The following is a 57,671-nucleotide window of genomic DNA, read 5'->3' as shown; positions in this document are numbered from 1 at the left end:
TATCAATCCGGTATTATTTATCAGGACATCCGCATCGATGAGCCGGGAGAATATGTCATACGCCTCTCGGGGGTAGACGAACACCAAGCTGATTTCACGCTGGAAATCCCGATTACGGTCGGCACGAAATGGTATGAGCCTTTTGTTCAGTTCTGGCCTTTGCTCTTACTGAGCGCGGTGGCTGTCTTTTTATCCAATCTCAAACGAATAATTGATTAGTTTCTATTTCACTTATATGAAGATCGAATCATCTAGTCATCGTATTACCCAGTTGATATAAGCGAACGTTTACTGGAGAACTCAATGGTAGGTTATGTTGGCAACGTCGCCATCTCTTATGATTAAGTTCTCAGAAAAACAGCTGGAATCCACCCGGTTCTATTGCATCATAAAAAAGCACCTCACCAAGCGAATGGTGAGGTGCAAAGGCTTCGTTACTCATTGATACTCTTTTGGTAACGAACGAACAAAACATGGCACTAATCAATAAATCACAAGAATCCTACTGTTACGGTAGTTGATTGCTCATAGGCAGCGTATACACGGGTTTAAAAACCGATACCCACATAGCCACCAACGGTCAAGCCGCCAATTTTCGTGCCATCCAGCGAACCAGCGACTAATTGGTAACGCGCATCAGTGCCAATGAAGAAATCTTTCCATATGTTATATTCAATACCGCCTGCAAACATAATGCCCGGTTCCAGTACGGTAATGGATTCAGTGGGAGGGCTGACGACGTGTATCGCCAGACCGGCCGGGATAATCCAGGGTCTGATTTTATATTCCGCAAAATGATTAAACTTAATTTTGGGTGATGCGGTTAAAGTAAATTGATTAACAGTCACCCCCCGAGGATTGTATGCACCCCCCGCCAGCTGCGTAGGCTCGTTCGCCAGCGCATTGCCCAGAATGCCATGACCATATTGCTTATATTCAAACATCAGCTCTGCATCAATTTCAGTTTTGGGCATGAATCCCCAAGTATCCTTGGTCAATTGAAAATCAAACCCGGCGCCGGTATACCACGCATGCCGGTCCGCTTGCTCCTGCGCGCCCACCGGCGCGACACGGCTTTCAATCGATACACCATTACGATGCCCATCGCTTCTGCCATAGCCACCACGGAAAAACAGCATGATCTTTTTTTGACTCATACCATCGAGATCGATACTTTTCCTCTCAGCTGGGATGCTGGCTTGCTGAATCTGCTCCACCTTTCTGGTGGTTTGTACCGACGTTTCCTGAATCTGCTCAACTTTCCGCGTAGTTTGCACCGATTCCGCCTTGATTCTATTTAACTCATTCTGAATTTCCTGCAAGGTATTTTCCAGCTGTTTGATGCGTTGGGCTGCCGCATCCTGCGCATAGGCTTGTGTCGTAGTTACCGCAAAAATAATGAATAACGAAACAATTGTTATAAAATTAGCAGCTGACCTTCCCTTTTGTAAAAAATACTTCATATAATTCTCCTTTATAAGTTTAGTTTTTGGATGCGGTGAATAATTAATTGCAATAGCATATAAAAAAAAATTTGCAGCAACTTTGATCCACATCAAGATAGTAGTAATCAGTGCTTCGTTTTGAGAATTTAATGAATTCCAGTATGAGAACTTTTGCATCATTTCCACCGGTGGAAAATGCGTTGAGCGAGCCCAATGGGTTGCTGGCTATTGGCGGGGATCTTACTTCGCATCGCTTGCTTGAGGCTTATAGCAAGGGCATTTTCCCCTGGTTTAATGAAGATCAGCCGATTCTTTGGTGGAGTCCGGATCCGCGCATGGTGCTGTTTCCACACCAATTGAAAATCTCTCGCTCACTACGCAAGACTGTTAAGAAAGCCAACTATAAAATTTGCACTGACTGCAACTTCACTCAGGTTATGCTAGCTTGTGCAGCACCGCGCGAAGGCCAGTCAGGTACCTGGATACACCCACAAATGATCGCCGCTTATACCGCACTCCATGAAATGGGATTGGCACATTGCGTGGAAACCTGGATCGATAATGAGCTTGCCGGGGGACTGTATGGCGTCGCCTTGGGTAAGGTATTTTTTGGTGAATCGATGTTTTCGCGGGTTCAAGATGCGTCAAAAATTGCCCTGGTTCATCTGGTAAAACAGTTACAATCCTGGCAGTTTGGCCTGATAGATTGCCAGGTTAAAACCCATCATCTGGCATCCTTGGGCGCACAAGAAATTTCCAGAGCAGAATTTAGTCAAAAATTGGACTGTCTAATTACGACTGAATTCGAATCCGGCAACAAATGGAACTTTGAACGCACTTTGATTGAATAGAGCTTATCCGTGCCTAAATTTCATACCACTAACCCTTATTCCTGCAGCTATTTGCCTGATAGATTGGCATGCTCAGAAATCGCAACCCCAGAACATCTGATTGATACGAGAACCTATGGGAAGTTAGTTCAGGCGGGCTTTCGTCGCAGCGGACATTATATCTATCGTCCTTGTTGTGAGCATTGCCAGGCTTGTCAATCAGTGCGCGTTAATGTCAAAACTTTTACTTCCAAACGTGCTCAACGACGCGCCTGGAAACTGCATCGGCATTTAATAGCCACGCAGCATCCATTGCACTACAAACCGGAACACTATGCACTTTATCAGCGTTATCAATCCAAGCGCCACTTGGGTGGCGGCATGGATAATGATTGTCGTGAGCAATATCACAATTTCTTATTGCAAAGCTACGTGAATTCCAAATTGGTAGAGTTCCATGAAGCCGATCGGTTACGCATGATCAGTATTATTGACATTCTCCCTGATGGTATTTCATCGGTATATACCTTTTTTGATGCAGATATCGCTCACGCAAGTTTTGGTACTTACAATATCCTATGGCAGATTGAACAATGCCGGCAATGGGGCCTGGATTATCTTTATCTCGGTTATTGGATCAAAGAAAATCAGAAAATGCGTTATAAAGCCAATTTTCAACCACTCGAAATTTTGATTAATGGTTGCTGGCAATTGCCGGGCAGCGGCAATATTTCTTAAAATTCATTCAAATCGGTCATTGCTTCGGGATAAAATTCTGCATGTTCTATACTCTGCTTCGTCCGCTGCTTTTTAAGCTGGATCCGGAATCCGCTCACAGAATCACGTTCAGGGTAATTGAGCAAGTCAGTCGGCTGGGTTTGCTGAAGCGTGTTTCTATTTCCTGTCGACCGAGAAGCGTAATGGGACTTACATTCCCTAACCCTGTCGGATTGGCCGCCGGCTTGGATAAGAACGGCGAGCATCTGGACGCGCTTGCCGCAATGGGATTCGGTTTCATTGAAATTGGCACGGTCACGCCAAAACCTCAGCCAGGCAACCCAACACCGCGCATTTTCCGTGTGCCCGAGGCAAACGCAATCATCAATCGCATGGGTTTTAATAATCATGGTGTCGAGCAGCTGGTTGAAAATATCCAACGTTCGAATTACCAAGGCATATTGGGCATTAATATTGGCAAGAATTTTTCCACACCGCTAGAAAAAGCGATCGATGACTATTTGATCGGGTTGCAGAAAGTTTATTGTCACGCCAGTTACGTGACAATCAATATTTCATCACCCAATACAAAAGATTTACGGCAATTACAAGCTGCCGATGCTCTTGATCAGTTGTTGGGCGGATTAAAGTCCGAACAAGCGAAATTAGTGCAAATTCATGGAAAATATGTACCAATGGCGGTAAAAATAGCGCCCGATCTTGATGAAAAGCAAATCGAATCGATTGCTGCGCTACTGCTGAAGCATCGCATAGATGGAGTGATTGCTACCAATACGACAATTTCACGAATGGGCATTGAACATCTGAAACTCGCGCAAGAAAGCGGAGGGCTCAGTGGCGCTCCATTAACTCAAAGCGCTACAGCAGTAATCCAGCAATTGCATCATTTTCTGCAAGGCGCTATTCCAATCATCGGGGTTGGCGGCATCTTATCGCCCGATGATGCACAAGACAAATTAAACTCCGGAGCCAGCCTGATCCAGCTATATACCGGCTTAATTTACCATGGCCCCAGCTTGATTAAAGAAATTGCCCAACTGATTTGTGCTGATTCAAAACATAACCATTTACAACAATGAACCAATTGCTGATAGAAAAGATAGATGCAATCTTGCCGCAAACCCAATGCAAAAAATGCGGTTTTGCTGGCTGCAGACCCTATGCAGAAGCTATCGTAGAAGGCGGCGCAGATATCAACCAATGTCCTCCGGGAGGACAGCAAGGTATTCAAAAAATTGCTGAGTTATTGGGTATTCCAACTAAACCCCTCAATACCATGCACGGCTTTCCAGGATCCCTTCAAGTTGTTGCCTGGATAGATGAAAATTTGTGTATTGGCTGCACATTCTGTATCCAGTCTTGTCCTGTCGATGCGATTATCGGTGCCGCCAAGCAAATGCATACAGTGATCGCAGATGAATGCACGGGTTGCGATTTGTGTGTTACACCGTGCCCGATGGATTGCATCAGCATGATTCCGGTTGATAAAAAAGCAGCGGATCTGGCCAACTCATCCGTAGATGCCGTAAAAAAACAAGCTGCGGACAAAGCGCGCTTGCGCTACCAATTTCGCCAGCAACGAATTGCACATGAGAGGCAAGCTGATCACAAGGCGCGCACCCAAGAACTTATCCAGCCACCACAAGCTCAGACAAGCTCTGAAGTTCGCAAACAAGCGATTATTTCAGCCGCGCTCAAGCGTGCAGCTGCAATACGCGCCCGGACAGAAAACAAACCAGATTTCATAAAAAACAAATGAATGCCGCCAAACGCCATGAGATTTTTGCTTGCCTGAAAACTATCAACCCAAACCCGACCACTGAACTGGAATATCGCACACCTTTTGAATTGCTTATTGCAGTAATACTTTCCGCTCAGGCTACAGACAAAAGCGTTAATCTGGCAACACGAAAATTATTTCTCAAGGCCGATACCCCAGAGAAAATTCTTGCTTTAGGAGAAGCTGGTTTAGTTGAGTTTGTCCAAAGAATTGGATTATATAAAACCAAAGCAAAAAATATCCTGGCCACCTGCCAATTGTTAATACAACAACATCGGAGTGAAGTGCCGCGTACGCGGGAGCTGCTCGAGCAATTACCCGGCGTCGGACGAAAGACCGCCAATGTCATCTTGAATACAGCTTTTGGTGAGCCGACAATCGCTGTCGATACTCATATTTTCAGGATCGCCAATCGCACAGGGCTTGCGCCAGGAAAAAATGTTTTAGAAGTGGAGTTAAAATTGCTTAAAGCGGTGCCAAAAGAATTTCGTCAGGATGCTCACCATTGGCTGATTCTTCACGGCAGATACGTTTGTAAAGCGAGAAAACCAATATGTTCAGCATGCAAAATAAATCATCTGTGTGAATTCAAGGATAAAAGCATTTAACCTCAACGGCTCCTATGTTCAAACCATCTCGAGTACAAGCACGTCAATTATTTTTTGATACTTGGCGTAAATACCATCAGCAAGAAGTCCTATCCGGGATAGAAACAATTGCATTGGAAGTAATACTGCAACACCAGGAATATCAAGGATTGCTTGATAATCCCGATCAGTATTTGGATAAGGATTTTTTGCCTGAAATGGGTAATACGAATCCATTTTTGCACATGAGCATGCATGTAGCGATCAAAGAACAGCTATCTATCAATCAACCTATTGGCATTTGCGAACGATTCACCCAACTGCTGGAAAAAACCGGAAGCGAACACGATGCCACCCATCAGGTAATGGAGTGCCTCGCAGAAATGATTTGGCAAGCACAGCGCTATCAATCTGCGCCGGATGCAATCATTTATTTCGATTGTCTGGATAAACGAATCGGTTGAATGTTTCAATTAAAAACGGGATAAAACCGAACAAATTACGGTATTTATCCCGCTTCTATTTCAAGCACAAATAAAATTATTAATCTGCTTTTTTATTTGTTTGAATTCAAAGTGCCCGGCAAGCTTGAATAGTAAAAAGCCAAATTCTCAATATCAGCTGCACTTAGATTTGCAGTCATTCCAGCCATGATAGGATCATTCCGCGCACCGGATTTGTAATCGTTCAACGATTTTACTAAATAGCTTCTATACTGCCCACCAATCTTAGGGAAATTCGGTGCAGGACTATTGCCATCCACACCATGGCATGCCGCACATACTTCAGCCGCTTTGCTTTTACCTGCTTCAATATCAGCAGCCATTAATTGACTGGATATTATCAAGGCCGCTGCACTTACTGCAGCGATTACATAATTCTTCATAATTCGTTCCTTGCGTAAATGACTTAATTAATTTTTAGAATAATAAGCAGCAAAATCTTTGAAATCCTGTTCCGATAACGTTTTAGCCAAGCCGGTCATAGTCGGATGGCTACGTGTGCCATTTTTGTATCCTTCTAATGCTTTAACGATATATTCCGCATGCTGCCCGCCCAGTTTGGGAACATTATAAGCATTAGGAAAAGCTGTTCTATACCCTGGAATTCCGTGACAACCCTCACACATTGAAAGTTTGTCCTTTGCCGCTGCCGCATCCCCTTCTGCTTGAGATACGCCTGTAAATGCCAAGAACATACCCATGGCAAGTAATAAATTCATAATCAATTTGTGTTTCATCTAATCCTCCTTCTCTCAAAAGTTGAACTTTAAACGATACGCTCGGTTTGGTCAATGAAAAGTATAAGTATGTCCATGTTGTTTATAGGGAAATGGTGATCTCAGGTACTAAAATTTGCAGCAGATTTTGATTCCAATTCTTCCCATCTTGCGAAGCAGCCTGTCAGCTCTTTTTCAATCGCAGCAAGGCGCAATTGTAATGCTTTCGCTTCGTCCGGATAATCGCGATAAGTCGTTGGTTCATTCAAGCGTAAAATTATATTCGCTTGTTCCTGCTCCAAGGTATCTATTTTAGCAGGTAATCCTTCAAGCTCCCGAGCTTCCTGATAGCTTAATTTTTTAGCCCGAACAGAACTGGATGATTTTGAAATTTTAGCCGGTGAAGTATCCAATTGATTTGATAATATTTTCGGCTGATTGATACTGTCTTCGAATTGTTTTGCACGTATCCAATCTTCATAGCCGCCGACATATTCACATAATTTTCCATTTCCTTCGAATGCAATTACTTGTGTGACCACATTATCAAGAAATTCACGATCGTGACTGACCAGAAACAACGTACCCGCATACTCCTGCAGCAAGGCTTCCAGTAACTCCAGCGTTTCGATATCCAGATCATTGGTGGGTTCATCCAACACCAGTACATTGGCCGGGCGCGTAAATAATCGCGCCAGTAACAATCGGTTACGCTCCCCGCCTGATAGTGATTTGACCGGTGAGCGGGCGCGCTCCGGAGGAAATAGAAAATCCTCCAGATAACTGATGACGTGCTTGCGTTTACCGTTAATTTCTATAAAATCCGAACCTTGACTGATGGTATCGGTCAGAACCATTTCTTCATCAAGTTGCTCACGCATTTGATCGAAATAAGCAGCTGCCAGCTTGGTTCCTTGCTGAACTTCTCCGGAATCCGGCAGCAATTCACCTAAAATTAATTTTAATAAGGTCGATTTTCCAGCACCATTAGGACCCAGTAATCCCACCCGGTCACCGCGCATGATTCGGCAAGAAAAATCTTTGATAATTATTTTATCGCCATAACTTTTATTCACAAGCTTCAGCTCAGCAACCAATTTTCCCGAACGCTCGCCAACATCGACATTGATATTGGCTTTACCAACTTTTTCCCTTCTTGCTGCACGCTCTAGCCGTAACGCTTCCAATCTTCGTACTCTGCCTTCATTGCGTGTGCGTCGTGCTTCTATGCCTTTTCGTATCCAGATTTCTTCCTGCGCCAGTATCTTATCGAACTTTTGTTGATGCACCGCTTCAACTTCGAGTATTTCCACTTTCTTACGTTGATAATCCTTGAATTTTCCGGAAAAATTTTCCAGATTTCCGCGATCCAATTCAATAATCCTGGTTGCCACATTATCCAGAAAACGGCGATCATGTGTAATAAACAAAACGCTGCCGGAAAAATCCTGCAATAATCCTTCCAGCCATTCAATCGAAGAAAAATCCAAATGATTGGTGGGTTCATCCAGCAATAGTACATCCGGTGATATCACTAGTGCACGCGCCAACGCCACGCGCTTTTTCAAACCACCGGAAAGATGCTCGATCAAAGTATCCGCAGGCAGATTCAGCTTATCGATTACCGCTTCTATTTTTGCTTGTAGATTCCACCCGTCTTCCACTTCCAAGGCACTTTGCAAATCCTGCAATCGAATCAGCAATGCTTCGGTATCCCCTGTCGTTTCACTCAGTGCATGCGAAACAGCATGATAATCCAACAGGATCTGGCTAATGTTGCCTAAACCAATTGAAACTTCCAAATACACCGTGTTGGCGGGATTCAAGAACGGCTCTTGTGAAACGTAAGCCAGCTTTAAATTGGGCGCACACCAAAGTTTGCCGTCATCCAGTTTGATCTCTCCCGCCAATGCACGTAGCAAACTTGATTTACCTCCACCGTTCCTGCCAATTAATCCTACGCGCTCCCCCGGATCCAGTTGCAAGTTTGCATGATCAAGTAAAGCATGATGGCCAAAAGCCAAACAAGCGTCTTCCAGTGTAATGAGCGGCATCGTTACGGTTTACTTTTTACGGGGATATTTAGATTTTGCTATTCGATAAATAACAAAGGAGTGATTTTGTCATGCTTTAAGCGGCTTGGCAAAAATGACTTAAAAAAATGGAGCCCATAGGCTCCATTTTTACAATGACTGCTAAAAATAAATCGAATTACTCGATTGTCGACACACTAATTTTTTTCGGCAGCACTGCTTCACGTTTCGGGATAACCACTTCCAGCACGCCGTGCTTTGATGACGCGGAGATTGCTTCGGCATTCGCAGTATCCGGTAAGCTAAAACGCCTGTAGAATGAACCGTAAGTTCGTTCCACACGTTTATAACCTTCTTTCTCTGTTTTACTTTCGGATTTCTTTTCGCCTTTAATCGTAAGCACACCGTCTTCCATGCTGATGTCAATTTCTTCCGGCTTTACCCCTGGAATGTCCGCATGAATGACAAATTTACCCGCTTCTTCCTTAATATCCACAGCGGGTGCCCATTCCGCAGTTGCGGTGGAACCTTCAGCAACACCCCGCTCCAACTCTCTTTGCAGTTGACTCAACAAACCCCAAGGTTCATAACGTGTAATAGCCATAATAAATTTCTCCTTTCCATATAAATTAAAAAAACATCATATAAGCTCAATATCAATGCCCAACTAATTTCACATTGTCAGCCATTTGAAGCAGCGTTGTTACAATCACTGAAAATACACTTTCAATGTCGATATAAGGTTTATTTAATTTTTTTCAAGGGAGTGAGTATAAAACTATATCAATTTTCAATTACCTTTGTTTTAAATAAGAAATTACATTTATTACCACCGGCCACGCCGTCGTAATCCATATATAATTGCTGCCGTGACTGACAGCAATAAAACAACCCAAATTCCATGTCGTTTAACCCATTCCATTGGATTTGCCTGAATGGAAAACTTTGCCTCGGCGAGGTCAAGTATTACGGTATTTGTCTGTGCGCTATTTTGCGCTAATAAGTGCAACTGGAATCCCAATACCCGGTCACCTGAAGAATCCGGCATTACCCACCAGCGCCATTTTGCCATGCCTCCATAGTCCGAATTCGGATCCTGAGGTCCTTGCCGATCAATTTCAAACGTTGCTCCGACAATTTCTGCTTTCATGCTGGGGGACACCACGCCGCTAATTCCCTGTATCGAAGTACCTTCGGAAGCTGCAATTGCAATTTCGTTCAAGAATCGGGCAAGATGCTTCGTTTCTAAATTCAGAGTCACTTCAAAACCTTCATATTGTTTGATCGTTGACGGAATCGTAATCGCCGCGCTATCGACCGGTAATTTCATAATCACCGGATTAAATTCCCTCTTAGCCAATAACATGTGCATCAATGCATTGATGGAAAAAGGTACGACGAGTAACACCGTTAATAATGCAATGAGCATGATCAAATTGAAATTAAAACCGGATTCAGGTTCTGAATGGCGCATGATTTCTCCAGCTGTTGATTTTATAGTGAAATAATATCATTCTTAGCCCAACGCTTTTTCCTAAAAAAGTCACGCAGTTATTTCGATACGTTCAGTCGACCCGGAAATAAACGAGAAGATGATGATAATAAATATTTTCAGGCCTTTGAAGCATCATTCCGACCAGGTTATCATGACCAGATCTGCCAAACCTTCAATACGTGTGCACCAACAAACCGAGCATGACGATCAGGACCCCGATGCGTTTATGCGCATGCACGCCAACTGTACGGCTTAAAAAACGCAATGCTTTTTAATGCAATATCGCGCATAAAGTAACAACCACCCCGGAGATCATTAATCCCAACAAGCAAGAGGTGTGCTCATTCATAGTTTCAAACTGATTTTTTAATCACAAAACGTATTGTGATACATATAATAGAGAAAAGGTTAAGTACAAAACATTTATATAGCGATAATTACGCTTCATAAGAAAAATTCATGGGACAAGCAACTGAAATCATAGGGCGTGGATTGGCGCGGTTTTTAACCAAGCAGATACGGCAAAGCATTCAGGTTGCAACAATCAGCCAGGAACAGCTAGCAGCTACCTTACGGCCCGGCGATGTGCTATTGGTAGAGGGAAATACTCGTGTCAGTGTCGCCATCAAATACCTGACGCAATCAACTTGGTCACATGCGGCACTTTACATCGGTAATGTACTGCCTCATGGCGCTCCTTGGGAACTCCCCCGAGTGCTGATCGAGGCTGACCTGAAAGAAGGTGTACGTGCCATTACACTGGCGCATTATGCGCAAATGCATACCCGGATCTGCCGTCCTGTTGGTTTAAGTAATGAGGATCGCAAGCGTATCGTCGACTATGCGATCGCGCGTATCGGACATCGGTACGACCTTAAGCATATCTTCGATCTTTTGCGTTATCTGCTCCCAACGATCCCAATTCCCACACGATTCCGCAGACGATTACTGGCATTGGGAAGTAACGATCCTACACGGGCAATTTGTTCTACTTTGATCGCACAAGCCTTCGAATCGGTGCGCTATCCAATTCTGCCGGAAATTCAGCGCACATGGTCGGATGATCTCACCCGTGCAGATTGTTATGCGGATATTTACCATATCCGTCATCACAGCCTTTTTACCCCAAGGGATTTCGATATATCGCCTTACTTTGACATTATCAAGCCGACTATTGAAAATGGCTTTGATTACCGCTCACTCGCTTGGAGCGATGCAATGCACGACCCTGGGCGCATTCAGTGTGAGGTTACTGAAACAGTCAAAACCAAAGGATTATTATAAGCGCAAAGATTTTTCTATTTATAGTCAACCATGATTAATTTTGATCATTGCTGTTCTTGTCTGTTTTTCGATAATTTTTTTCAGATAAATGCCACGCCATTTTGCGCCAGCCCCGCAAGATCGATATTCAATGCATTTTCTACAGAATTGGCGCCTACTTCCATTAGCTGCGCTTGAGTGGATGATCCGCCACTACCTTGCAACAAGCTCACATAAAAATCATGCACTGCTGGAGCTGGTGCCACACCGACTACATTTTGATAGACAGTATCGACAAATTCATCGTTGGATAAGTCCAGTACATTAACGGCAAGCTCGGATACTTCGAGTGCGGTTTGCCCCGAATCGAACAAATTTAACCCTATAGTCACATAGTCCGGATGTTCCGCGATTGCAGGCGCGCCAAAAGCTGCACCAATGATCCGGGCAGTGTTGTTAGCAGCCTGTCCGTTATTAAGATCCATCGCAAGTTTCGTATCTGCGAATTGTAGCCGCTCAATGTCGGATAGCGTATCGTTCCCCTCCGGGCCGGAAATATTAAATCCCGAAGGAGTTGTTGCAATGGTAGAGCCAGCACGATTATCGCTGTAAATTGCTGTATCGATACCCAGGCCGCCATCCAGAATATCATCACCCCCCAAACCATTCAGCCTGTCCAAACCATCCCCAGCATTAATAATATCGGCACCTGGCGTGCCTGTAAGATTGTCCGGGCCATTGGTACCTGAGATGATGTTGCTGAATATCGTGCCAGTGTTGCCAACAAAATTGGTCGGAGAATTGACGCCTGTCGAACCATCACGGTTCAATGATGTTGTCCCGTCAACCGGGAGCGCAGCATAAGAAATCGCACCCCCAATCATTCCGGGAAAATTTATGGCGCCATTGGTAGTAAATAAAAAACCATCCGGAATGATATAGTCTGGCGCAACTATTCCTAAATCCGCAAATCCCTGAGTGGCAACCAATACTGCCTTGCCAGCGGTTGCAGAGCCGGGAAGATCAGTGCCGAAACTATAAGTATTGGAAGTGATGCCATTGGTTGAAATAATTGAGTGCCCTGCCCAGAAATGCTGGATATTGGCATCTCCGACAAACTCTATGAACTGAACAGTACCCGCTGCGTTTGAAAACACTTCATTGATATGGAATAGATGAAAGGACATTATCTTCTCCTTGAATCAATCATTAGTATTCGCTACTCAAGCTGACAAAGCTGACAAAGCTGTAAGTCATGATACACGATAACAAAGAATGAAGCGGCGCAATTAAAACACACGCTTATCGGCTACAAATCAATTCAGCCTTTATTCTGGCAATGCGTGCTGAGCGCACTTTGGTATTAATGGCGCTAGGCAATGCGGTTGATTCAGATAAATTCTGCTTGAGTTCAGCTGCAATTGCACCTGCATCCACTTTTTTTGCCGCAAGATATGCTTTTCGAAATCGATCAGCCTGCGCATAAGGCTTGATTGCATAACCTGGACGGCCATGAAAATCGCATGCGCAAGCCTGTAAAAATTCTTCAAATCGTTCCGGTTTACGGTAAGCATCGACCGTTTGCAGTATATTCGCCATAGTGGACGGTTTGAGCTCTTCCGCCCGATGTACGTCGCCGTGATAACGGGCCACCAGTAACGCGAGATCACGCGATTCTTTAGGAGTCCTGATACGCTCACACAAATTTTGTGTCAATTCTACGCTACGTGCCTCATGGCCTACATGGTGCGGCCATTCTTCGGGGGAGGTTGTGCCTTTACCTATATCATGCATCAGCGCGGCAAAACGCACCGGCAACGAATAGTTTTGCGCAGCGGCGTAATCAATTACCAGCATAATATGCACACCGGTATCAATTTCAGGATGCGCATGCGCCGGTTGCGGAACACCGAACAACACGTCCACTTCGGGAATAATCCGTGCCAAAGCACCGCATTCTCTCAGCATATAAAACATTCTGGATGGGGTTTTTTCCATCAATCCGCGCGCGAGTTCCTGCCACACACGCTCCGGTACCAGCGCATCAACTTCGCCGTTATGCACCATATCATTCATCAGCATCATTGTTTCCGGCGCAATGCGGAAACCGAAACGCGCCGCAAAACGCGCGGCTCTGAGAATACGCACGGGATCTTCTGAAAATGCCGGGCTGACATGGCGCAAAATGCCAGCTTCCAGATCAGCGACACCGTTAAAAGGATCGATAATCCTGCCGTCTTCGTCCTTGGCTATTGAATTGATGGTAAGGTCCCGGCGCGCCAGATCTTCCTGCAAGGTAACCTGAGGAGAAGTAAACACTTCGAATCCTTTATATCCGAGTGAAATTTTTCGCTCAGTTCGGGCTAATGCGTATTGCTCATTTGTTTGCGGATGCAAGAAAACCGGAAAATCCTTCCCCACCGGACGGTATCCCAACAATTCCATTTCCTCCGGTGAAGCTCCCACTACCACATAATCATGATCCTTGACCGGTAATCCAAGCAATTCATCGCGCACTGAACCGCCTACAAGATAAGTTTTCAATGATTATTTCGCCTTCACAACGCCTAGGCGCTCCTTAAGTGTTGGTGAATTGTGTCCATGATCAAGCACTCTGGCGTAATACATCGAATTTTTCAAAACCTTCTTGACGTAATCCCGTGTTTCGTTAAAAGGAATGGTCTCGGCATAGATAGCGCCTTCCAACAGCCTGGTGTCGTCGCGCCAGCGTCTGGCCCGGCCAGGTCCGGCATTATAAGCCGCCGAAGCCAGCAACGGTTGGTTATCCAACGTACTCAACACGTACTTAAGATAATACGTACCTAATTGTAAATTGGTATTCACATCCACCACCAGATTCTGACGGAAATTGGGCATTCCCAGTTGTTTAGCAACCCATTCGGCCGTAGCCGGCATCAATTGCATCAGGCCCGTTGCTCCTGCATGGGATTTAATATCCGCAATAAAACGGCTTTCCTGCCGGATCAAACCATACACCCAGGCTTCATCCAGCTCATGTCGTCGCACTATATTTCTAAGTGCTTCGCGGTGCGGGGATAAAAAACGTAAACTGAAATCATGCTGCGCTACCGTTCTGTTCGCAGTATTGATCGCGCGGTCATACATACCCTGACGGCGTGCTACTTCAGATGCAGCCAGTAATTCCGCATCGGAAAATTGCCGAACGGTCCAACTCCATTCGCGAAGTGCTTCAGTGCGTAAATTCATGCGCGCAAAAGCCAGCGCCCGCTGTATGCCGGGTCTGCGCTCCATCGCAAACACTTCATCAGTACTTACGCGATAAGTTTTTTCTGCGATGCTGAGTATGGTACCCAACTCTTCTCGTGCCAATTGGCCATAAAAACTGTGCTCATCGCTAAGCGGAATTAAGATATTATTTGCATCCTGCATTCGATTCTTGACGATTAACGCACGCGCTTTCCAGTATCGCCAAGTATCTATCTGCTGCTCTGCGGGTGACATTTTTTCGATAGTTCTCAGCACCTCATCCCAGTGAGCGAGCCGCAAAGCTGCACGCACTTGCCAGGCAAGCACGGTATCCGAAGGCGGATAGGTTTGCGGTGTATTCTGAGCTTCTCTGAACCAATCCAAAGCACGTGAATCATGCCGCATTGCTGCGCGATACCCGAGCCTTCCAAGGAAATAGGAACGATCAAACGAAGTAAGCTGGCTTTTGATCTTTAACCACTGCACATAAGCTTGATTGGTATCATTACGCAGCAGGCGCAATAGCGCAAACAAAGCAATTTCGCGGTCACTACGCGATTTGATTTTGTTTTTTAAGGTATCCAGGTAACGTAGTGGATTTTTGGCCGCATTGTTCAAATCGGCGCTGTTCAACAACTCACTATTAGGCAAATAACGACTAACATGCATCGCCACACCTGTTTGACCTTCTTCCAAAGCGAATCGAATCCGGGTCCAGATATCTTCCAGCGTAATCTGTTCACTGTAGATTAACGTACGAAAAACCGGTGTGCAGCTTTCGGGCTGACTGGTCGGCGTAAACCATAATGACTGAACTTCCGGCAGCACTGAATCATCCTTAACATTCAGGCGACTCTGATAGTAATAACATAGAAGCTCGGTATCCCTGTTTACTGACAACGGATATTCTATTGCAAAGAGTGACCACTGTTGATTCTTGCCCAGAATCTTGAGCCAATCTCCGCGTAATCGATCCGCAATCAGATCGTCATCATAGCGTGTGAGAAAGTACCGAATATCGGCAATACCGGTGGTTTGCAGTCTCATGCGCAATTTAAAATATTCCACATAGGGCATAAGCACGTGGCGCTGCAGCTTTATGGAATATTCATCCAGGCGTTTCACATTGCCAACCTGGAAGGCTTCACGCGCGGCGATAAAATCAAGGTCCTGACTTGCGGACAGCGCTCCAGAAACGACCCAAAGAATTAGTCCCAAAAGGTAATTTCTCATAGCGACTTCCCGCACAGGCTCTAATGAAGAGTGTTTAGAATCAAGAATAGAACAAATTTTTTGCAAAAAATGAGACTTTCGCATATTTGCTGTGAAAGCCCAGCGTCATTCTCCAAGCTTCAGAAAAAATTCCGCAATCTCTCAACAGGCAATTAATCACTATTAAACAACGCCTTGACTCAGCATAGCATCAGCTACTTTGACAAAACCGGCGATATTGGCGCCATCCACATAATTAACGCTGCCATCGGGCTTGGTGCCATATTCCAGACAGGACTTGTGAATGGCCTGCATAATTATTTGCAGACGGGCATCAACCTCATCACGCGTCCAGGATAAACGCATTGCATTCTGACTCATTTCCAGGCCTGAAGTGGCGACACCCCCGGCATTACTTGCTTTACCCGGTGCATAAAGCACTTTGTTATGGATAAAGCATTCGACCGCTTCAGCGGTCGATGGCATATTTGCACCCTCAGCAACACAAATGACGCCGTTGTTAACGAGTGTTTGCGCATCGGCTCCGGTGATTTCATTCTGCGTTGCACAAGGCAGTGCCACTTGCACTGGCACATGCCAAGGTTTTTCACCCGGTAAAAAGGTAACATCCACACGCTTAGCATATTCATCCAGACGTCCATACAGATGATTTTTTACTTCTGCCAATATTGCCAGTTTTTCCAGGGTAAAGCCGCTTTCATCCACGATCGTGCCGCTGGAGTCGGATACGGTAATCACCTTGGCGCCTTGCGCCATGGCTTTCTCTACAGCAAATTGCGCGACATTGCCCGAGCCGGAAACCGAAACACGCATCCCTTCCATATAGCGTCCTGCATGCCGCAATACTTCCTGAGCAAAATATACCGTTCCATAACCCGTTGCTTCCGGACGAATTAACGATCCGCCAAAACTCAACCCTTTTCCGGTAAATACACAATCAGCTCGATTGGATAGTTTTTTCATCATCCCTGCCATGAATCCAACTTCACGTCCGCCAACGCCGATATCTCCGGCAGGTACGTCGGTATTCGAACCAATATGGCGAAACAACTCACTGATAAAGGCTTGGCAAAAGCGCATAACTTCCCCTGGGCTTTTACCTTTCGGATCAAAATCGGATCCCCCTTTACCACCCCCCATCGGTAATGTCGTTAAAGCATTTTTGAAAGTTTGCTCAAACGCCAGGAATTTAAGAATTGACAGGTTCACCGAAGGATGAAACCGAACACCGCCTTTGTACGGACCAATGGAAGAACTATGCTGCACGCGATAACCCCGATTTACTTTAACTTCGCCATGATCATCGACCCAGGATACGCGAAATATAATCACGCGCTCAGGCTCAACCAAACGATCCAGCAAACTATGCTCGGCATAGCGTGGGTGTTCCATTATAAAGGGCCACAAGCTTTCAATGACTTCCGTAACCGCCTGCATGTACTCTGGTTGATTAGGATTACGCTCAGTCACATATTCACTGAACTCCTGAAGGCTCTTATATTTCATTTTTAATTCCCCGGTAAATGAAAGGTTATGTGCGAATAACCCAATTCTGCCAAATAAACTTACAAGCTGCACTGTATTTTTGTTAAAAATGGAGTTTTTTGTGCTGCTACATTGAAATATCAGTTATTGAAAAGCTTCGCTGCAGGTAAACTGGTTTACCAGCAAATAAGATTTACTTCTCTACTGAATTGGTTTTAGGCGCAAAATGAAGGTCTCTAGTTGTCGTATCCCCTATCTTAGGGGATAATGTACACTTTTATTCATTTTATTTTTCTGAAAAATTAGGGAGCTAGTATCGATGGGGACATTCAAGGATTTTGACGCGACGGTATTTAAAGATTTGACCAGTGCGGTGCGCGCATTGGCGATGGATGCCGTGCAAAAAGCCAATTCTGGTCACCCTGGTATGCCAATGGGTATGGCTGAAATTGCTGAGGTACTGTGGATTCACCACTTGCGTCATAATCCTGGCAATCCGGGTTGGGTTGACCGTGACCGGTTTGTGTTATCTAACGGACATGGATCCATGTTGATTTATGCTTTGTTGCATTTGACCGGTTACGATTTACCGATGGAAGAAATTAAAAAGTTTCGTCAATTCCATTCAAAAACACCCGGACATCCGGAGTATGGTTACACGCCAGGCGTAGAAACTACTACCGGACCCTTGGGTCAGGGCATCACGAATGCGGTAGGCATGGCTTTGGCAGAAAAAGTATTGGCGACCGAATTCAATCGTCCTGGTTACAATATTGTAGATCATCACACGTATGTTTTTCTCGGTGATGGCTGTTTAATGGAAGGCATCTCGCATGAAGCTTGCTCATTAGCCGGCACTTTGGGCTTGGGCAAACTCATCTGTTTTTATGATGATAACGGCATTTCCATCGATGGCCATGTGGAAGGCTGGTTTACCGATGATACGCCGAAACGTTTCGAATCTTATGGCTGGCATGTGGTGCCTAATGTCAATGGCCATGATCCTGTGGCAATTGAAGCTGCGATCGAAGCTGCGAAGCAAGTCAACAACAAGCCATCGATGATTTGCTGCAAAACGGTCATCGGACTGGGTTCTCCGAATATGGCCAATACCCATTCCGTACATGGCGCCGCATTAGGTGATGCGGAAATCGCCGCCACTCGCCCGCATATTGGCTGGCATCACCCACCTTTTGAAATTCCGCAAAATGTTTATAGCGTTTGGGATGCGCGAGCGAAGGGGCAGAAGCTAGAAACGGAATGGAATCAGAAGTTTGCTGAATATGCAGAAAAGCATCCCGCGGAGGCGGCGGAATTTAACCGTCGAATGGCTGGAGAATTGCCTGCAAATTGGAGCAATCATGTTGAGAATGTCATTAATCAAGTCAATGCGAAAGCGGAATCCATCGCGAGCCGCAAAGCTTCACAAAATGCAATTGAAGGCCTGGCGCCCATTTTGCCGGAACTGATTGGGGGATCTGCCGATTTAGCCGGCTCCAACCTGACACTATGGTCAGGCTCCAAAGGTATCGGCAATAATAGCGGCGGTAATTACGTCTATTATGGTGTGCGTGAGTTTGGTATGAGCGCAATGATGAATGGATTGTCGTTGCACGGCGGCCTGATTCCTTACGGCGCAACTTTTTTGATGTTTTCAGAATATGCCCGTAATGCACTGCGCATGGCCGCTTTGATGAAAATCCGTAACATCTTTGTCTTTACACATGATTCAATTGGCCTGGGCGAGGATGGCCCAACGCATCAACCGGTAGAACAAACGGCTACATTGCGTTATATCCCCAATATGGATGTATGGCGGCCCTGTGACACCGTTGAATCAACCGTTTCATGGGTTCGTGCCATCGAACGTAAAGACGGTCCTTCAACATTGATTTTCAGCCGCCAGAATCTGCCGTTCCAGAAACGAGACATGGCAGTCATCAAACAGATTGAAAAAGGTGGCTATGTATTAGCCGAAGCGGGTAACAGCAAACCGCAGGTTATTCTCATCGCTACCGGCTCGGAAGTCGGTCTGGCCGTGGACGCGCAGAAGGTATTGGCGGATGGAGGTATTCATGCACGCGTTGTTTCCATGCCCTGCACCAATGTTTTTGACCGTCAGGAACCATCTTACAAGGAGAGTGTCTTGCCAAAAGGTGTCAAACGCGTGGCCATTGAAGCTGGAGTGACGGATTTCTGGCGTAAATATGTCGGGTTGGATGGCGCAGTGGTGGGTATTGATACTTTTGGTGAATCAGCGCCCGCAGATGTGCTATTCAAGCATTTCGGCTTTACTGTCGAGAACGTAGTCAAAACAGTAAAAAGCGTTCTCTAATTCGATTAAGGAATATAACGTTAGGATAACGAGTTTCGTTTATCCGAGCGCAGTAAGTTTTTCATTCAAGGAGTTTAGCATGACAATTAAGGTTGGTATTAACGGGTTTGGTCGTATCGGGCGTATGGTTTTCCGTTCAGCAGTACAGAATTTTTCTGATATTGAGATTGTCGCAATTAATGATTTGTTAGAGCCTGATTACCTGGCTTATATGTTGAAACACGATTCAGTGCATGGCCGTTTCCAAGGCGATGTGTCAATTGATGGAAATACATTAGTGGTTAATGGCAAAAGAATTCGTTTGACCGCAATTAAAGATCCTGCTGAATTGAAATGGAGCGAAGTGGGCGCTGAAGTCGTTATTGAATCGACAGGATTGTTCCTGACCAAGGAGACTTGCGAAAAGCACTTGGTAGCAGGTGCCAAAAAAGTCATCATGTCTGCGCCTTCGAAAGATGATACGCCCATGTTCGTATATGGCGTGAATGACAAATCCTATAAAGGTGAAAGCATTATTTCCAATGCTTCCTGTACTACCAACTGCTTGGCGCCGATGGCTAAGGTATTGAACGACAAATGGGGCATCAAACGCGGATTGATGACCACGGTGCATGCAGCAACGGCAACCCAGAAAACTGTAGATGGCCCATCGAATAAGGATTGGCGTGGTGGGCGCGGCATTCTGGAAAATATTATTCCGTCTTCAACGGGTGCTGCCAAGGCAGTAGGCGTGGTAATTCCTGAACTGAACAAGAAATTGACCGGCATGGCTTTTCGTGTCCCAACTTCAGATGTTTCAGTGGTTGACTTAACGGTTGAACTAGAAAAAGAAGCAAGCTACGATGAGATTTGCAATGCAATGAAGGAAGCTTCCGAAGGCTCAATGAAAGGTGTATTGGGTTATACCGATCAGAAAGTGGTTTCTACCGATTTCCGCGGTGAAAGCTGTACCTCCATTTTTGATGCTGAAGCTGGCATGGCCTTGGATAAAAGCTTTGTTAAAGTAGTAGCATGGTACGACAATGAGTGGGGTTATTCCACAAAAGTATTGGAGATGGCTCGTACCGTTGCCAAGTAATTTGTATTGATCGATACGTAATTAAGAATATTAATATCTTGATTACTATCTGAATTACTGTTCAATTCGTCAAGACATAAAGGGTAGCGTTTGCTATCCTTTATATTTTTTAAAGACAATTCTGGAGTTTATCGTGCCTGTTATCAAACTTGTTGACCTTGACCTAAAAGGTAAGCGCGTATTCATACGCGCTGATTTAAACGTGCCTGTAAAGGATGGCAGAGTAACCTCGGACGCACGCATTACCGCCTCTATGGCGACGATTAATCATTGCCTCAAGGAAGGCGCCAAGGTAATGGTAACTTCTCATCTGGGGCGTCCTGATGAAGGAATATGGACCGAAGAAAATTCCTTGAAGCCCGTTGCTGATAATATCGCCAACCGTCTAGGGAAGCCGGTTCGGCTAATCAAGGACTGGGTGGATGGTGGATTTGATGTTGCTACCGGAGAGTTGGTAGTACTTGAAAATTGCCGTATTAACAAAGGCGAAAAGAAAAATCTAGAAGAAACTGCACAGAAATACGCAAAATTATGTGATGTGTTTGTAATGGATGCCTTTGGCACCGCGCACCGTGCAGAAGCTTCAACTCATGGTATCGCGAAATATGCTCCGATAGCGTGTGCGGGAATGTTGCTGACTGAAGAGCTGGAAGCTTTGACTAAAGCGCTGTTGAGTCCGGCTCGTCCGATGGTTGCCATAGTAGGCGGTTCAAAAGTTTCTACCAAACTTACCGTACTTGAGTCGCTATCCGAAAAGGTGGATCAATTGGTTGTTGGCGGTGGCATCGCTAATACTTTTCTTAAAGCAACCGGCAAGAATGTCGGTAAGTCATTGTGTGAAGATGATTTGGTTCCAACGGCCAAAAATTTGATGGATAAAATGGCCAAACGCAATGCTTCAATTCCGATTGCGGTCGATGTTGTGGTTGGTAAGAAATTTGACGCTAATGAACCTGCTGTATTGAAGGATGCCGGTAGCGTGGCCGATGATGAAATGATTTTCGACATCGGCCCCAAAAGCGCGCAGGAATTAGCAGATATCATTATGAAAGCCGGCACGGTGGTATGGAACGGTCCTGTGGGTGTATTTGAATTTGATCAGTTTGGCGCCGGAACCGAAAAGATTGCACGGGCAATTGCAGAAACCAAGGCATTCACGCTGGCAGGTGGTGGCGATACCATCGCAGCCATTCAGAAATATGATATTTATAACAAAATCTCCTATATCTCAACGGCAGGTGGCGCCTTTCTAGAGTTTCTAGAAGGCAAAAAGCTGCCTGCGGTAGAAATTCTGGAAATGCGTGCTAACTAATCGTCAAGAAAATAATGATTCGAAGAACAAAAATTGTAGCTACACTGGGTCCTTCCAGCGGTAATCCGAAAACTCTGGAACGTATGATCCGGGGCGGTGTCGATGTTGTTCGGATCAATTTCTCACATGGAACACGCGAGCAACATATTGAATTGGTGGAGATGACGCGCTCATTAGCACGCGCGGCAGGTTTCACTGTAGGTGTTCTGGCTGATCTGCAAGGCCCTAAAATCCGCGTCGGCAAGTTTGAGCATGGCAAAATTAGACTTGAAGTGGGTGATCAGTTCATTCTCGATGCGGCATGTGAGCTGGGCAATCAGGAACGAGTCGGTCTGGATTATAAGGAACTACCCAGTGATTTGGAAACCGGGGCCACGCTGATGCTGGACGATGGACGCATTGTACTGGGGGTATCTCAGGTGAAAGGTCACCAGGTATTCTGTGTAGTCGAGCAAGGCGGAATTCTGTCAAATAATAAAGGTATTAACCGTAAAGGCGGTGGATTGGGCGCCCCGGCTCTGACTGGCAAGGATTTAGAGGATATCCGAACGGCTGCTGAGTTTGGCGCGGATTATCTGGCGGTATCGTTTGTCCGTTCGGGTGATGATATCCGACAGGCACGCGCATTGCTGCAGGAAGCCGGTGGCAAAGGCATGATTATGGCCAAAATCGAACGCTCGGAAGCTATTCTTGCGCTGGATGATATACTCGAAGCTTCGGACGCGATCATGGTGGCACGCGGAGACTTGGCAGTTGAAGTGGGTGATGCCGCTGTTCCAGCGTTACAGAAGAGAATGATACGCTCGGCACGGGCAAATAATAAAATTGTTGTGACCGCAACACAGATGATGGAGTCGATGATTACCAATCCGATTCCAACGCGCGCTGAAGTATCGGATGTAGCCAATGCGGTACTCGATGGCACTGATGCAGTAATGCTGTCGGCGGAATCCGCTGCGGGTGAATATCCGGTTGAAGCAGTGGAAGCCATGGCCAGGGTTTGTCTGGAAGCGGAAAAGGAATATCTGGTTAGCATTGATCGGCGGATGCAGAATATTAATCCGGCAACCATCGAAGAAGCGATTGCACGTGCCACGATGTATACTGCCGGTGGCCTGCAGATTCGCGCGATCGCTGCATTGACGCAAAGCGGCGTGACTGCGTTGCTGATGTCGCGCAGGAGTTCCAAGGTGCCTATTTTTGCATTAAGCCCGAACGAAGAAACGCGCAGAAGAGTTACCTTGTTCAGGGGTGTTTATCCCGTAGAATTTGGTGAGGGATTGAATGATCCGGAAGAGATTCTGAATCTGGCTGAACAGGAATTACTCGACCGTGGGGTGGTGCGCAGTGGTGATATCATGGTGATGACAATAGGTGAGCCGGTAGGTAAGACGGGGGGTACCAATACCATGAAAATTATTAGAGTCGGTGAATGGAAAACAAGGCAAGGCATTGATACAAATTAGAATGTCTGACACGATGCAGCGCAGATAAACATATGAGCAGTTACAGCAAAAGGAATCAAACGTATTCATACAAGATAATCGCTTATACTAATATAATTTAATTAAGGAGATCTAAATGGCACTTGTATCATTAAGACAATTACTCGATCATGCAGCAGAAAACAGCTATGGCTTACCCGCGTTTAATGTTAATAATCTGGAGCAAATCCAGGCGATCATGCAAGCAGCGGATGAATGCAATAGCCCGGTGATCATGCAAGGCTCCGCCGGTGCAAGAAAATATGCCGGTGAAGCATTCTTGCGTCACTTAATTGCTGCCGCGGTAGAAGCTTACCCACATATTCCTATTGTAATGCACCAAGATCACGGCGCTTCTCCATCGGTTTGTGTTAACGCGATCCGCAGTGGATTCTCGAGCGTAATGATGGATGGTTCTTTACAAGCCGATGCCAAAACACCATCCACTTATGAATACAATGTCGACGTCACAGCAGATGTTGTTAATATTGCGCATTCAGTCGGAGTTTCCGTGGAAGGCGAGCTGGGTTGTCTGGGCTCACTGGAATCCGGCATGGGCGAAGCGGAAGACGGACACGGCGCAGAGGGTGTTTTGTCCCATGATCAATTGCTTACCGATCCTGAAGAAGCCGCTGATTTCGTGCGCAAAACCGGCGTGGATGCTTTAGCCATTGCAATTGGAACCTCACACGGCGCTTATAAATTTACCCGTAAGCCTACAGGTGACATTCTGGCGATTCAACGTATCAAGGAAATCCATGCACGCATCCCTAATACCCATCTGGTAATGCACGGCTCCAGCTCAGTACCGCAAGACTGGCTGGATATCATTCGTCAGTATGGCGGTGACATCAAAGAAACCTATGGTGTACCGGTAGAAGAAATCCAGGAAGGCATCAAGTATGGCGTGCGCAAGATCAATATCGATACCGACATTCGTCTGGCTATGACTGGCGCTATTCGCCGTAGTCTGGAAAAAGACAAAAGCAATTTTGATCCGCGCAAATTCCTGAAAGAAGCTACTGCAGCTGCTAAAGATATTTGTAAAGCACGCTTTGAAGCTTTTGGCTGCGCAGGACAAGCAGGAAAAATCAAGCCAATCTCACTCGAAGATATGGCTAATCGTTATACTAAAGGCGAATTGAGCGCCATTATTAAGTAGTCAACCGAGCTATTAAATAACGCTATGATCAATCATGCAGTTTTGTGATTGATCATAGAATTCGGATTGGATAGCAGTGCAATACTGTTTCGGTACAAATTAAATTTTAACTCCGACAGAGTCAAAAGGATATTGTTTAAGCCTTCGAAGAAGTCACTTGCTAGTCTCGCTAAAACATTACCTACATCCCCAACCTCGACCGATCGTCACATTTCATTACCTGTTTGAGGGTGTTTCACGGCTTATTTTCTAAGCGATAAAGCATGCTAGCAACAAATATGATGACTTTCTGCATGCCCTGAAGCTGCTCATCGTGCCTTCTTCTTCAACAAAAAACATCGAATCATGCGCTACAAACCCGGACAGTTTATTTTGTTCTCTACAATTCTGCCAAAAAAATAATCTCCATCAAAGATAATGATGTAATATTATCAATAGGAATGGAATGCTTTGTTTATTGACGTTCATGCGAGCTACTCTGTCCATGCATTACCTCGCATTTTGATTGTTGCTAATGCTTACCGGAGAGTTCAATAATAATCTGCCGAGTTTTTTGATTGAATGTAATTCTGAAGATGGGAAGGCAAAGGCTTCAAATCTAAGTGTGAGGAGGATATTTTTCCGATAATCATTTAGGAGGCCTCATTATGATGCGACGAGATAGCAGTAGTCATTTCATCGTTTTATTCTTAATTACCCAAATATTCATTTTTTCAGGCTGTGCATCGACTCCTGAACAATTGCTGATGGAAGAAAAATTCAATGATGTGCGTATTACCACAAAAGTTTATGAAGCAATTATCGATGAACCATCGTTGAGACGCTTTGATATCAATGTCAGAACGATTAAAGGAGTTGTAGAACTTAGTGGTTACGTAAGTTCCCGTGATGATATGGACAAAGTAATTGCAACTGCCCGTGCTATCGATGGCATAAAATCAATCAAGAATGATATGCTGATCGGGTCAATCAACGATGATTACTGATTAGTTTGCGCAAGTAAATGCCGGGTGAACAAATACAGTTGTCATTGATATGTTTTACTATTCACTGACAGATTATAAATGTTGCTCGAAAGATATTTGCAAGTTATTCATTAAGGAATCTCTGAATAAACTACACATATTATCCAAGCGCAGGGTGTATCTTGGTAATCAGCACAATAAACTTCCTGCTAAATTTGGCATAACAGTCATTCAGAGATTCCTTAATAAAAATCAAAGCTTGGTTTGTTGAGTTGAAATGCCTTTAGCTGACATAGTTCTGATTATTCATTTTCTTTATGTCCTGTTTGTGGTGGGGAGCTTGCCGATCATCTGGATAGGCGCGTGGTTGAAGCTGACGTTTGTCAGAAACCCTTGGTTTCGCTATCTGCATCTTGCTGCTATTTTATTCGTTGTGACTGAATCACTACTGGGTGTCGCCTGTCCATTAACCATGTGGGAAAACAGCTTGCGCCGGATTGAAACGGGCAACAGTTTTATTCAGCATTGGCTTCATTTCATAATATTCTACAACGTGCCAGAGACAATCCTGGCTATTGCCTACAGCTTGTTTGCCGGCCTGGTCGCAATGACTTTCAAATGGGTGCCACTCAGACGTGTAAAGTATAAATGTTGATTAGCTTTCGGGAACCATGGGGCGATCGATTGCTTCTTCTGCTCCAAGAGCAAGTATTTCTTCAATATTAGGTTCAAATGATTCTTCGTCAAATGCTGTGTCGCCGTTTTCGAATGGTTGATCTTGCGCTTGCAGGCTAACGAAATTGTAGTGTGACGTATCGGCTAGATGCGACAGCTGAATATTCTGTATCGAACGGAACATGGTTTCCAGCCGGCCTGGAAATTTTTTATCCCATTGCTGCATCATTTCTTTGATTGTTTGGCGTTGCAGATTTTTTTGTGATCCGCACAGATTACAGGGAATAATCGGGAAATCTGAAATTTCTGCATATGCTGCCAGATCCTTTTCCTTGCAATAAGCCAGTGGCCGGATAACAATGTGCTTGCCATTATCACTAACCAGTTTGGGCGGCATCGCTTTGAGCTTACCGCCGTAAAACATATTCAGAAATAAGGTTTCTAGGATATCATCGCGATGATGCCCCAATGCAATTTTAGTGGCTCCGAGTTCACCGGCCACACGGTATAGCACGCCACGGCGTAACCGCGAGCACAAGCTGCAAGTAGTTTTTCCCTCGGCAATGACACGCTTGACAACGCTGTAGGTATCCTGTTCCACAATCTGGAAAGGCATGCCGATTTGTGTCAAATAACCGGGCAATACTTGCTCAGGAAAACCTGGCTGTTTTTGATCCAGATTCACTGCGATCAGTTCAAAATTTACTGGGGAATGAATTTGAAGATTGCGCAGGATGTCCAGCAATGCATAACTATCTTTACCTCCAGACAAACACACCATGATTTTGTCGCCTGCTTCGATCATGTTGAAATCAGCGATGGCTGTTCCTACTTGCCGTCTCAAGCGTTTTTGTAGTTTGTTAGCATTATATTGTTGTTTTTTAATCATACTTTACGAAAATTCTAAGGGGCTAAAAGTTTATTGATTAGAGCAAGTAGTATAGGGGTTATAGCAGAATATTAGACAAATGAATTGGAACAATTTAGCATAACCGAATTCTAAGCAAGACAGATAAACGGGTTCGGGAATTATTTTCAGGAGAATTCTATGAGTAGAATTATACCATTGGTGATCTTGGTCTTGTTTTCAACCAATAGTTACTCGACTGCGAATCATTCCAATTTGGAATTCGATATTGGTAGACCGGGCGATTTAGATAAAGTGTCACGCATTATTAAACTGACACAGGTGGATAATATGTTTTTGCCTTCCGAAGTTGCGGTAAATGAAGGTGAAACGATCCAGTTTGTGATCAAAAACGGCGGTAATCACAAGCATGAAATGTTGATAGGTCCGATGGCGGAACTTAAAAAAATTGCTAAGATGCGAAGCATGTATCCTGAGAAGGAGCACACTGAAGCCCATTTGCTACAACTGGAACCTGGTGAGCAAAAAGAATTGATCTGGCAATTTACGAATGCGGGAGTCATTGATTTTGTTTGTCCTTTGCCTGGTCATTTTAAAAAAATGCGTGGAAAAATTATTGTGGAGAAAAAATGAAAATACGAATGAGAACCCTGCTAGCTGAATCGATCATCACATTCAGTTTGTTGGGTGTTGCTACACAAGCCATAGCTACGGCAACCATAGAAGTTTATAAGAGTCCAACTTGCGGATGCTGCGCTAAATGGGTCGACCATATGCGCGACCATGGTTTTACGGTAAAAACGCACGATGTAGGCAATAAAGAGATCAGAAAGAAATCAGGTATTTCAGAAACGGTTGGCTCATGCCATACGGCGCTGGTCAATGGCTATGCGATCGAGGGGCATGTGCCGGCATCTGATGTCATCAGGCTGCTCAAAGAAAAACCGAAAGCGATAGGATTGGCCGTTCCAGATATGCCGCATGGATCTCCTGGTATGGAAGGATCCCGTAGCGATCCCTATAATGTTTTATTGCTCAAAGAACGCGATCAAACTCGTACGAATGCCACCATCTACAATCGTTATGATCCATATGCCAAAAAAACCGAGCCATTACCGCAAAATTTGGAAGCAGAGGATAAAAGTAGTTCAGTCATGCGCTTAAAATAAGCGTTGCAATTTTCATGAAGATGCAACATTTTTTGATTTATGCCGCTGCAATGGTATTAATTGGATGCGGGAATTTTTATTCTATAGACCCTGCACTGGAGCAGCATCAGATTGACCCTAAAACGGGATTGGTAATAAGAAATTTAGATGCTGCGCAAATCATGCGTGGAGAAGCTGTTTATACAACCCATTGCGTAGGTTGCCATGGTCCCAATGGGGAAGCCACGCCGGATTGGCGCAAGCCGAATTCTGATGGTAAATATCCGCCGCCCCCGTTGGATAGTTCGGCACATGCTTGGCATCATTCCACTGATGTTTTGAAAAAAACAATTCTCAAAGGAACTCCCCCAGAAATAGGCTCGATGCCTGCGTGGGAGGGCATACTGACAGAGCAGCAAGTCGATGATGTGATCGTATGGATAAAATCCTTATGGTCGAATGAAATTTATGATATCTGGTATAAAAATTTTGAAAATAAATAACCAGTAAATAAGTATTTCAAAGAATTATTCTTCTGGTTTTTTTTCGAGTGATCGGATTTGCTCAAAAATTGCTTGTTTTTCATCTTCCAGTTCCCGATAGCGTGCATAAAGATGATCCAAATCCGTTGTATATTTGTCAATCCGTTCTTGTTTTTCCTGCTTACGTTGAATAAAGTCTTCATAATTCGGAATCGGAATACTCTGTGAAGGCGAATTGGGTAGTTTTACAGTTTGAGGTGTTTCTGCCATTTCGTTGCGGCGCAACTCCTGAATCATCAGAAATTGCTGGTAAGTTGATTGAGATTCCTGTTGTACGCGCGCTAATGTTTTTTCAAGCTCACGGATTTGCGCCTCTTGATCAGGTGCTTCTGTATTCGCCCAAATTGCATTGGTGAAAACAAAAAATAACAATAAAAGAATAAATTGCATGACATGAAAATTAATAAATAAATTGCCGTTTTGCTTATATTTTGAATACATGGCTACAGGGTTTTATTATTTAATAACGATTTTCCAGAATGCTATTGATTCTACACTCATTATTAATGGAGTTAATTTCTATTTTAGAATTCCGCAAACCAAAATGCTTTTGCTCATCATGGTGTTGACATCGACTTATAATTGATAATCGATTGCAATGGTCAGTCCGCTTTATCGCTGACATCAAAAACAAGACTAGGTCTATACGGCGATTGTAAACAACATAGAACATAGAGTCTATTTGATAGTAGTTGTTGCTGATCTACTTAGTCAATCGAATAGCTTATATATGTAATGATCGGACACACCCGGAAATTGGAAATCGCTTATTGTCTGATTATTCATTAACAGGTGACCTTTTAATTTAAGGCTTGACCTTGAGATCAATAACGATTTGCTTGACCCTGCCGGTACAGGAAAAGCGGCAGAATCACCTTCCTGATTCTAGAGTTCTAAATCGACTGATGCAGTAAATTTTTATAAAGCCAGTGTGGAGCCAGGCTATCTCTATATGAGATTGACTTTAGTCAGAATCAAATCTACCGACTATAATGAAGTCATTACAATCTTGAACACAGAGACTATGGCATATTCTACCAAAGTGACCAATGAAGACAGTTCTAAATCAGTGATAAAGAACGAGCAATTACTAACAATAATCAAGCGCGTCACTCGTGCTCTCAGAACTTTAAGCGCTGGCAATCATACTTTATTACATGCCTCGGACGAGCAAGAATTGCTACATGATATGTGCCAGGCCATCGTGGAAAAAGGTGGTTACCGTATGGCTGGTGTCGCATATGCAGAACACGATGAAAACAAGAGCTTCCATTGGATGGCAAGTATCGGAGTAGATAAAGAATTTTTGGAAGCGCTTCGTTACACTTGGGCCGATACAGAAATGGGGCGTTCCGCGACAGCTACTGCAATCCGTACGGGCGAGCCCTGTGTGGGCAGAAACATTCTCACAGATCCTGTCTATGCCGCTCTTGCTTATGTTCCCCTTCGCGAGAATGCCATCAAGCTCGGCTTCGCAGCAGTTACCGCTTTTCCTCTGCACGTGAATGGGCAAGTACTCGGTGCTTTGGTCATGGGTGCGATTGAACCGGATGCTTTTGATGAAGAAGAAGTCAAGTTACTCAGTGAATTGGCTAATGATTTGGCTTATGGCATTACTAATTTGCGTATGCGTGCTGAGCATCAGGTGGCCGAAGCTACCATTGCGCGATTGGCTTATTATGATCCTCTAACCGAATTGCCCAATCGTATCCTCATGCTTGAGCACTTGCAAGAAGCCATTCAAACCGCAAAATATCATCATCACGCCCTCGCTGTCTTGCATCTGAATGTTATTCGTTTGCGTGGAGTCAATCAAATCCTGGGCTATCGCTCCGGTGATCAATTGCTGCAACAGCTGGCTCAACGTTTGATGCGTACCCTGAAAGAAGGCGAATTCTTGGCGCGAGTGGGGGAAGGCGAATTTGCTTTGATCTTGCCTAGCGGAGGAGCCGATTATGCCATCCAAGCTGCGCAACGGCTGGCCAATGCCCTGCATGACTCCGTGGAAGTGGCGGGCCTGATGGTCGATCCGCGTGTCAGCATAGGTATTGCTCTCTATCCTGGTCATGCCACTGAAGCTGATACCTTGTTGCGGCGTGCCAATGCCGCTACTAATGATGTTTGTCCTGCTCGAGGCGGCTATGCCCTCTACACGGGGGGGCAGGAACAGGAATGCACCCGGCGTATTTCATTGATGGGAGATCTTCGTCAAGCAATCGAACAAAATGAGTTATTGCTGTTTTGTCAGCCTAAGGTCGATATTGCGTCGCGTCGCGTGTGTGGAGCGGAAGCCTTGGTGCGTTGGCAGCATCCTATACATGGCATGCTATCAACCATCGAATTTATAAAGCTCGCTGAGAATGCCGGTTTGATTACTCCTTTGACGCACTGGATGCTCGATGCGGTTTTCAGTCAAAGTTATGCCTGGCATGAAGCAGGGATAGCGCAGGCTTTGTCAGTGAATTTGTCCGCGCATGATTTGTACGATCCTATGCTTGTTGATCGTATTCAAGGTCTATTTTCCACTTGGAATGTTAATCCGGAGCTGATTCAGTTTGAATTAACTGAGAGTACCCTGATGGAAGAACCATTGATTGCATTGGAGGCTTTAACCAAATTAAAGAATCTCGGAATCCGGTTATTCATCGATGACTTTGGCACGGGATATTCGAGCTTGAGTTATTTGCAAAAGCTACCGGTGGACTCAATCAAGATTGATCAGTCATTTGTCATGCCAATGGAGGCGGACAATGACTCAGCTGTGATTGTCCGCTCGACCATTGAACTTGGACATAATCTCGGTTTAGAAGTGGTGGCGGAAGGAGTAGATAGCCAAGTTGTGTGGAATCTCCTGACAGCATTGGAGTGCGATGTAGCGCAAGGCTATTTGATTGGTATGCCGATGCCGGCGGGGCAATTCAGTGACTGGGAAGACAAATGGGCGCGAATGTCAGTGTAAGAGTGCTGTGCAAACTCGTCCATAAGCGTTGTCTTGCTATGCAAGTTCTAATAAAACTGATAAGCCAGACATATTTCCTTAACCTATTTGGCACGATAAGAAACATTCATACTATTCTCTGATTTCCTGTTCAATCTGGTCAGCCGTCACATGGCGCACATCTTTGCCTTTTACCATGTAAACAACATACTCTGACATGTTTTTTGCATGATCTCCGATACGTTCGATTGCTTTGGCGATAAATACTATTTCCAGACACGTTGAGATTTTTCTTGGATCTTCCATCATGAATGTAATTAATTGGCGCAAGATAGAACGAAACTCCTCATCTACAAGCTCATCTTGTCTGACAATTTGTGCGGCTGCATTTAGATCCAATCGGGCAAAGGAATCGAGCGCTTTGTGCAACATATCCATTGCAATACTGGCAACATGCTTGATTTCATGAAAGCGCGGAATGTGCATGCGATCAGATGAGTATATCAACTTCGTCATCCGGGCAATTTTCGCCGCCTCATCACCGATGCGCTCAAGATCAGTAATAGTTTTAATTACCATCATGATCATACGTAGATCACTTGCAGTTGGTTGGCGACGCGCAATAATCTGGCTACAGATTTCATCGATCGATACTTCCATGGCGTTGACACGATGATCACGTGTAATGACCTGATCGATAAGCTCTTCGTTACCACTCGTCAATGCCTCAATTGCATATTCGATTTGCTCTTCAACAAAACCGCCCATCTGCAGAACGCGTGTACGAACTTCCTCAAGTTCAGCATCAAATTGCTTAGAAATATGCTCTTTATTTGCCATATCGCGCCTTTGGTTGTTAGCAAAGAATATAATAGTTTGGTACTGAATATATTAAAAGTCAGATAGAAATTATACGTACGCCCTTATCTGTTCCCAATAATAGCGTATCCGCCCCGCGTCGTGCAAAAAGACCGTTGGTTACAACACCGGCAATTTGATTGAGCGTAGCTTCCAGCTCAACAGGGTTCATAATTTGCAATCCATGTACGTCCAGAATGATATTGCCATTATCCGTGATGAAATCGTGCCGCAAAGCCGGATGCCCGCCCAAATGAACAATTTCGCGCGCAACATAGCTGCGTGCCATCGGGATGACCTCGACAGGCAAAGGAAAGTTGCCAAGAATATTTACCAGCTTGCTTTGATCGGTAATGCAAATAAATTTTTGTGCTACTGCGGCAACGATCTTCTCTCGTGTCAATGCGCCACCGCCACCCTTGATCATATGCAAATTCTCAGTGATCTCATCTGCACCGTCAACATAGACAGGGATATCAATAACGTTATTGAGATCATGTACTTCTATGCCATGCTCTTTAAGTCTTTGTGCCGTTGCATCGGAGCTCGCAACGGCCCCTTCGATTTTATGCTTGATTTTAGCCAGCTCATCAATAAAATAATTAGCGGTGGAACCCGTACCTACGCCAACAATACAATCAACCGGAATATATTGAATTGCAGCAACTGCTGCTGCACGTTTCTGCTCGTCTTGTGTCATGATGTCTCTTACAAAAATTATAATATCGCTGTCAGGATAGCGTTATCTGTTAATTTAAACAATCCTTCTATCGCTTGGTGTAGGGGAACAATTAAACTGTCCAGGCTTGTAGCACATGATCTGTCCGTTTTTATATGGATTCCAAGGAGGAATTCCAGATGAAACGGACAATGGCTACAGGAGACCGGGAAGATAAGGTTTGAGGAGGCGTATGGAGGTTATAAAAGGGAAGTCTAACGCAATCGGAAGCGGCATTGTTGCTTGCGGTATGTGACCGGACATTCCGACGCTACATGGGCCGGAATGTCGAGGACGGTCTGGATGCGTGATTGGTCATGATAACTGTGTTAGTTTTAAAGGCTTAAAATTACAGATTCCAGCAGATCGTCACCGCTGTCACTATATGAAAGCCAGATTATGCATTGATAGTATTTATTTTTAGCTGAAATTATTTTGCCCCGATAATACTTTTAGCTGGTTTGTACTGATTGTTCGATTTCTGGCGGCTCATTCAATAACGGAATTACCATTTTTTCCAGCTTTTTCAGATCGACACGCCCCAAATAATTTTCAACCAGCTTTCCCGAACGATTGATTACCACGGTATAGGGTAATGCGGAATGGCGATTTCCCGCAGCTTCTAACAATGACCAGGTATTAAAACCACCCACCAATACCGGATAATTGATGCCAAATTCCTGGCTGAACATTTTCACTTTATCGGCTTGATCAATGGCAATGCCGATAAAAATCAACCCTTGCTCCCCATATTTCTTTTGCGCTTCAACGAACTCTGGAATTTCCTCGCGGCACGGCGTACACCAGGTAGCCCAAAAATTCACTACCATGACCTTTCCCAACCACTGCGAAACCTCTTGATTTTCTCCTTGCAAGTCCGGCAGGCTTGCAGAAAGAATTGCTTGAGCGCCTTGCTGGCTTTCTTCACTGGATAATTCAGTTTGATACGCTTCAGACAGCAAGGTACGCAGGAATGAACCCGCTCCCAGAGCAAATATTGCGACGCAGGAATACAAAATTATCTGCTTTAACTTCGACATTGTTTCATCCTTAGAAAATTTTTTAATAGAACACTGCGACGGATTGATTGACAGTAACGTATAAGCTTTAAATCAAAACAGCGTTCAACACCGCCAAGAAATCATTGTTGTTGAGAAATCCAATGATCTTAATATCAGGAATGTCATAACCTTGACGATCAATAAATAAAATACCCGGCGGCCCAAACAATTTAAATCGTTTAAGTAACGCAGTATCATCCGGAGAGCCCTCCGTGACATCAACCTCCAGCAAAACCACTTCTTTCAGTCGAGCTTGAACTTTGGCATCGGAGAACGTAAATCGATCCATCTCCTTGCACGAGACACACCAATCGGCATGAAACCTGACCATGACGTATTTATCTCTGGATGACTGGATCTGTTCATCCAGCTCAGCAATGGTTTTTACTCGCTGAAATGGCAGTGTTGCATAGCTCGCGGGTACCGCTTCTCCAGAACCAGAACTTGTCGCATCCGCCAGATTGAGTTTCGAGAGTGGCTGCAAAACATCCCGGCTACCGGACAAAACACCGATCAACAATGCAACACCCATCAGCAAAGCGATGACACCCACACCTTTGAGAAATTTCTGTAAACCCGGGGCTCTTTGCGGCAATGGGTCGATCGCTTGCAGATAAATTGCGGAGATGATCAGCAGTGCAGCCCATAGCAACATGTACACAACTTCGTTAATCACCGGGGAGATAATCCAGATTGCAACTGCAAGTAGCAGCACGCCAAAGAATCGCTTGATCGACTCCATCCATGCACCAGCTTTCGGCAGTAAAGCACCGGCCGATGTCCCCAACAGCAACAGCGGCATGCTCATGCCTAGAGCCATGACAAATAAGGCCGAACCACCCAGAACCACATCCCGGGTCTGACTAATATATAGTAAAGCGCCTGCCAGCGGCGCAGCAACACAGGGACCGACAATCAACGCAGATAATGCCCCCATACCGAATACACTGGTTAAATGTCCGCCTTTCAACTGACCGGCTTCTTCGGATAGCTTGGTTTGCAACGTCCCGGGCAGTTGCAGCTCATAAAAACCAAACATGGAAAAGGATAGCAACACAAATATCACTGCAAATGTGCCGAGCACCCAAGCATTTTGCAAGGCCGCAGACAACATTGCGCCTGATAATCCGGCCGCCACACCGGCAATCGCATACGTAATCGCCATACCCAGTACATAAGCCAGCGCCAGGATAAACCCATGACGCTTGGTTACATGCTTACCGTGATTGGCGATAATCCCCGATAAAATCGGAAACATCGGAAATACACAGGGTGTGAATGAGAGAAACAAGCCAACCACGAAGAACCCTGAGAGGATCAACCAGTAATCGCCCGTTTCAAACATGCGTTCAATTTTGTATGATTCGGTTTCAATCGCAGGTAATCGGGATGGCATCTGAAACAATTCAGCAGCAGCATCCATTTCCGCTGCCGTTGCTTGGCTGCTCACTGCTCCGGCAATCGCTCCAATCGCTGCTTTTACCGCCGGTAAGGTCAAATCGATCGCTTTGTGTATCGGAGCATAGCACACGCCAACCGGTTCATTACACCCCTGATAAGTCGCTTCCAGTGTCAACGGTTGCTCGCTTGCAGAATCTGTACGCGTTAATGAAATGATCGCCTGAATCGGGCTGTAATACACCTCCGTATTGCCAAACGTCATATCTTCTTTCATTTTTCCGGATGGCAGCGCGACTTTTTCAATCACCAAGCCTTCTTGCTTCGGCTCAAAAGCAATTTTATCGCGATACAGGTAATAATCCTTCGCCGGTGTCAAATGCGCAATGAGTGTATTCCCATCCCGGACTTCTATCGAAATCCTGAATGCCTCATCCGGTGGCAAAAGCTCTTGCGGATTGCTTTGACCCAGATTGATACCCAATCCTTGCAATTTTTGGAATAGACTAAAGGATCCATCTTCCTGAGCAAAAGCTTGTGGAGAGGATAAACATAATATCAGTAACAAAAATTGGATTAATCGCATGGGCAGTCAGTATTATCTAATCAAGGTTGTTTCGTCGGCAATCCACTGCAAGTAAGCAGGTAATCCGCTCAATATAGGAACCATAATCACTTCAGGAAGTTCATAAGGATGCATCATCTTGATCAACTGTTCAACCCGTTCATAATGTTGCCGTTGGGTTTTGATCAACACCGGAGTCTCTTCTGCCGAATCCATAGCATCTTGCCAGCGGTAAATTGATGTACACGGACTCAAGGCATTAACGCAAGCAGCCAGATGCTGATCAATCAAAGCTTCTGCCAACGCAAGCGCGCTTTTCTTATCGGGAAAATTAGTAATAATGAGTACTGGTTCCATGAGTGTTATCGATTGATGCGAAAAGATTAATTTTACCCTGCTTGGCGCCCCAATTGACAGATGGGATTTTGAACTTTGGCGCTCTGGGCATACCTCGTCAATAGGCATATACTTTAAACAAACAATTTATCGAAAGGAATTGAAAAAATGAAAGGACTATTTAATTTAGTGATATCGCTTTCAATTATTGCTCCAATCACCATATTTTTTGGCTATATCATCATGGATGAAGGCGATCAATTCACCGCCGAGCATTATATGGTGACGGGACTAAGTACAATTCCGTTTGTTTTCGCACTGCTGATTAAATTTTTGATGACGGGTGCTGAAAAAAATGACCGGCAATGATTTCAGGAGGTTATCAGGGTACCCTGTGATTGCTCACAGGCACGCCGGTAAGCCAGTCCGGCCACAGCCAAATCACCAAGCGCCAATCCTCTGAATACAAAAGCAGTTCTCTCGTTCTCACTTTGACGCCCTGCTGTTTTGCCTGTTACCAAACCAGTCAGATCACCATGCACCAGCGCCGGATTAATCAACGGTTCAGGCATATTGGCCTCCTGTTCCAGATCATCGATAATAATCCGTTCCAATACCGGCATACTCTCACCCAACCACGGCGCAGCCAGATCGGTCATGGTGACGAATGCACCGGGTTTTAGCCAGCGCGCGTCCAGAAATGGCACCAGTTGAGGTGACAAAGTCACGGACGTAACGATCAAATCCGCATCTTGAATAGCCTCTTGTGCTGTTTGTGTTGTAATGACTGATAAGCCCATTTCATTTGCACTACGGCAAAATGCATCGCGGCTGGCCGCACCCCGTCCAAATACATTAATTTTCTTTAGCTGAAAAATTTCGGTCAATGCCCGCAAATGACTCAGGGCTTGCACCCCGCACCCGATAAATGCAGCGATAGAAGCGTCCGGTCGTGCAAGCCGCTTGGCGGCAACCGCACTCAATCCGGCAGTACGTATTGCAGTGACCCAATTACCATCGATGATCGCTAGTGGCAACCCGCTTCGGCTATCGAGCAAGGTCACCAGCGCGTTAATGCTTGCCAATTTATATTTGGGATTTTCGGGATTGAGTACTAGCGCTTTAACCGCAAGAAATGGAGGATCATCCACTGCAGCCAGCGTTGCCATCATGTATCTTCCATCCGGCGGGGTAATTACGGCTTTGGGCGCACTCCAGGCCTGCTGTTGTATTTTTGCAAAAAATAAATGCTCAATGCTGGCAATGACATCGTGCGTGGTCAGTTGCAGGCTCTGCAAGGAACTATGTGATAAATAACGGATCACTGGCAACATTCGAACTCCTGTTTTTGAAAATCTTAGCTGAGGGTTAAATTGGCCATATTAACAATCGGCTGCTATAATGTTGCCCCCACCGCAAGAACTAATCGCTTATTTTTGAGGAATTATTTATGTCTCGCCCGATTCGCAATATCGCCATCATCGCTCACGTTGACCATGGTAAAACCACCATGGTCGATAAACTCCTGCACCAAGCCGGCACCTTTGCCGCACATCAGCAAATTTCCGAGCGCGTGATGGATTCCAACGATATTGAGCGCGAGCGCGGTATTACCATTTTAGCCAAGAATTGCGCCATCGACTACGAGGGAATCCATATCAATATCGTCGATACCCCCGGTCATGCGGATTTTGGCGGTGAAGTGGAACGTGTACTGTCGATGGTCGATGGCGTATTGCTGTTGGTCGATGCCGTCGAAGGGCCGATGCCGCAAACCCGTTTTGTCACCAAAAAGGCGCTTGCGCTGGGTCTGCGTCCGATCGTCGTGATCAACAAGATCGACCGACCGGGGGCACGCGCCGGTTGGGTGGTTGATCAAACATTTGATCTGTTCGACAAATTGGGCGCCAGTGAAGAACAACTTGATTTTCCAGTTGTTTATGCCTCAGCATTGAATGGTTTCGCCACCCTGGATATTGACAAATCCAGCACGGACATGCGTCCGTTGTTCGACACTATCCTCACATATGTTCCCGCTCCTGAAGGTAATCCTGATGAACCGCTACAACTGCAAATCAGTGCACTGGATTATTCCAGTTTCGTCGGTCGCATTGGCATTGGCCGAATTCACCGTGGCAAGCTGAAGCCTGGTCAGGAAGTCATGATATTACTGGGCGACAAACCCCCTAAAAAAGCTAAAGTCAATCAGGTACTTGGTTTCCGTGGTTTGGAACGGATACAGATGAAAGAAGCTTTGGCCGGTGATATCGTATTGATCAACGGCGTGGAAGATTTGAGTATCGGCACTACGCTGGCGAGTGTCGACCAGCCAGAAGCACTACCCATCCTCGCCGTGGACGAGCCAACCCTGACCATGACATTTCAGGTTAACACCTCGCCATTTGCCGGCCAGGAAGGCAAATTCGTCACCAGCCGCCAGTTACGCGAGCGCCTGGAAAGAGAACTGTTAACCAATGTTGCTTTGAGAATGGAAGACACCAATGAAACCGACTCGTTTCTGATTTCAGGGCGCGGCGAATTGCATCTCACCATTCTGCTGGAAAACATGCGCCGCGAAGGCTACGAACTCGCCGTCTCGCGTCCTCACGTGGTGATTCGTGAAATAGACGGCGTTAAATGCGAACCGTTTGAAATGCTTACCGTCGATGTAGACGAAGCCAATCAGGGTGCCGTGATGGAAGCTTTGGGTGCACGCCGCGGTGATTTACAGGATATGGTATCGGATGCTAAAGGACGTGTGCGCCTGGATTATCGTATCCCTGCACGCGGGTTGATCGGTTTTCAGTCCGAATTCATGACCATGACACGCGGCACCGGCCTGATGAGCCACGTGTTTGACGAATTTGCGCCGATGCGTGCGGAAATCCCGCCACGCAGAAACGGTGTGCTGATTTCCGCCGAACAAGGTGAAGCCGTCGCGTATGCATTATGGAAACTGCAAGATCGCGGCCGCATGTTCGTCAGCCCCGGTGACCGCTTGTACGAAGGCATGGTGATCGGCATTCACACCCGCGACAATGATTTAGTGGTCAACCCGATCAAAGGCAAGCAATTAACCAATATCCGCGCATCGGGAACCGATGAAGCCGTCACGTTGATTCCGCCGATTCAGCTCACGCTGGAATCCGCGATTGAATTCATTGCTGATGATGAATTGGTAGAAATTACGCCGAAAACGATCCGTATTCGTAAACGCTTTTTACTGGAGCACGAACGCAAACGCGCCTCAAGAGTCGCAGCTTAAAATCCGCTTCAAGCTTATCAAGCCAATCGAAAGATAAACGATAAACCATTGATTGCGCCAGTATGATCCAATACCGGCGCAGCAATAAAGCGTTATAGTTTCACTGATTGAGCCGCACGGGCCGATCGGCCTCAAAGTCCTTCAGCAACGGTACCTCATCCTTGTTGACCCAGCGGATATCCATATCGTAAGTGTCATGTGCAAAAGCTATCTAAATTCAATAAATGGCTTCGTGGCAAAACCATGGAAAATCGCAAGTCAAGCTAATGTTCAAAATCGCAGCCAGATCATCGATTTTCCTATCATGGCAACGTCACTGAAACAAACACGCCGGCATGATCGGATACACTGGTCTGACCAGGATCAACAAGGGTGTTAAATACCACTCGGCTTTCACGCAAGTTCTTTTCCTGATTCATGAAAATGTAATCAATGCGCCTGGCAGATCCCCCTGCATCCAACGTCGAAACTCCAACAGTACAATGCATATCGGCTTGCCCAGGGTTGGCGCATAAATTATCTAGCGATCTATTCTGCGCATAAGCATCGATAAAACCGGCACTGACAATCCGGTCGTAGAAAGGCCTCTCCACAAATGGATCTACGCGAAAACGGTCAATATTGAAATCACCACCAAGAATTGTAAGATTACCGCCCGGAAAGGATGCCTCCAGTTCACTAATAAATGGCAGCAAAACCGCTAATTGAGCATCTAGTTGATCCGCTGTACATGCGGCACAAAGATGAGTATTGTAAATATTCAACTTACTGAAACTGGGAACATTGATGCGTGTCATCATCACATTTCTTGGCAGTTTGATATCATGTCCGCGAAAATTCAACTCAGTCGCATGAGGCAAACGCTTAGTGGCTCTGAAATCAATTTCGCAACGGCTCAATATTGCATTGGCCACGCCTATCACGCCCGGCAATCCAATTTCAAAAGCCGTGTATAAATCATAATCACGCTTGCGGCTACGAAGTTTCTTCTGCAAATCTTGCGCGCTATTTTCAGTATGAACCAATGCGCCTCCAACCACTTCCTGGAGCAGAATAACATCGACCGGCGTTTTCTCCGCAAACTCGGCAACAGCTTCCAGACGCTGCTCGCGCGTTTCAATTTCTTTGAACAGAAGATTGACGGATAGAACGTTAAGGTAACCGCGGCTGGCCACATCATCACATTGAACCTGCGGTTCTTCACCATTATTACCGCTTTTAGCACAACCGGATAATAGAGAAATACTAAAAATAACGATGAAAAGTAGGTTTCTCACCATTTAACCTCCTAATAACACTGAAAACCGGATTTTTATTCCACGCTTACCCGCCAATGTAAAGTCCGATCTAAATATCAATATTTGTCGCCCGTAGCGCATTCTTCTCAATAAACGCGCGTCGCGGTTCGACTACATCGCCCATTAACGTCGTAAAGATTTCGTCAGTCAGGATGCTATCTTCAATCTGCGCACGCAACAAGCGGCGATTTTCCGGATCCATCGTGGTTTCCCACAATTGACTCGGATTCATTTCCCCCAGGCCTTTGTAGCGTTGCACGTTCAGGCCTTTTTTTGCTTCTTCCAGCAGCCATTCGAGCGCGTGTTTAAATTCGTTAATAGCCTGCTTGCGTTCACCGCGTCGAATGTAAGCGCCCTGACCCAGCAAACCTTCAAATACCTGCGCGGTTTTCTGGATCTGCATATAGTCGCCACTCTCTACAAAATCATTATCCAGATAGCTGGTCAGCACATTACCGTGCGATAGTCGCATGATTTTCAATCGATAACGTTCGTGCACGTCATCGTATTCCGCAACGATTTCCACGTCCTTAATACGTGCGGCCAAACGGTCCGCGCTGTCGATCGCCGCTTGCTCGTTGTGCAAGTCGACATCCGGTTGGCGCAGCAACGCGTGCATTACGTTACTATCAATCATCTGGCTCATGCGCTCGATCACCGCCTCCGCCAGAATGTATTCATTGGCAATTTTTTCCAGTGTTTCACCGCTCAAAGCAGGTCTTTCTTCACCGATATGCAGCTCGGCGTCGGTTAACGCAAGGCTGAGCAGGTGTTGTTTCAATTCATGATCATCCTTGACATAGCGTTCTTTTTTACCGTGTTTGATTTTATACAAAGGCGGTTGCGCGATGTAAATATGACCGCGCTCGATCAATTCGGGCATTTGCCGGTAAAAGAAGGTTAGCAGCAAAGTGCGGATATGTGAGCCATCCACGTCTGCATCGGTCATGATGATAATGCGATGATAACGCAGTTTGTCCGGATTGAATTCATCCTTACCGATACCGGTTCCCAGTGCAGTGATCAGAGAAATGATTTCCTGCGACGAAATCAGTTTGTCAAAACGCGCTTTTTCGACATTCAGGATTTTCCCTTTAAGCGGCATGATCGCCTGGAATTTGCGGTCACGTCCCTGTTTGGCGGAACCACCGGCGGAATCACCTTCGACCAGATAGAGTTCGCATAGCGCCGGATTCTTTTCCTGACAGTCGGCCAGTTTTCCAGGTAATCCCATACTATCGAGCACACCTTTGCGGCGTGTCAGTTCGCGCGCCTTACGGGCAGCTTCACGAGCCCGGGCGGCATCAATGACTTTATTGCAAATGGTTTTGGAATCAATCGGGTTTTCCAGCAAAAACTCGGAAAGCTTTTGCGTCACCACTTCTTCCACCACCGGACGTACTTCCGAGGACACCAGTTTTTCCTTGGTTTGCGAAGAGAACTTGGGTTCAAACAGTTTTACCGATAATACGCACGACAAACCTTCGCGCATGTCATCACCGGAAGTTTCAACCTTGGCTTTCTTGGCCAGTTCGTTTTTTTCGATGTAATTGTTGAGCGTTCGCGTCATTGCGGCACGCAGGCCGGTCAAATGCGTGCCGCCGTCTTTTTGTGGAATATTGTTGGTGAAGCACAGCACCTGTTCGGAATAACTGTCATTCCATTGCATCGATACTTCCACCGCAATGTTATCTTTTGAACTGGTCGCGTAAAAAATATTCGGGTGCAGTACCGTTTTGCTGCGATTGATATATTCAACAAAATTCCTGATACCACCGGTAAAAGCGAATTTTTCATCCTTGCCGGTACGCTGATCGATCAGATGAATTTTTACCCCGTTATTTAGGAAGGAAAGTTCACGTAAGCGCTTGGCGAAAATATCGTAATGATATTCGATGCTGCCGAAAATTTCCTTGCTGGCAAGAAAATGTACTTCCGTACCGTGCCGTTCACTTTCCCCGGTAATTTCCAATGGTTTGACTGGAACACCCATACGAAATTCTATCTGGTGCGTCTTACTATTACGCCTGATCGTGAGTTTCAGCCATTCTGATAATGCATTGACTACCGATACGCCAACGCCATGTAAACCACCGGAAACTTTGTATGAATTGTCGTCGAACTTTCCCCCGGCGTGTAATTCCGTCATGACGATTTCCGCCGCTGAACGTTTCATTTCATCATCCTGTTTGATCCCGGTGGGAATGCCACGACCGTTATCCAGCACGCTGACCGAATTATCCGGATGGATGGTTACGGTTATTTCATCGCAATGGCCGGCTAACGCTTCGTCAATGGCATTATCGACAACTTCGAATACCATATGATGCAAGCCTGTGCCATCGCTGGTATCGCCAATATACATACCAGGCCGTTTACGTACGGCATCCAGGCCTTTGAGTATTTTGATGCTTTCAGAATCGTAATTGGTTGGGTTTTCTTTGGGTGCGTGGGAATTTTGATTACTCATTAGTCAGGGTACTTTATGAAGAAAGTTACAGGAAACAATTTAGTGGTCGCGGTTAAGGTTGATTCTGGTGCGGTTATGATTAAATTCTCATAGGCATCACAATGTATTTGAATATTTCATTTCCGGGTATCGTCATTAAGACACTGCTGTTAGCATTTTCAAACGCGCATTGCACGGTTTCGCTTGTCACATTGTTCAATAAATCCATTAAATAGGTAATGTTCAGACTGATGTCCACGGGATCATCCTGGTAGCTGATTTCCAGTTCTTCTTCGGCTTCTTCCTGTTCATTATTCTTGCAGATAATGCGTAGATTATCTTTATTGACAATCAGGCGCACACCGCGAAATTTATCGCTTTGGTTGGATAAAATGGAAACGCGCTGCAAGGCTTGTAGAAAGACAACCCGGTTAATCTCAAACAGTTTATTGTTTCTGGTTGGAATAACCCGATTGTAGTCAGGAAACTTTCCGTCGATGACTTTCGAGATCAGCGTTATATCTGAGAAAGAAAAGCGGATTTTATTTTGGAAATATTCTATTTTTATCGGATCCTCATTGTCATGCAATAATTTGGATAGTTCAAACACGGCTTTGCGCGGCAGGATGACTTCCTGTTTTTTCTGTGCTTCGCCCAAACCGGTTGAGACATAAGCAAGGCGGTGACCATCCGTACCTACGCTGATCAGTTGCTTGCCATCGTTCAACAACAAAAGTCCATTCAAATAATAGCGGATATCCTGTTGAGCTACCGCAAACTGTACAAGATGCAAAAGATCCTTGAATTCTTTTTGCTTGAGTGTAATAGCATTATCGGATTCTGGTTCATCAGTGACTTCGGGAAAATCTTCCGCCGGGAGAATTTGCAGGTTAAATGCGCTTTTATGGGATTTAACCAGTAAATGATCGTCTTTTCGCGTTAATGTCACCTCGATATCGGATGACAGTGAACGTAAAATATCCTGAAGTTTTTTTGCGGATACTGTGAAAGCGAAATCTTTTTGGGGTGAAAGATTTTCACCCGCTTCCGTTTTAATCTGTATTTCCAGATCAGTGGTTAGAAAAGAGGTCTTTTCCTGATTTTGCTTGATCAGAACATTGGATAGAATGGGTAACGTTTGTCGGCGCTCTACAATCCCGGTTACAGTTTGTAGTGGTTTTAACAAGGTATCTCGGTTGGTTTTAATTAAAAGCATTGATATGAAAATAGTAGTAATTAGATAATGTCTTTAATACTTCTGTATAGTTTATATCTTTATTTTAATTTCAATAAGATACAATAAATTTTTTGTTTGTATGATCCGGGTATAGATATTGGATAGATTGTGGATAAAAACAGCGGATTTTTAAAATCAACAGTTATCCACAATGTGCTAAACAGTTATCAACCTCTTAAAATGAGTATCAAAGCGTTAAAATCCCGGCTTATCAGGGGGTCGGAAACACGCAATTCGTTAATCTTTCTGTAGCCATGCAATACGGTAGTATGATCTCTTCCGCCAAAAGCTTCACCAATATCCGGCAGGCTGAGTGAAGTCAGTTCTTTGGCAATGGCCATTGCCATTTGCCTGGGCCTTGCAACTATCCGTGAGCGTTTTTTTGAATACATTTCAGAAACTTTGATTTTATAGTAGTCCGCGACGGTTTTTTGAATGTTTTCAATTGAAATTTGACGGCTTTGTACCGCAAGCAAATCTTTTAATGCCTCTTTAGCCAAGTCAAGCGTTATGTCCTGGTTGACAAAACGTGAGAAAGCCAGCACGCGTTTTAATGCACCTTCCAGCTCGCGTACATTCGAACGGATATGTTTGGCAATAAAAAAAGCGACATTTTCATCCAGTCGGATTTTTTCCATTTCAGCTTTTTTCAAAAGAATCGCGACGCGCATCTCCAGTTCGGGGGGTTCTACCGCTACGGTTAATCCCCAGCCAAAGCGTGAAACCAAACGCTCTTCCAGCCCGGTAATTTCTTTGGGATAGGTGTCGCAGGTAATGATGACTTGTTTGTGCGTTTCAATAAGCGCATTAAATGCGTAAAAAAACTCTTCCTGCGTACGGTTTTTTCCGCCAAAAAATTGCACATCGTCCACCAGTAGCAGATCTAATGAGTGATAGTAGAGCTTGAACTTGTCAAATGCTTTATGTTGATAAGCGCTAACAACATCGGAAACATATTTTTCCGCATGAACATAACGAATCTTTGCACCTTTGTTGTTTTTGTGCACGTAATTTCCAATTGCTTGAATCAGATGCGTTTTTCCAAGACCAACACCACCATAGATAAACAGCGGGTTATAGGCAACCCCCGGTGATTCAGCCACTTGAATGGCACCAGCTCGCGCTAATTGATTGGCTTTTCCGGTGATAAAGTTATCAAAAGTGAAGTTAGGATTTAATCCATTGAGATTCTTTTTGGCAGGCTGATAAACAGTTTTAGGTTCCGGTTTAGCCTCACTGGAGCTAGGCGCAGATTCTGGCGCCTGATTCAATGCATTGTTTTTGGTTTCCGTTTCAGCAAGCTTTAAATGAAATTGGATGTTTTTGTCAAAGTAGGTTTTTGCCATACTTTCGATATGCATAATGAAGTTGTCTGCAACCCACTGCGATACAAAACGATTCGGTGCGATCAATACAACTTTGTTATCGCCATTGAGCGCAAGATCAATCTCCAATGGCTTGATCCAGGTGTTAAATTGTTGTGCATTGAGTTCTTTTTGAAAATGATCCAGGCAGGATAACCAAAAAGTATTCAATGATTGCATCATTTTTTGTTCTTTGTTTGTCTGGTTTGGAAAAGCAGTCATCATGCTATGTCCGTTACAAAAACAGGATGTTATATTTCTAGGTTATCGATCAATCGCGTGTTATCAAGCCAGGCTGCGCCTAAAACGACCAGATCCTGATCGGAAGCCTGCGCAAATGAAAGCGTATTGCGATTGTGGATGCTGATGTAATCAACCTTCCAGCCGTGTTGCTCCAGATTGTCGACAGCATCTTGCTGTAATGTCTGAAAATTTTTATTACCGGAACTAATTTCTCGTTTGGTTCGCAAAAGCGCTTGGTAAAGCCTGCAAGCTTCAGCACGTTGCATTTCATTTAAATACTGATTGCGCGAACTCAGTGCCAAGCCATCCGCCGCACGAACGGTTTCACTGGCAATAATTTCAACGGGTAAATTTAATTGTTGTACCATTTTACGCACTATATGCAACTGCTGATAATCCTTTTTGCCGAATACAGCGAATTCAGGTTGAATAATATTGAATAATTTCAATATGATCGTTGCAACACCACGAAAAAATCCTGGTCGAAACTTTCCCTCCAGGATATCTGCTACAGGTGGTAATGCTAACAAGAATTCTTGTGGAGTAGGGAAAAGAATTTTTTCATCAGGTGCAAAAACTATCTTGACATTTTGTACTGACAGCGCCCTGCAATCTTCTTCGAATGCTCGGGGATACCGGTTGAAATCTTCATGCGGAAGAAATTGCAACCGATTGACAAAGATACTGACAACCACGCAATCTGCCAATCGGCTAGCTTGATCGATCAGCGCAAGGTGTCCTGCATGCAAATTTCCCATCGTTGGAACAAAAGCAATACGCTGCTTTCGACAAAGGTTTTTATGCAACTCGGAGATGTCGGTAATTATTTTCACGCAGTACTTATTAGTTAAAATTGATGCTCGATATTGGGAAATTGTCCAGTCTTGACAGCAATGACATAATTCTCCACCGCTGCCTGGATAGTTTTCGCTTCCAGCATAAAATCTTTGATGAAACGTGGTTTTTTTCCTTGAGATAGTCCTAGCATATCGTGCAATACCAGAACCTGTCCGGAGCAGTTGTTGCCGGCGCCAATACCGATGGTTGGAATGGAAAGTGTCTGCGTGATTTTTTCAGCCAGTTTGGCTGGTATAAGCTCTATGACCAGCATGCCTGCACCCGATTTTTCGAGGATTTTTGCCTCATCTTCCAATAACCTGGCGGATTTCTCCGAATGGCCCTGTAATCTATACCCGCCTAATTGATGGATGGATTGCGGGGTTAAGCCGATATGCGCGCAGACGGGGATACCGCGCCGGGTTAAGAACTGAACGGTATCAGCCATGATGTGACCGCCTTCAATTTTTACCATGTGTGCCCCCGCAGCGATAATTTTGCAGGCATTCTTAAAAGCAAGCTCTGGTGAAGCCTGATAACTGCCGAAAGGCATGTCGGTGATGATGAACACTTTGTCGGTGCCTCGCGCGACGCAACGTGTGTGATAAATCATGTCATCAAGCGTGACTGATAACGTCGTGCTTTCACCTTGCAACACATTTCCCAATGAATCGCCGACCAGCAATGCATCTATGCCTGAGTTTTCCAGAATGCGCGCGAAAGTTGCATCGTAGCAAGTCAGAACGGCGATCTTCTCATTGTTATCAAGCATTTTTTGCAGTGTACTGAGTGAAGTTCTCATGCTTTTGCGGTAGTGTAAATAGTTTTGGGAAAAATCAGATCATGATGTTTTATGGATTGATTTTTAATAGTTTTTGATCCTTACATGCGGTGAGTAAGGGTGCAATGGAACCATATCCCGGGATCTGGCAATCCGGGGCGATTTCCATCAGGGGCTGCAGCACGAATGCGCGGTGCATCATCCGTGGATGCGGTATGATCAATCCGGCATCATTGCATTGCAGTGTATCATACAGCAATATATCGAGATCCAGGGTGCGTGGCGCATTCAACGATTCACGCACGCGCCCTTGTTTGTATTCGATAGCGAGCAATGCAGACAGTAAATCCAACGGTGCAAGCTCGGTCTGGATCTGCGCTACGGCGTTGATGAAATCCGGTTGGTCCAACCGACCGACCGGAGCGCTTTGATACAACGACGAATGTTTGATGAGTTGTGTACCGGGAAGCTGCTTCAATTCATTAAAAGCACGTTGTATTTGAAAAACCGGAGTTTCCAGATTACTTCCCAGAGCGATAAAAGCCAGTCCCTTTTTCATTGATATGCGATTATAATTTAAGTGTCTGAGTTGTCGATGGTGTTTTCGAGGGTATCAACAGAATTGGAAGGTGATTTTTTGCGACTGCGTTTTCTTCTCCCCGTTTTGAGGGCTGTTTGCCTCGGCAGCATTTTCTCACGTTCGGCATTGTCTGCGGATAGAAATGCTTTCCACCACTCTCCGAATTCAGTACCGAGTTCGCCGCTTTCGCAACGTAGCAGCATAAAATCATAGGCGGCGCGGAAACGTGGATGAGCAAGTAAACGGAAAGGCTTACGCCCAACAAGGGCTTCGAATCGAGGTTGCATTGCCCATATTTCCTGTATGATTGCATCAAAGCGGCGTGGAATCGCTAATTTTTTATGTTGCAGCGAAAGAATGTGATCCATTGCTTCAAATAAAGCAGGCAATGGTTTTGCTCCAGATGCTTGAAGTGAATTCCAGTATGACAGTACTTCATGCCATAACAATATGGCGAAAAGGAATCCGGGCGAGACCGGCTTATTTTGCCTGATCCGTTCATCAGTATTTTTCAGTGCGATAGTGATAAAACGCTCGCCCAGGGGTTGTTCCAGGATTACATCAAGCATGGGTAAGAGACCGTGATGTAAGCCGCGCGCGCGCAATTCAACGACACAAGCTAAAGCGTGTCCGGACAATAGCAATTTCAGCATTTCATCAAACAGGCGGGACGGCGGGACATTTTGCAATAAAGGCGCCAGATCGCCGATCGGTTGGGCGGTTTCCGCGTCCATTTGCATATCCAGCTTTGTAGCCAGGCGCACCGCCCGTAACAGGCGTATCGGATCCTCGCGGAAGCGTTGTACCGGATCCCCGATAATGCGCATTCTTTTGGCTTTGATATCTTCGTAGCCGTTCAGGTAATCTAGAATTTCTTCTTTGACGGGATCATAAAACAACGCGTTGACCGTAAAATCACGGCGCTTTGCGTCTTCTTCCTGGCTACCAAAAACATTGTCATGTAACAAGCGGCCATGCTGGTCGATCGACTGTTTCGACGCAGAATTTTCATTCTCGTCCGGTGAAGGTCCTCGAAAAGTCGATACCTCCACGGTTTCCGCGCCGCACATTACATGCACCAAGCGAAAGCGTCGCCCGATAATGCGCGAGCGGCGAAAAATTTTGTGAACTTCTTCAGGCGTTGCATTGGTCGCAACATCGAAGTCTTTCGGCACCAATCCCAATAACAAATCGCGCACTGCGCCCCCGACCAGATAAGCGGAAAATCCGGCTTGCTGTAAATTGAGGGCAACTTTTAATGCACAGGGGGTAATTTGATTACACCGGATTCCATGGTGTTTGCTGGCAATAATGTTCAGTTTTGTCAGCGATTCGGGAGTAGATGCTTTGCGGCTGAATACCTTGCGGAGAAGTTTACGGATCATTGCGATATTTGAAAGTATTCGATGCTTATTTGTTGAATTAACGAACAATCGCTTTGCATGATATGTGTGATCATAACGAACTTGTAAAAATTGATGAAGCTGGCCGATAAGCCGGGTTCTGTCGTGGACAGTCATTCCTCTAGTTGCACAGTTACCCGCGCACTCAAGCAACCTACCCGCAGGCTCCGCGAGCCGCATCATTGCCTGCCTATTTGGTCTTGCTCCGGATGGAGGTTACCGCGTTTCACCGTAACTGAATACGCTCGTCTCTGTGGCCCTGTTCCTCACCTCACGGTGGGCGGCTGTTAGCCGCCATCCTGCTCTGTGGAGCCCGGACTTTCCTCCCCTTGGATTCAACAAGAATGCCAAGCGGCGACTGTCTGACCAGCTTCGCCGACTATTCTATCATTTGCAAAAATGATCGGTTGGGGAAATAATTTGTTTCGAGACTTTTATGCTTGTCTTTGAAATGACTGAATTATAAATTTTCATTCGAATTAAGAATGAGGTATTTTAAAAATAAGCCTGTGGCAATCGTTTTTGGTTGATTTGATATTTACGGTAAAGCATGTTTCCATGTTCAGTCGGATTAGTCCCTTTTCCCGAAGATTACACACCTTTTATCATTACTGATTATATTTATGCTATTGAAATTCCTGCCTCGTTTAACACGGATTTTTTTTCTTCCCCTGAGTTGCACGCTGATATTGCTGTTTTTGTTTTCTGGCAGCGCTGCCGCAAAAACACAGTCATCGACTATTAAAGCCATCGATACTGCGCGCGTAGCGGTCGAGCGCAGCAAGATGGAAGAAACACAACGGCAAGCCGCCATTAATCATCTTGATACAGCCAAGGCGGACGAGCAGGAAGCTGAGGTATTGAAGGAACGCCTGGTTACATTACAGGCTGAGACGGTAGATCAGCCGGCCCGTATGGAGCGCCTGAATAAAGCGTTGGCAACAAATCATGAGCGGGAATTGCTCGAATGGTCCAAACGCATTCCGGCTGACGCTGATGGGGAAACGCTGGAACAGATTCTGGAACAGGAGCGCACTATCATCACCGATTTGCATGCGCAAATCAATGCAGCGGGCACTGATCTGGCCTTGATATTATCGCGCCCGGCTCAAGCGGCCGATGAAATCGCCGCATTGCGCCGTCGCATCGAAGAGTTATCCGTTTCGATCGTTGCTCAAAAAGATGAGCCCGCAGCATTGTTTGAAGCAAGGCGCCTGCATCGCCTTAGTGAGCAGCGCCGGTCGCAAGTCGCGCTGGAATTGCGCCTTGCCGAGCAGGATACTGCTACGCAGCGTCAGCGCTTGCATGAGCTGTCACTACGCGAACTGCGTTATCGGCTGGGTTTGCATGAAGAACGGATAAAGCATTTGCAACAACGTATTACCAGTCGTGGCCGATATGAGTTGGAGTCACTGATTGGGCAATTGATCAAACGTGAAGAAGAGCTGGCAGGTGGCAACACTGTAGCGGCAGAAGCGGCTACAGTGAATCGTAAAATGGGTGAAGAGCTTCTCCGGCAAAACGAACAATTGGCTCGTGATCGCGCTGTTTTGGCCCGGATCGAGCAAGCGCGAGAGCGCATTGCAGTAACTTTAAGCGATACGCGAATCCGGCTTGATGTCGGTGGCACCAGTGAACGTGTTGGCCGCTGGTTATGGAGTGAACGGCGGCAGCTGGAATCTTTGGCGCGCCTTAAAATGCACCTGGAAACGATCCGTAATGATCTGGCCGATTCGCGGTTAGAGCGGGTGATGTTAAGTGAACAGCAACGTAGCCTGCTGGATATCGACAATGCTGCAAGCGCGTTGGTAGAGACGCCCTCGGGAGCGGATGATGATGCGCGTGTTGATGTAGTCGCACAGAATTTATTGTTTCCTTTGTTGCGTAAACGTACCGAACTGCTGGCATTGTTGGAACCTTTGCTGCAGCGTCGTATTTCCGCCCTGGAAAAAAGCGAGCAAACGCTGCAGGAGCAAATTCACAATGTTCAGGAATTGCAGCAAATGCTGGAGCGCTATTTGTTGTGGATTCCCAGCCATGGCGTTATCAATGGCGATTGGCTGCAACGCTTACCCGAAGGATTGTATGATCTGGTTAAACCATCGCGTTTCATCACCACGATGGAACTAAGCTTGCGTAGCTTTCATCAACAGCCGCTTCCGTGGATCGGTAGCTTACTGCTGGTATTGATCTTGCTGCTGCTGCGGTACCGCGCCCCAAGGCGTATCGAAGCGCTGGCAGCAGATACCAGCCGGATTCGCCAGGACAGCTATTCCGCTACGCTCAAAACGCTGGGGTGGACCTTGCTGGCCGTGTTGCCCGGGCCGGTGATGTTGATTCTGTTAGGACAATTGCTACAAGGCATTGGTAATCCGGGGCGTTTTAGCCATTCCATAGGTCAGGCTTGCACGTTGATGGCGCTGCCGTTGCTGTTTGTGCAATTACTTTATTGGATCAGCAGGGAACAAGGTCTCGGTCATGCGCATTTCCGCTGGACCAAGCAACGCCGCGAGGCATTGCGTCAGTTGCTTCCGGGAATGGCTATGATGGTGTTACCGTTATACTTCATCAGTTCGTTGGCATTTATTCGTCAGCTTGATCTAGCGATCGATGTGCAAGCGCGCCTGGCTATTTTGCTGAGCTGCGTGGTGCTTGCTTGGGTGCTTTGGCGCCTGTTGGATATTGGACGACTTTGGGTTATCCGCGGAGTGACCAGCGAACCATCAACTTTACGCAAGCTGCTGCGAGTGCTGCTTCCTATATCATTGCTGACGGTTGCAATTTTAGCGTTGACGGGTTATATCTACACTGCGGGTATGATATTGCAGTCACTGATGGCGAGCTTTAGTGTGATTGTGATGGTTGCCATTGGAGTGGGGCTTCTGGCGCGCTGGTTTTTGCTGGGGGAGCGGCGTCTGGCTCTGCATCGATTTGATGAGCGCCGCTTGGCAGCCGCCCAAGCTGCCGAAGAGTCTGGAGAGGCCATACCGGAACCGGAAGAAAATATTACTCTGGAACAGGTCAATACCCAGACGCGCCGTTTGTTGCGGGCCATTCGCTTAACGCTGCTCATACTGGGCCTGACCTGGGTATGGGCTGGCATACTGCCAGCGATTACCCGTCTGGACGAGATTGCGCTTTGGCATGTCAGTGAGGTGGGCGCTGACGGTGCTACGATCCAGCAATCCATCACCTTGATTGCGGTATTGCTGGGTATCTTTGTTCTGGTTATGACGATTATTGGAGCCAGAAATCTGCCCGGGTTGATCGAAATTAGCCTGTTGTCGCATATCCGCATCGATGCTGCTTCACGTTATGCCATTACCAGCGTGTTGCGTTATACCATTGTGATAGGCGGCACCATAATAGGATTAGGTTTCCTGGGGATGCGCTGGTCGCAATTGCAGTGGATGGCTGCGGCCTTGACGGTTGGACTCGGTTTTGGCTTGCAGGAAATTTTTGCCAATTTTGTATCCGGTATCATTTTGTTGTTCGAGAGACCTTTTCGGGTTGGCGATGTGATTACGGTCGATGGCTTTACCGGCAGAGTTACCCGTATTCGCACTCGGGCAACGACAGTGCTTGATGGGGATAATAGGGAAATCGTAATTCCCAACAAGACTTTTATCACCGGCCAACTGATCAACTGGACATTGACCGATTCGATCACGCGTGTGGTCATTAAGGTAGGCGTTGCTTACGGGACTGATACCAATAAAGTTCGTGAATTGCTATTGCAAGCTGCCAGAGAAGATGAACGGGTGCTGACCGAGCCGGAGCCAACCTCTAATTTTCTTGCTTTTGGCACAAATTCTCTTGATTTTGAGCTGCGTATATTCGTAAATCTTTTAGGCCACAGGCAGGAAGTTCAGGATACACTCAGCACGCGAATTATTACATTATTTGCTGAAAACAATATTAATATTGCCTTTCCTCAACTCGATCTGCATGTGCGGGATCTGCCCCCTGAATTGATCCGGAGCCCAGCTCCTGCTACTAGGAATGAAGAAGCGAAAACAAATCAATCTTTGTGAAGATTTGCCAGGGAAGCGTTGATTAATTGGCTGCACGAGCGAATCACTTCGTTGCGCGGTACTCGCGCCTTCGCCTATCTTGTTGATAGGTCTCAGTTGCTGCGTTCCGGGCGCCTCGTGCTTCATCTCGTTCGCCGAATTATTCTGAATGGTGGCTATAATTACTTGGTGAGCATTGCGTTAATTCGTATTAGCGTATCCTCATCCAGTTCACCGGCCTCTGCGCTCAAGCGTAGTCTGGACATCATATAACTGTGATATGCCTTGGCAAGATCGCGTTTGGCAGAATAGAGTTGTTGTTGTGCGTTAAGCACATCGACCTCGGTTCTGACGCCGACTTCTTGTCCAAGCATGGTGGAATCCAATTGACTTTGGCTGGAGATCAACGCTTGCTTGAGTGCTTTAACCTGTGCAATGCCGTTGGTTACATTTAAAAATTGCTGGCGGGTTTGTAAAGTGATATTGCGCCGGATGGTTTCCAGATCGTGTAATGCCCGATTTTGGTTCGCCAGCGCTTCACGGACACGGGATTGTACAGAAAATCCCTGAAACAGAGGGACATTAAGCTGGACACCGATGGACTTGGAAATCAGATCGATGCCGCGGCCGGTAATCGCGCCACCGACACCCGTCTGATCACTGTATTGCGCGACGAGATCCACGGTCGGGTAATGTTGTGACCAGATTCTCTTTACTTCCTGAGTAGCGATTTCATATGCCGCCTGTTGAATTTTTAATGCAAAGTTTTTTTCTTCAGCGGCATGAACCCATTCATCCATACCGGTGTAAGTTAATTTGTTCAGGTCTGACGCAATTTCCTTTGCGTTCATCAGATTTTCAGGAAAGCGATCAATAATCCCTTGTAACGTGCGTTTGCGAATTTCCAGTGCATTGCGCGCAGCAATTTCCTGTGATGCAGTGAGATCATGCCGTGCCTGTGCCTCGTTGGTGTCCACAATAGTGGATACGCCCACTTCAAAATTGCGTTTGGCTTGTTCGAGTTGCTTCAGAATGGCTGTTTTTTGCGCTTCGGCGACCTCGACATCGATTTGCGCATCCAGCACGTCAAAATACGCTTGGGCGACACGCAAAATCAAATCTTGCCCGGCCACGATAAATTGCGCATCGGCTCTGCTGACCTCGGTTTTTGACTGCTGATAGATCACAATATTTTCCATCCGGAACAGCGGCTGCGTTGCGGTTATCGTTACGCCACGGGATTGAATCGTGACTGGCGCGGGATCGATGTTGCTGTTCGTTGCGGAACTGATTAAGCTGCCTGCGTTCACCTCTTGAACGGTGCGTGACCCTGTTAGCGTGATGGTGGGTAAAAATCCGGCTCTGCCTTGTATCAATTTTTCCTGCGTCGCCTGATAAGCAGCCCGGGCCGAGCGATATTGCGAATCTTGCGCCAAAGCTTCTTGATAAATACTCATCAGATCGGCAGCCTGCAGCGTGGAAATAGAAAGCGACAAAGCGCCAATCAAGATAGCAAAAACCAATTGCGGAAATTTCATGAATTGTTCCGAGAAAAATCCAGAGTTGATGAAAATTCGGCAATGAGCGGATCGCTTTGTTTGATAACAGGCGTAATCGCTTCGATACTCAAAAGGTAAACCTTGATGGTTGCTGCGCATTAATGAATGGAACCGTACTGGTTTCAAACAGCGTAGTAGTGGTAAATTCGCCGGGTGCCACGCAAGTGATCAATAAAGCCTCCATGACCGGATCTTCGCCGACAATCGCAAATAGCCGTCCACCCGGCGTCAGGCTGTTTTTAAAGGCATCGGGTAAAACCGGCGTGGATGCAGTCAGTACGATGACATCGTATGGTTCATGCTTAGGCCAGCCGCGTGCTGCATCGCCTTGCTCCAGAGTGACGTTGGCAATCCCGTGCGCTTTGAGGTTTTGTTCCGCCATTGCTTTCAGTTCGGGGATGATTTCGACACTATGGACATGCGCGCCTTTGTCAGCCAGAAGCGCTGTCATGTAGCCGCTGCCGCTGCCGACTTCGAGGATTTTGTCAGTTTTCCGGATGTGCAGTTCCTGCAATATGCGCGCTTCCATTTTTGGCGTCAGCATGACTTGTCCAAAACCCAGCGGAATCTCCATATCGACAAAAGCCATCGCAAGATTTTCCGCAGGTACGAATTCTTCACGTTTTATTTTGTACAACAAATCAAGCACAGTATCATCCAGGACATACCATGTGCGAATTTGCTGTACCACCATATTAAGTCGCGTTTGCTCAAGATCCATTTCTATTCCATATTGTTAAATTAACATTAGACTTGCAATTATTTCACATTTCCATTAGCTTCACAGCATCAGCTAGGGGTCCGTTTTCAGAATTGTCTGATAATCTGGTGAGAGAGTCCCTTAATACCTGACGCGGATAATGCCGCCGTAGGGAAGCTGGGATTGATTCCCTCGCTCTTTATGGCATTTCTAAGGAGCATTTATATTATGAGCATTACAGTTTTAAACCCAAAAAATTTTTCTAGTGCAACGGCTCAAGTCGATGAAGCTGCCGTAAAGCCGCTGCCGAATTCACGCAAAATCTATGTGCAAGGCTCTCGTCCGGATATTCAAGTGCCGATGCGGGAAATCCGTCAGAGCGATACGACGACCAGCATGGGTGGAGAAAAAAATCCACCGATCTGGGTTTACGATACTTCCGGTCCGTATACCGATCCTGCGGTAAAAATCGATATCCGCTCCGGGTTGCCGGCATTGCGGGAAAAATGGATTGCCGAGCGGGATGATACCGAAATTCTGGCCGGTCATAATTCTGCCTATAGCCAGGCGCGATTACAGGATCCCAAGCTGGCGGATATGCGTTTTAACCTGCAGCGCCAGCCGCGCCGGGCCATGTCAGGCTTGAATGTCACGCAAATGCATTACGCGCGCCGTGGCATCATTACACCGGAAATGGAATATATTGCCATCCGCGAGAATCAGCGCGTGGAAGCGCTTAATGCGCAAAATCATGAATTGTTGACGCATCAGCATCCGGGGCAGGATTTTGGCGCATCATTACCGAAAATGATCACAGCGGAGTTTATCCGTGCCGAAGTAGCGCGCGGGCGCGCCATTATTCCGGCAAATATCAATCACCCCGAATCCGAACCGATGATCATCGGACGAAATTTTCTGGTGAAAATCAACGCCAATATTGGTAATTCCGCATTGGGTTCGAGTATTCAGGAAGAAGTGGAAAAAATGACCTGGGCGATCCGATGGGGCGGCGATACGGTTATGGATCTTTCCACCGGCAAGAATATTCACGAAACACGCGAGTGGATTATCCGTAACAGCCCGGTGCCGATCGGTACCGTGCCGATTTATCAGGCATTGGAAAAAGTCGACGGCAAAGCCGAAGAGCTGACCTGGGAGATTTT

The 57,671-nt window shown here is 45.8% G+C and carries 51 protein-coding genes, 1 other RNA gene and 1 riboswitch (2 of these 53 running past the window's edge); of the genes, 23 read left to right on the top strand and 29 right to left on the bottom strand.

Features of this window, described 5'->3' with window-relative positions; genetic code table 11:
- Window positions 1–219 carry the final stretch of a hypothetical protein gene (locus C4S39_RS02515; protein ID WP_258039243.1) on the top strand. The gene continues 327 nt to the left of window position 1, outside the view, so 219 of the gene's 546 nt are visible here — the last part of the coding sequence; its start codon lies off the left edge, out of view; the stop codon is at window positions 217–219.
- Between the two features lie 329 nt (window positions 220–548).
- Here the strand turns inward: C4S39_RS02515 and C4S39_RS02510 are convergent, their stop codons facing one another.
- Window positions 549–1,463: a hypothetical protein gene (locus C4S39_RS02510; protein WP_103965497.1), complete on the bottom strand. Its 915-nt coding sequence runs from the start codon at window positions 1,461–1,463 to the stop codon at window positions 549–551.
- A gap of 143 nt (window positions 1,464–1,606) precedes the next feature.
- On the opposite strand from C4S39_RS02510, the gene aat reads away from it, so the two are divergent.
- From aat to C4S39_RS02480, 6 genes are read left to right on the top strand one after another with little or no spacing between them, the layout of a single operon-like run.
- A complete protein-coding gene (aat, locus tag C4S39_RS02505; protein WP_374953009.1) occupies window positions 1,607–2,296 on the top strand; it encodes a leucyl/phenylalanyl-tRNA--protein transferase in 690 nt (229 codons plus the stop codon).
- 9 nt (window positions 2,297–2,305) lie between these two features.
- On the top strand, window positions 2,306–3,013 hold the full coding sequence (locus tag C4S39_RS02500) for an arginyltransferase (protein WP_103965474.1): 708 nt from the start codon (window positions 2,306–2,308) through the stop codon (window positions 3,011–3,013).
- Window positions 3,014–3,054: 41 nt separating this feature from the next.
- Window positions 3,055–4,092 (top strand): quinone-dependent dihydroorotate dehydrogenase, encoded by a 1,038-nt coding sequence (locus C4S39_RS02495; protein WP_103965473.1) that lies wholly within the window; start codon window positions 3,055–3,057, stop codon window positions 4,090–4,092.
- Complete coding sequence (gene rsxB, locus C4S39_RS02490) at window positions 4,089–4,772, top strand: electron transport complex subunit RsxB (RefSeq protein ID WP_103965472.1); 684 nt, start codon at window positions 4,089–4,091, stop codon at window positions 4,770–4,772. The genes C4S39_RS02495 and rsxB overlap by 4 nt, the downstream gene beginning before the upstream one ends.
- Window positions 4,769–5,401: an endonuclease III gene (gene nth, locus C4S39_RS02485; RefSeq protein ID WP_103965471.1), complete on the top strand. Its 633-nt coding sequence runs from the start codon at window positions 4,769–4,771 to the stop codon at window positions 5,399–5,401. The genes rsxB and nth overlap by 4 nt, the downstream gene beginning before the upstream one ends.
- 14 nt (window positions 5,402–5,415) lie before the next feature.
- The gene (locus tag C4S39_RS02480) at window positions 5,416–5,844 is read left to right on the top strand and encodes a DUF1841 family protein (RefSeq protein WP_103965470.1); all 429 of its coding nucleotides are present in this window, start codon (window positions 5,416–5,418) and stop codon (window positions 5,842–5,844) included.
- Between the two features lie 92 nt (window positions 5,845–5,936).
- On the opposite strand, the gene C4S39_RS02475 is transcribed toward C4S39_RS02480, so the two are convergent.
- The 5 genes from C4S39_RS02475 to C4S39_RS02455 form a co-directional block, all read right to left on the bottom strand.
- The gene (locus C4S39_RS02475; protein ID WP_103965469.1) at window positions 5,937–6,266 is read right to left on the bottom strand and encodes a c-type cytochrome; all 330 of its coding nucleotides are present in this window, start codon (window positions 6,264–6,266) and stop codon (window positions 5,937–5,939) included.
- 27 nt (window positions 6,267–6,293) lie between these two features.
- Entirely contained in the window at window positions 6,294–6,620 is a 327-nt protein-coding gene (locus C4S39_RS02470) for a c-type cytochrome (RefSeq protein ID WP_258039242.1), read from the bottom strand.
- 101 nt (window positions 6,621–6,721) lie between these two features.
- Window positions 6,722–8,653: an ATP-binding cassette domain-containing protein gene (locus C4S39_RS02465; protein ID WP_103965468.1), complete on the bottom strand. Its 1,932-nt coding sequence runs from the start codon at window positions 8,651–8,653 to the stop codon at window positions 6,722–6,724.
- A gap of 157 nt (window positions 8,654–8,810) precedes the next feature.
- Window positions 8,811–9,236, bottom strand: a complete 426-nt coding sequence (locus tag C4S39_RS02460) for an Hsp20/alpha crystallin family protein (RefSeq protein WP_103965467.1) — start codon at window positions 9,234–9,236, stop codon at window positions 8,811–8,813.
- A gap of 222 nt (window positions 9,237–9,458) precedes the next feature.
- Window positions 9,459–10,106: a hypothetical protein gene (locus C4S39_RS02455; protein WP_103965466.1), complete on the bottom strand. Its 648-nt coding sequence runs from the start codon at window positions 10,104–10,106 to the stop codon at window positions 9,459–9,461.
- Window positions 10,107–10,586: 480 nt separating this feature from the next.
- On the opposite strand from C4S39_RS02455, the gene C4S39_RS02445 reads away from it, so the two are divergent.
- Window positions 10,587–11,411, top strand: coding sequence for a YiiX/YebB-like N1pC/P60 family cysteine hydrolase (locus C4S39_RS02445; protein WP_103965465.1), 825 nt, complete (start codon window positions 10,587–10,589; stop codon window positions 11,409–11,411).
- A gap of 80 nt (window positions 11,412–11,491) precedes the next feature.
- Here C4S39_RS02445 and C4S39_RS02440 read toward each other — a convergent pair whose 3' ends face one another.
- From C4S39_RS02440 to gdhA, 4 genes are all read right to left on the bottom strand, one after another.
- Window positions 11,492–12,577, bottom strand: coding sequence for a calcium-binding protein (locus C4S39_RS02440; RefSeq protein ID WP_103965464.1), 1,086 nt, complete (start codon window positions 12,575–12,577; stop codon window positions 11,492–11,494).
- 115 nt (window positions 12,578–12,692) lie between these two features.
- Entirely contained in the window at window positions 12,693–13,934 is a 1,242-nt protein-coding gene (locus C4S39_RS02435) for a multifunctional CCA addition/repair protein (RefSeq protein ID WP_103965463.1), read from the bottom strand.
- Between the two features lie 3 nt (window positions 13,935–13,937).
- On the bottom strand, window positions 13,938–15,851 hold the full coding sequence (locus C4S39_RS02430) for a lytic transglycosylase domain-containing protein (protein ID WP_103965462.1): 1,914 nt from the start codon (window positions 15,849–15,851) through the stop codon (window positions 13,938–13,940).
- Window positions 15,852–16,013: 162 nt separating this feature from the next.
- Window positions 16,014–17,357, bottom strand: a complete 1,344-nt coding sequence (gene gdhA / locus C4S39_RS02425; RefSeq protein WP_103965495.1) for an NADP-specific glutamate dehydrogenase — start codon at window positions 17,355–17,357, stop codon at window positions 16,014–16,016.
- 298 nt (window positions 17,358–17,655) lie between these two features.
- On the opposite strand from gdhA, the gene tkt reads away from it, so the two are divergent.
- From tkt to C4S39_RS02390, 7 genes are all read left to right on the top strand, one after another.
- Window positions 17,656–19,671, top strand: a complete 2,016-nt coding sequence (tkt, locus tag C4S39_RS02420) for a transketolase (protein WP_103965461.1) — start codon at window positions 17,656–17,658, stop codon at window positions 19,669–19,671.
- Window positions 19,672–19,750: 79 nt separating this feature from the next.
- The gene (gap, locus tag C4S39_RS02415) at window positions 19,751–20,749 is read left to right on the top strand and encodes a type I glyceraldehyde-3-phosphate dehydrogenase (RefSeq protein WP_103965460.1); all 999 of its coding nucleotides are present in this window, start codon (window positions 19,751–19,753) and stop codon (window positions 20,747–20,749) included.
- 133 nt (window positions 20,750–20,882) lie between these two features.
- A complete protein-coding gene (locus C4S39_RS02410; RefSeq protein WP_103965459.1) occupies window positions 20,883–22,061 on the top strand; it encodes a phosphoglycerate kinase in 1,179 nt (392 codons plus the stop codon).
- A gap of 14 nt (window positions 22,062–22,075) precedes the next feature.
- A complete protein-coding gene (gene pyk / locus C4S39_RS02405) occupies window positions 22,076–23,527 on the top strand; it encodes a pyruvate kinase (protein WP_103965458.1) in 1,452 nt (483 codons plus the stop codon).
- Between the two features lie 115 nt (window positions 23,528–23,642).
- Window positions 23,643–24,707, top strand: coding sequence for a class II fructose-bisphosphate aldolase (fba, locus tag C4S39_RS02400; RefSeq protein ID WP_103965457.1), 1,065 nt, complete (start codon window positions 23,643–23,645; stop codon window positions 24,705–24,707).
- A 647-nt stretch (window positions 24,708–25,354) separates the two neighbouring features.
- Complete coding sequence (locus tag C4S39_RS02395; RefSeq protein WP_103965456.1) at window positions 25,355–25,693, top strand: BON domain-containing protein; 339 nt, start codon at window positions 25,355–25,357, stop codon at window positions 25,691–25,693.
- A 256-nt stretch (window positions 25,694–25,949) separates the two neighbouring features.
- Window positions 25,950–26,327: a DUF2784 domain-containing protein gene (locus tag C4S39_RS02390; RefSeq protein WP_103965455.1), complete on the top strand. Its 378-nt coding sequence runs from the start codon at window positions 25,950–25,952 to the stop codon at window positions 26,325–26,327.
- Here the strand turns inward: C4S39_RS02390 and ttcA are convergent, their stop codons facing one another.
- On the bottom strand, window positions 26,328–27,236 hold the full coding sequence (ttcA, locus tag C4S39_RS02385) for a tRNA 2-thiocytidine(32) synthetase TtcA (protein ID WP_103965454.1): 909 nt from the start codon (window positions 27,234–27,236) through the stop codon (window positions 26,328–26,330). It abuts the gene before it with no gap.
- 159 nt (window positions 27,237–27,395) lie between these two features.
- Between ttcA and C4S39_RS02380 the strand changes: the two genes are divergently transcribed.
- From C4S39_RS02380 to C4S39_RS02370, 3 genes are read left to right on the top strand one after another with little or no spacing between them, the layout of a single operon-like run.
- Entirely contained in the window at window positions 27,396–27,848 is a 453-nt protein-coding gene (locus C4S39_RS02380; protein WP_103965453.1) for a cupredoxin domain-containing protein, read from the top strand.
- On the top strand, window positions 27,845–28,384 hold the full coding sequence (locus tag C4S39_RS02375; protein WP_103965452.1) for a DUF411 domain-containing protein: 540 nt from the start codon (window positions 27,845–27,847) through the stop codon (window positions 28,382–28,384). Before C4S39_RS02380 ends, C4S39_RS02375 begins: the two co-directional genes overlap by 4 nt.
- Before the next feature lie 14 nt (window positions 28,385–28,398).
- A complete protein-coding gene (locus C4S39_RS02370) occupies window positions 28,399–28,866 on the top strand; it encodes a c-type cytochrome (RefSeq protein WP_103965451.1) in 468 nt (155 codons plus the stop codon).
- A gap of 24 nt (window positions 28,867–28,890) precedes the next feature.
- Here C4S39_RS02370 and C4S39_RS02365 read toward each other — a convergent pair whose 3' ends face one another.
- Complete coding sequence (locus C4S39_RS02365; protein ID WP_103965494.1) at window positions 28,891–29,295, bottom strand: hypothetical protein; 405 nt, start codon at window positions 29,293–29,295, stop codon at window positions 28,891–28,893.
- A 562-nt stretch (window positions 29,296–29,857) separates the two neighbouring features.
- On the opposite strand from C4S39_RS02365, the gene C4S39_RS02360 reads away from it, so the two are divergent.
- Window positions 29,858–31,864, top strand: coding sequence for a putative bifunctional diguanylate cyclase/phosphodiesterase (locus tag C4S39_RS02360; RefSeq protein ID WP_219817904.1), 2,007 nt, complete (start codon window positions 29,858–29,860; stop codon window positions 31,862–31,864).
- Between the two features lie 111 nt (window positions 31,865–31,975).
- On the opposite strand, the gene phoU is transcribed toward C4S39_RS02360, so the two are convergent.
- From phoU to cutA, 5 genes are all read right to left on the bottom strand, one after another.
- Window positions 31,976–32,683: a phosphate signaling complex protein PhoU gene (gene phoU, locus C4S39_RS02355; protein WP_103965450.1), complete on the bottom strand. Its 708-nt coding sequence runs from the start codon at window positions 32,681–32,683 to the stop codon at window positions 31,976–31,978.
- A gap of 58 nt (window positions 32,684–32,741) precedes the next feature.
- The gene (gene rpiA / locus C4S39_RS02350; RefSeq protein WP_181023731.1) at window positions 32,742–33,401 is read right to left on the bottom strand and encodes a ribose-5-phosphate isomerase RpiA; all 660 of its coding nucleotides are present in this window, start codon (window positions 33,399–33,401) and stop codon (window positions 32,742–32,744) included.
- 470 nt (window positions 33,402–33,871) lie between these two features.
- Complete coding sequence (locus C4S39_RS02345; RefSeq protein WP_103965448.1) at window positions 33,872–34,459, bottom strand: TlpA family protein disulfide reductase; 588 nt, start codon at window positions 34,457–34,459, stop codon at window positions 33,872–33,874.
- A gap of 67 nt (window positions 34,460–34,526) precedes the next feature.
- A complete protein-coding gene (gene dsbD, locus C4S39_RS02340) occupies window positions 34,527–36,464 on the bottom strand; it encodes a protein-disulfide reductase DsbD (RefSeq protein WP_103965447.1) in 1,938 nt (645 codons plus the stop codon).
- A gap of 12 nt (window positions 36,465–36,476) precedes the next feature.
- Complete coding sequence (gene cutA / locus C4S39_RS02335) at window positions 36,477–36,800, bottom strand: divalent-cation tolerance protein CutA (protein ID WP_103965446.1); 324 nt, start codon at window positions 36,798–36,800, stop codon at window positions 36,477–36,479.
- 147 nt (window positions 36,801–36,947) lie between these two features.
- Here cutA and C4S39_RS02330 point away from each other — a divergent pair, with 147 nt between their 5' ends.
- Window positions 36,948–37,148 (top strand): hypothetical protein, encoded by a 201-nt coding sequence (locus tag C4S39_RS02330; protein ID WP_103965445.1) that lies wholly within the window; start codon window positions 36,948–36,950, stop codon window positions 37,146–37,148.
- 2 nt (window positions 37,149–37,150) lie between these two features.
- On the opposite strand, the gene C4S39_RS02325 is transcribed toward C4S39_RS02330, so the two are convergent.
- On the bottom strand, window positions 37,151–38,113 hold the full coding sequence (locus tag C4S39_RS02325) for an ornithine cyclodeaminase family protein (protein WP_258039241.1): 963 nt from the start codon (window positions 38,111–38,113) through the stop codon (window positions 37,151–37,153).
- A 116-nt stretch (window positions 38,114–38,229) separates the two neighbouring features.
- Between C4S39_RS02325 and typA the strand changes: the two genes are divergently transcribed.
- Window positions 38,230–40,044: a translational GTPase TypA gene (gene typA / locus C4S39_RS02320; protein WP_103965444.1), complete on the top strand. Its 1,815-nt coding sequence runs from the start codon at window positions 38,230–38,232 to the stop codon at window positions 40,042–40,044.
- A gap of 302 nt (window positions 40,045–40,346) precedes the next feature.
- Here the strand turns inward: typA and C4S39_RS02315 are convergent, their stop codons facing one another.
- The 9 genes from C4S39_RS02315 to rnpB form a co-directional block, all read right to left on the bottom strand.
- A complete protein-coding gene (locus C4S39_RS02315) occupies window positions 40,347–41,324 on the bottom strand; it encodes an endonuclease/exonuclease/phosphatase family protein (RefSeq protein ID WP_258039240.1) in 978 nt (325 codons plus the stop codon).
- A gap of 67 nt (window positions 41,325–41,391) precedes the next feature.
- A complete protein-coding gene (gene gyrB, locus C4S39_RS02310) occupies window positions 41,392–43,812 on the bottom strand; it encodes a DNA topoisomerase (ATP-hydrolyzing) subunit B (protein WP_103965443.1) in 2,421 nt (806 codons plus the stop codon).
- A gap of 79 nt (window positions 43,813–43,891) precedes the next feature.
- The gene (gene dnaN / locus C4S39_RS02305; protein ID WP_103965442.1) at window positions 43,892–45,007 is read right to left on the bottom strand and encodes a DNA polymerase III subunit beta; all 1,116 of its coding nucleotides are present in this window, start codon (window positions 45,005–45,007) and stop codon (window positions 43,892–43,894) included.
- Between the two features lie 188 nt (window positions 45,008–45,195).
- Window positions 45,196–46,572 (bottom strand): chromosomal replication initiator protein DnaA, encoded by a 1,377-nt coding sequence (gene dnaA, locus C4S39_RS02300; protein WP_219817906.1) that lies wholly within the window; start codon window positions 46,570–46,572, stop codon window positions 45,196–45,198.
- A 71-nt stretch (window positions 46,573–46,643) separates the two neighbouring features.
- A complete protein-coding gene (gene panC / locus C4S39_RS02295) occupies window positions 46,644–47,468 on the bottom strand; it encodes a pantoate--beta-alanine ligase (RefSeq protein WP_103965440.1) in 825 nt (274 codons plus the stop codon).
- A 14-nt stretch (window positions 47,469–47,482) separates the two neighbouring features.
- Window positions 47,483–48,274 carry a 3-methyl-2-oxobutanoate hydroxymethyltransferase gene (gene panB, locus C4S39_RS02290; RefSeq protein WP_103965439.1) on the bottom strand — a complete coding sequence of 264 codons (792 nt, stop codon included), beginning with the start codon at window positions 48,272–48,274 and terminating at the stop codon, window positions 47,483–47,485.
- A gap of 49 nt (window positions 48,275–48,323) precedes the next feature.
- The gene (gene folK, locus C4S39_RS02285) at window positions 48,324–48,812 is read right to left on the bottom strand and encodes a 2-amino-4-hydroxy-6-hydroxymethyldihydropteridine diphosphokinase (protein WP_103965438.1); all 489 of its coding nucleotides are present in this window, start codon (window positions 48,810–48,812) and stop codon (window positions 48,324–48,326) included.
- Between the two features lie 17 nt (window positions 48,813–48,829).
- Entirely contained in the window at window positions 48,830–50,218 is a 1,389-nt protein-coding gene (gene pcnB / locus C4S39_RS02280) for a polynucleotide adenylyltransferase PcnB (protein WP_103965437.1), read from the bottom strand.
- Between the two features lie 91 nt (window positions 50,219–50,309).
- An RNA gene (rnpB, locus tag C4S39_RS02275) (RNase P RNA component class A) lies at window positions 50,310–50,610 on the bottom strand.
- 249 nt (window positions 50,611–50,859) lie between these two features.
- Here rnpB and C4S39_RS02270 point away from each other — a divergent pair.
- Entirely contained in the window at window positions 50,860–54,270 is a 3,411-nt protein-coding gene (locus tag C4S39_RS02270; RefSeq protein ID WP_103965436.1) for a mechanosensitive ion channel domain-containing protein, read from the top strand.
- Window positions 54,271–54,431: 161 nt separating this feature from the next.
- On the opposite strand, the gene C4S39_RS02265 is transcribed toward C4S39_RS02270, so the two are convergent.
- The gene (locus tag C4S39_RS02265; protein WP_103965435.1) at window positions 54,432–55,787 is read right to left on the bottom strand and encodes a TolC family outer membrane protein; all 1,356 of its coding nucleotides are present in this window, start codon (window positions 55,785–55,787) and stop codon (window positions 54,432–54,434) included.
- 88 nt (window positions 55,788–55,875) lie between these two features.
- Window positions 55,876–56,529, bottom strand: a complete 654-nt coding sequence (locus C4S39_RS02260; protein ID WP_103965434.1) for a protein-L-isoaspartate O-methyltransferase family protein — start codon at window positions 56,527–56,529, stop codon at window positions 55,876–55,878.
- A gap of 64 nt (window positions 56,530–56,593) precedes the next feature.
- Window positions 56,594–56,700, top strand: a riboswitch (TPP riboswitch).
- Window positions 56,701–56,736: 36 nt separating this feature from the next.
- Here C4S39_RS02260 and thiC point away from each other — a divergent pair.
- Window positions 56,737–57,671: the beginning of a phosphomethylpyrimidine synthase ThiC gene (thiC, locus tag C4S39_RS02255; RefSeq protein ID WP_103965433.1), read on the top strand. It continues 961 nt past the right edge of the window; the window shows 935 of its 1,896 coding nt (coding positions 1–935); it begins with the start codon at window positions 56,737–56,739; its stop codon lies beyond the right edge, outside the window.

The sequence above is a fragment of the Nitrosomonas ureae genome (assembly GCF_900108305.1).
Classification (GTDB): Bacteria; Pseudomonadota; Gammaproteobacteria; order Burkholderiales; family Nitrosomonadaceae; genus Nitrosomonas; species Nitrosomonas ureae_B.
This window is presented reverse-complemented; position numbering and strand designations above follow the sequence as displayed.

Bases quoted from the DNA above. Each gene is read 5' to 3' on its own strand.
- dnaN (WP_103965442.1), bottom strand. From the start codon at position 45,007: ATGCTTTTAATTAAAACCAACCGAGATACCTTGTTAAAACCACTACAA.
- pcnB (WP_103965437.1), bottom strand. From the start codon at position 50,218: ATGATCCGTAAACTTCTCCGCAAGGTATTCAGCCGCAAAGCATCTACT.
- fba (WP_103965457.1), top strand. From the start codon at position 23,643: ATGGCACTTGTATCATTAAGACAATTACTCGATCATGCAGCAGAAAAC.
- cutA (WP_103965446.1), bottom strand. From the start codon at position 36,800: ATGGAACCAGTACTCATTATTACTAATTTTCCCGATAAGAAAAGCGCG.
- ttcA (WP_103965454.1), bottom strand. From the start codon at position 27,236: ATGATTAAAAAACAACAATATAATGCTAACAAACTACAAAAACGCTTG.
- C4S39_RS02360 (WP_219817904.1), top strand. From the start codon at position 29,858: ATGAGATTGACTTTAGTCAGAATCAAATCTACCGACTATAATGAAGTC.
- C4S39_RS02265 (WP_103965435.1), bottom strand. From the start codon at position 55,787: ATGAAATTTCCGCAATTGGTTTTTGCTATCTTGATTGGCGCTTTGTCG.
- C4S39_RS02460 (WP_103965467.1), bottom strand. From the start codon at position 9,236: ATGGCTATTACACGTTATGAACCTTGGGGTTTGTTGAGTCAACTGCAA.
- C4S39_RS02315 (WP_258039240.1), bottom strand. From the start codon at position 41,324: ATGGTGAGAAACCTACTTTTCATCGTTATTTTTAGTATTTCTCTATTA.
- folK (WP_103965438.1), bottom strand. From the start codon at position 48,812: ATGAAAAAGGGACTGGCTTTTATCGCTCTGGGAAGTAATCTGGAAACT.
- gdhA (WP_103965495.1), bottom strand. From the start codon at position 17,357: ATGAAATATAAGAGCCTTCAGGAGTTCAGTGAATATGTGACTGAGCGT.
- gap (WP_103965460.1), top strand. From the start codon at position 19,751: ATGACAATTAAGGTTGGTATTAACGGGTTTGGTCGTATCGGGCGTATG.
- dsbD (WP_103965447.1), bottom strand. From the start codon at position 36,464: ATGCGATTAATCCAATTTTTGTTACTGATATTATGTTTATCCTCTCCA.
- nth (WP_103965471.1), top strand. From the start codon at position 4,769: ATGAATGCCGCCAAACGCCATGAGATTTTTGCTTGCCTGAAAACTATC.
- C4S39_RS02365 (WP_103965494.1), bottom strand. From the start codon at position 29,295: ATGCAATTTATTCTTTTATTGTTATTTTTTGTTTTCACCAATGCAATT.
- C4S39_RS02260 (WP_103965434.1), bottom strand. From the start codon at position 56,529: ATGGATCTTGAGCAAACGCGACTTAATATGGTGGTACAGCAAATTCGC.
- aat (WP_374953009.1), top strand. From the start codon at position 1,607: ATGAGAACTTTTGCATCATTTCCACCGGTGGAAAATGCGTTGAGCGAG.
- C4S39_RS02440 (WP_103965464.1), bottom strand. From the start codon at position 12,577: ATGTCCTTTCATCTATTCCATATCAATGAAGTGTTTTCAAACGCAGCG.
- C4S39_RS02465 (WP_103965468.1), bottom strand. From the start codon at position 8,653: ATGCCGCTCATTACACTGGAAGACGCTTGTTTGGCTTTTGGCCATCAT.
- C4S39_RS02470 (WP_258039242.1), bottom strand. From the start codon at position 6,620: ATGAAACACAAATTGATTATGAATTTATTACTTGCCATGGGTATGTTC.
- tkt (WP_103965461.1), top strand. From the start codon at position 17,656: ATGGGGACATTCAAGGATTTTGACGCGACGGTATTTAAAGATTTGACC.
- C4S39_RS02510 (WP_103965497.1), bottom strand. From the start codon at position 1,463: ATGAAGTATTTTTTACAAAAGGGAAGGTCAGCTGCTAATTTTATAACA.
- dnaA (WP_219817906.1), bottom strand. From the start codon at position 46,572: ATGCAATCATTGAATACTTTTTGGTTATCCTGCCTGGATCATTTTCAA.
- C4S39_RS02270 (WP_103965436.1), top strand. From the start codon at position 50,860: ATGCTATTGAAATTCCTGCCTCGTTTAACACGGATTTTTTTTCTTCCC.
- C4S39_RS02480 (WP_103965470.1), top strand. From the start codon at position 5,416: ATGTTCAAACCATCTCGAGTACAAGCACGTCAATTATTTTTTGATACT.
- C4S39_RS02455 (WP_103965466.1), bottom strand. From the start codon at position 10,106: ATGCGCCATTCAGAACCTGAATCCGGTTTTAATTTCAATTTGATCATG.
- C4S39_RS02430 (WP_103965462.1), bottom strand. From the start codon at position 15,851: ATGAGAAATTACCTTTTGGGACTAATTCTTTGGGTCGTTTCTGGAGCG.
- typA (WP_103965444.1), top strand. From the start codon at position 38,230: ATGTCTCGCCCGATTCGCAATATCGCCATCATCGCTCACGTTGACCAT.
- C4S39_RS02395 (WP_103965456.1), top strand. From the start codon at position 25,355: ATGATGCGACGAGATAGCAGTAGTCATTTCATCGTTTTATTCTTAATT.
- gyrB (WP_103965443.1), bottom strand. From the start codon at position 43,812: ATGAGTAATCAAAATTCCCACGCACCCAAAGAAAACCCAACCAATTAC.
- C4S39_RS02345 (WP_103965448.1), bottom strand. From the start codon at position 34,459: ATGTCGAAGTTAAAGCAGATAATTTTGTATTCCTGCGTCGCAATATTT.
- C4S39_RS02330 (WP_103965445.1), top strand. From the start codon at position 36,948: ATGAAAGGACTATTTAATTTAGTGATATCGCTTTCAATTATTGCTCCA.
- C4S39_RS02325 (WP_258039241.1), bottom strand. From the start codon at position 38,113: ATGTTGCCAGTGATCCGTTATTTATCACATAGTTCCTTGCAGAGCCTG.
- rsxB (WP_103965472.1), top strand. From the start codon at position 4,089: ATGAACCAATTGCTGATAGAAAAGATAGATGCAATCTTGCCGCAAACC.
- panB (WP_103965439.1), bottom strand. From the start codon at position 48,274: ATGAGAACTTCACTCAGTACACTGCAAAAAATGCTTGATAACAATGAG.
- C4S39_RS02445 (WP_103965465.1), top strand. From the start codon at position 10,587: ATGGGACAAGCAACTGAAATCATAGGGCGTGGATTGGCGCGGTTTTTA.
- C4S39_RS02380 (WP_103965453.1), top strand. From the start codon at position 27,396: ATGAGTAGAATTATACCATTGGTGATCTTGGTCTTGTTTTCAACCAAT.
- phoU (WP_103965450.1), bottom strand. From the start codon at position 32,683: ATGGCAAATAAAGAGCATATTTCTAAGCAATTTGATGCTGAACTTGAG.
- C4S39_RS02375 (WP_103965452.1), top strand. From the start codon at position 27,845: ATGAAAATACGAATGAGAACCCTGCTAGCTGAATCGATCATCACATTC.
- C4S39_RS02475 (WP_103965469.1), bottom strand. From the start codon at position 6,266: ATGAAGAATTATGTAATCGCTGCAGTAAGTGCAGCGGCCTTGATAATA.
- rpiA (WP_181023731.1), bottom strand. From the start codon at position 33,401: ATGACACAAGACGAGCAGAAACGTGCAGCAGCAGTTGCTGCAATTCAA.
- C4S39_RS02390 (WP_103965455.1), top strand. From the start codon at position 25,950: ATGCCTTTAGCTGACATAGTTCTGATTATTCATTTTCTTTATGTCCTG.
- C4S39_RS02495 (WP_103965473.1), top strand. From the start codon at position 3,055: ATGTTCTATACTCTGCTTCGTCCGCTGCTTTTTAAGCTGGATCCGGAA.
- C4S39_RS02370 (WP_103965451.1), top strand. From the start codon at position 28,399: ATGAAGATGCAACATTTTTTGATTTATGCCGCTGCAATGGTATTAATT.
- pyk (WP_103965458.1), top strand. From the start codon at position 22,076: ATGATTCGAAGAACAAAAATTGTAGCTACACTGGGTCCTTCCAGCGGT.